Below are 57,671 nucleotides of genomic sequence, written 5' to 3' on the forward strand. Positions count from 1 at the left end.
CCCGCGGCCGGTCGCGGCTGTTCGACCTCCACGGCGCGGTACCCCGGAGTGAGGCGGCTGATGACCTGGTCGAGGCGGTAGGTCAGGCGGCGCCCGGTGTAGCCCTGTTCGGCGTGGGCGACGGCGGCGGTCAGGTACTGCTGCAGGGCGCGGGTGTGCGCCTGCCCGGTGAGGAGGGGGTCGCCTTCCTCAGCGGTCAGGGACGTCGTGCCGTCGGCGTGGCGGGTTTCGGTCAGGACCGCGACGCGGCCGGCGAGGCGGCGGGCGCGGGCTTCGATGGTGCGAGCCTGGTGGCGACTGACGCGGGCCTCGGCGACCGCGGCCCAGAGGGTGTGGTGCTCGCTGCCTTGGTGGTGGGCGGTGTGGATGATGCCGGCGGCGGCGGCGTAGGGCATCCGTTCGTGGCGGGCGAACTCCTCGGTGACCAGGTCCAGGGCGGCCTGCAGGCGGTCGACACCACCGCCGGTGACCGTCACCCCGCGCTCGTCCAGGACGGCCAGGTCGGGGTGGTCGGAGTCCAGCACGCGGCGGACGGCGGCGGCGACACCGAGCAGGAACGCGGCGTGGGCGGTGTCGGCTGCGCGGCGCAGGCGGGACGGCGCGGCGAAGGTGACCCCGTCGGGGGCTTCGTCGAGGAACGTCGCGGCCATGGCCCCAACCTATCGCACAGGAACTGTTCGGACAAGACGAACAGACTGTGCCGCAACGGTTTCGGGCGGTAGTTGTCAGCGCAGACCCCGGTCGACGAACTCGACGAGCCAGGCGAAGCTCTCGTCCACGTCCGTCCCCAGCTGGAAACCTCCACCGGTTTCCAGGGTCGCGAAACCGTGGAGGGCACTGCGCAGCATGCGGAGCGCGTGGACCTCGTCGTCGGCCGGGACCCCGTAGCCGCGCAGCACGACGGCGAGGGATTCCAGCACTCGGGCCGTCGCGCGCGCGTACTCGTCGTCGGAGGACGTCGGACGGGCGCCGAGCGTCGCCGCGTACCGGCCGGGGTGGTCCCGGACGAACCCGCGGAACGTCTGCGCCGCAGCGCGGAGCGCGTCCGGACCGGACAACCCCTGCAACCCGTCCCGCAAGGTGTCGCCGAGTTCGGTGGCGGCCAGCACGGCGATCCGCTGCGCGAGGTCGGCCAAGGACCCCACGTGCTTGTAGAGGGACGGCGGCCGAACCCCCAACCGGTCGGCGACCACCCCCATCGCGAGGTGCTCGAACCCCAGTTCGTCGGCGAGGTCAGCGCCCGCGAGGGTGACGGCCGCGGCGTCCAGACCCGCCCTAGGCACGGGCGAGCGTCCGCTGCAGGAAGGGCAGGACGAGGGCGGCGACCTGCTCGGGCGCCTCGACGTGCGGGTAGTGCCCGACGCCGTCGAGGACGACGAGTTCCCCGAGGCCGGCAGGCAGGTCGGCCACGATGCGTTCGCCCTCGGCGCGCGGGTCCGCCCAGTCGGGGTCGGCGCCACCCTCTACGACCAGGACGGGGCAGCGGACGTCGCGCAACGCCTCCCCGGCGTCCTTCGGCGCCGCGGACGCCATGCCCTTGAACGCGGCCATCCGTCCCGGTTCGCGCAGCAGGGCGAGGTTCCTGGCGCGTTCGGTCTCCCAGTCCGCGGGTTTCGCCGGCACCGCGAGGTCGAGGTAACGGCCCCAGGACGGGGCGCTGCCCAGACCCGCGGCGAGGGCGAGGCGCACCATCGCCTGCCGGTGCCGGCGCACCCGGAGGAGCCCGGCGACGTTCACGGACTGCGCGCGGGTGAAGGGCGCGAGTTCCACGAGACCGGCGACGAGGTCGGGCGCCGTGGCGGCCGCGATGGTCGCCGCGCCGCCGCTGATCGACTGCCCCACGAGGACGGCCGGGCCGCCGAGGTGCCGGACGAGGCCGACCAGGTCGGCGGCGATGTCGGTGCGGCGGTAACCGTCCCACCCGGTGCTCGACTCCCCGCACCCGCGCAGGTCGAGGGCCGCGACCCGGTACCCGGCGGCCACGAGGCGCGGGGTCAGGAACCGGTAGGAGCGGCGACTGTCGCCCATCCCGTGCGCCAGGACGACGAGGGGGCCTTCCCCCTCGACGTCGAACGCGAGCGTTCCCCGGTCGGTGCGCAGGAACTCGGTCATGTGTCTCTCCTCAGCTAATGGCGTTAGCTGAAAGCTACGCGCATTAGCCGACGAGGGCAAGGGGTCAGATCCAGCCGTTGGACTCCGCGATGCGCACGGCGTCCGTGCGGCTGCGGGCGTCGAGCTTGTCGACGACCCCCGTGAGGTAGTTCCGGACCGTGCCCTCGGACAGGTGCAGCGCCGCCGCGATGTCCGGCACGGCCGACCCCTTCCCCACGAGCGCGAGGACGTCCGCCTCCCGCGTCGTCAGGGGCGAGTCGCCGTTCACGACGGCCGCAGCCGCGAGGTCCGGCGCCAGGACGCGACGCCCACCGGCGACGGCGCGCAGACCGTCCAGCAGTTCGGTCGCCGGCGCGCTCTTGAGGATGAACCCGTCGACCCCCGCGGTGAGCGCCGTCCGCACCGCCGCGGGACGGCCGACCGCCGTGAGGATGACGACCTTGGGGCGCGGCGTCTCCGCCGTCAGCTGCGACAGGACGGTGAGTCCGTCGGCACCGGGCATGTCGAGGTCGAGGAGCACGAGGTCCGGACGCGTCCGGCGCACGAGGTCCAGGACGACGTCACCGCGCTCGGCCTCGCCCACGACCTCCATGCCGTCCTCGGTCTCGATGAGCGCCGCCATCGCCGTGCGGATCATGTGCATGTCCTCAGCCACGACGATGCGGATCACCGGACACCTCCAGCGGTGTCCCGGTGCCGGACGGGCAGTTCGCAGATCACGGTGAAGTTCCCCTCGTGCTCGGTGGCCTCGACCGAACCGCCGAGCGGCCGGACGCGTTCGTGCATTCCGCGCAGTCCCGTCCCGGACCCGCGGGAGGTGCGTGCCCCGTCCCCGGCGGGTCCGACGTCGTTGACGACGGCCACGCGCAGCCGACCGTCGGAACCGTCGCCCTCGACGCGGACGTCGATGCTGCACCGGGTGGCCCGCGCGTGCCGCAGGACGTTCGTCGTCGCCTCCCGGACCACCCACGCGGCGGCCTGGACGACCTCGACGGGCAGGTCCCCCGTGAGCGCGGCCGGGTCGGCCTCGAGCGTGCACTCGACGCCGGCGTCGAGCAGCAGACGGACCGACGCCGTGAGTTCCGTCGGCAGCGACAGCGTCCGGTACCCCGTGACGAGGCTGCGGACGTCCGTGGACGCCGCGTGCGTCAAGGCCAGCAGGTCGTCGAGCTGCTCGCGCTCCTGCTCCGCGCGCCCGGCCCGTTGGTACCGGGAGGCCAGTTCGGCCTTCAGCGAGATGGCGGTCAGCGTGCGGCCCAGCAGGTCGTGCAGGTCACGGGACATGCGCAGCCGTTCCGCGAGGACCTCCGCGCGCGCCAGTTCGCGCCGCGTCCGCGCCAGTTCCCGGCTCGTCGCGACGGCGCGCAGCAGGACGGCCAGGACGACGGAGGACACGACGTAGTCCAACCCGGCCTGCGCCGCGGCCTCGCTCCCCCGACCGGCCACCCACCACGCGAGGACCTGGAGGACGGCACCCGCCACCCAGCACGCCGCACCCCACCGGAAGGACAGCGCCACGAGCGCGATGCCCGCCGGGACGGGGGCCCACTGCAGCCACTCGACGCCGAGGACGGCGGCGGGCAGGTAGGAGAGCCCGGCGAGCACCCCCAGCCAACGCAGGTCCGGCCGCCGGCCGCGCGTGCCGACGAGGTCGCGCAGGAGCGGGACCTGCGCCGCCGCCGTCCCCAGCGGCACCAGCACGGCCGCCACCGTCGGGACCGCCCCACGGGGCAGGGCCGCCGTGACGAGGACGTAGAGGGAGACCGCCAGCCAGGCCGCCGCGAAGACGACGACCGTCGACACCTGCAGGCCGCGGAGCTCGCGCGAGGGGTGTGAGGTGACGTCGGAGCGGGCGGCGTCCGCGGTCTCTCCGGTCACGCCGAGCACAGTAGTGCGGACGCTGCGCCGCGGGGCGCGGACGCTTCAGCACGGCAGGTCCCAGCCGTCCGGGACGTCCGCGGGGCGGTGCCAGGGCAGCAGCCCCGGGGCGAGGACGCGCACGGCCGGCACCCCGGTCTCGGCCAACGTGAGGTCCTCGACGAACACCGGGACCCCGGCGGCCCCGAGCCGCGCCAGCACCTCCCCGAGGTCGTCTCCCCCCGTGCTCCGGGTCGCCTCGGCGAGCGACCCGGGCCGCTCCCCCAGGGGCAGGAGCCACGGGAGGTCGGTCAGCGGCTGGTCGGCCCACGCGTTCCGGCGGACACCGGCGGCGAGCGCCTGGCCGACCTCGGCGACGGCCCGGCGGGCGGCGGCCCCCCGGCCCAGGGCGGCACCGAACCCCAGGACCGCGTCGCGGCCCGCGCCGTCCGCGCTCACCGCCACGACGACGGGGATCCCGGCGTGACCGGTGAGGTCGAGCAGGTGCAGCCGCCGGCCCGCCCCGGCGAGCGAGGCGGCCGCCGCACCGGCGAGTCCCCCGGGCAGCTCGGGCCGGCGGGTCCGGGTCCACCACCAGCGGGCGACGGCGTCGCGCTCGACGAGCTCGAGCGTGGCCGCGAGCACGGCCCGCGGCAGCGTGGGGGCCACCGCACAGCCGTTGGAGTCCGGCGCGCAGGCCTCCCGGACGGTGGTGTCGGGGTGGCCGAAGTGGACTGCGGCGGACGGCGTCCACCGCTGGTCGTCGGCATCCGGGGACGGTCCGGTGCCCGCGGTCCCGGTCCGCCAGCGGGTGAGGGGGATCCAGTCGGTCGCGACCCCGAGCGGGAACGGCGGCAGTCCACTGCCGGGGAAGAGGTCGCCGGGCAGCAGGACCTGACCGACCGGCAGCTCGTCACCGGCGCAGTGCCGCGTCGGCCGGCCGGGGTGGAAGCCGGTGCTGTAGCGCTCGACGGCCTCCCCCACCGCGGCGGTGACGGCGGCCCGGGCCGTCGCCCCGCTGCCGGCGGCGGTGACGCGCGTCCACCCGCTCACCGCGTCGGTGGCGGCAGGGACGCAGTGCTGGGCCGTCGCGAGGTGCGTCCCCGCGGGCGTGGTCACGACGACGGGTTCCTCGAGCAGCCCGGTGAGCGCGGAGACCAGGGCGGGGAGGCGGTCGAGCAGGTCAACGGGTCCGGCCGTGGGGTCCGTGGGCGGCGTGGTGTGCCGGCAGCTCGCGGGGTGGGCGACCGTCGTGAGGTCGTCCAGGCCGACCTCCAGGACGCGGTCGCGCCAGCGCGCCCGCACGGTCTCCTCCGCGCCTCCCGCGGCGAGCGCGGCCGCCCGCAGGATTCCGGCGACGGCGTCCACGGTGGCCGCGGCCGTCGGGCCGCTCCCGCGACGGGCGTCGACAACGTTGCGGCGCAGGCGGAACGCGAAGCAGTCGAGGCAGCTCCCGGCCTCCAGCGCCGGCCCGAGCCAGCACCGGCGCGCCCCCACCCGCAGCGGGAGGACGACGACACCCGGCCCTCCCTCGGCCGCCAGGACGTCCGCCACCACGGGGTCCAGGTGGTCCTCGCAGACGACGACCACCACGTCACCGCCGGTGGTCGTCAGCGGCGAGACGGCCCCGCGCAGCTGCTCGGTGAGCCCGAGGTCGGCGCCGGCCGCCACCACCCGCACCCGGCCGGGCCGGTCCGGTGCGCGGCGGACGAGAGCCCCCGCGGCGACGAGGTCGGCGACCGCCGCCACGAGCTCGGTGACGGGGACGTCCGCGCCGGGACCGTCGAGCAGGTCGGCGCTCGTCATGCTGCGGCGGGCGAGGAACGCCGTCGCCACCTGCGCCGTCACGACGCCGGTGAGGGTCCGCACGCAGGTGTCGTCGTCGACGACGACACCGGTCCCCTCGCCCAGTCCGTGGACGCGGAGGCGGACCGCGGACGACAGCGCGAGGACCTCCTGCGCGACGGTGGTCACGGGGTCACCGCGTGGCGGGGACGGCGAGGCAGAAGAGGCAGAACCCGGCGGCGGCCGCGGGGTCCGACGCCGTGGTGCGGTGGGACAGGGCCTGGCTCAGGGCTTCCTCGAAGGCGGCGGTTCGAGCGGTGCTGACGGGCTGGCTGGCGAGGGACACGACGTCTCCGATCGACGAGGGGCGAACCCGTTCCGGGCCGGGTCGGTCGGTGCGACCGTCCGGCGGCACCGAGCTTGGCCGAGACCCACCCCCCGCCGGAAGTGATCGGGACAGCGACCGGACGGGGGTCGCGCACCCGCCGGACGTGAAGTTCTCACGACTTCCGGTCCGGCCGTCGACAGGAGGGGTCGGGCGGCCCCACGGTCGAGGGGAACCGGTGCGGACCGCCCGCACCGGACGCCACCAGGAGGAACCGTGCACCACATGCAGGAGATCGTCCCCGCCGTGATCATCCTCGCGGGCGTCGCCTACGCCATCGTCGGGAAGGTCCTGAAGTCCCGCTGACCGGACCGGGAGGGCCCGGCGGGTGAGTCCCGTCGGGCCCTCCGGCACGCCCTCCGGGGAAGGGCGCGGGACGCTCAGGGGAAGGGGTGCGGAACGCTGTCCGCCTCTCGCGCAGGGCCTCCCACCTCCGTCAACCGCGCCATGCCGAAGCAGCGCTGCCGACCGGCCCCGAAGTCGATCGGCAGCAGACCCGGCACCACCGCGCGTGCGGTCCGCACCCCCAGCCGTTCCTGGAGCCGGGTCGTCTGGTCGACGACCGCGACGGTCATCCCGCGGTCCTCGAACCGACCGACGAGACGGTCGAGGTTCCCGGCGAGGTCCAGGCTCGTGACGTCCCAGCCGAGCCGGTCGCGGTCGGCGTCGACCGCGACCCGCCAGGACGTCCGCCCGCCGCCGTCGAGGCGGTCCAGCCCGGCCGCCATCCGCGGTAGGCAGTAGAGGTCGGCGTGGTCCGCCAACCTCCGCACGAGCGAGTGGTCGTCGGCCATCGCCTCGAGTTCCGGGCGCCGCGTCGCGCGCCGGGTGGCGATCGTCGGGGCGTCCGAGGCGACCTCGGCGAGGGCGGCCCGGGCGGCGGACGTCGTCTCGAAGGCCGCTCCGGCCCCCACGCAGGCTCCCCCACCCCCCTCGACGTCGGTCGCGACCGCGACCACGACGGCCGGGCCGAACCCGCTCGAGGCGTCGAAGAACCGCACGTGGAACCCCAGGAACTCCATGCGCCGCAGCAGGTGCCGCACGGGTGCGGCGGTCGTCGCGTCCGGTCGCAGTTCCACGGCCCCGGCGCTGCCGAAGAACGCCCGCAGGAACGCGTCGCGTTCGAGGAGTTCCAGCACGCCGTGCACCGCGGCCTCCTCGAGGCTCGCTCCGGAGGCGCAGCCGCTGGAACACTCCTCGACGAACCGTTCGGCGGGGGTGGCCGCGTCGTGCAGGGCGAGGGCCCGGTGCACCCAGACCGGACGCGCCGCGCCACCGGCCACCAGTCGTCGGCCGCGGACCCAGGTCGTGGGGCTCGCCGGGTCCCAGCGCGCAACCGCCGGGTGCGCGCGGTGGAACTCCCCGGAGTACAGGCCGCAGCCGGCGGGGTCGACGGCCTCGGCGCCGGCCGCGGTCAACTCCTCGAAGGAGGCGGTCCGCAGGTCCGCGCGGCCGTCCGGGTCGGAAGGGGCGAGCCGTTCCAGCCCCTCCAGCAGACCGGCGGTCCGGCTGGCCCGCACCGAGGTCGCGTGCCCGCCCCAGTGCACGGACCGCGCGCCGCCGGTGCGGTGCACGACGGACTCCCCGAACGTCACGACGGTCCCGGGCAGGTCCCACCGGACCCCCTGCAGGGGACCGAGGACTCCGAGGCCGCCCTCCGACAGGGCCGACTCCTGCGCCGCCACGTGGGCCATGTCCCGTTCCCGCCCGACACCGCGGGACCGGACCCCCGGGCGACCCGGGTCGAGGTCGGCGGTCCCGTCCGGCACCGACCGACCCGTGCCCGTCAGGAGGTCCACGGTGCGGGTGGCCGGACGCCCCGTGCGCCGCACCGCGGTGAGCGCGGCGAGCACGGCCGGGACCAGGCGCACCAACCGGGACACCGGTCCCGGGCCGGCCACTCGCGCACCGCCGACCGCGGACACCGCCTCGAGCGGCCCCGCCGCGATCCACCGCGCGTGCAGCGCCCGGTGCGCCGTCAGCGGCTCGACCGGGGTGCCGGCGGGTAGGACGCGGACGACGGCGCTGCGCCCCCCCGCGACCCAGACGACGACGGGCCACCCGGCCACGGCCGGACCGTCCTCGACGACCGCCCCGTCGCCCCAGCCGCCGACGACCACCGCCGCCAGCCCGGCCCGGCCCAGGAGGCCGCTCAGGCCGGTCGCCTCCCGGACGGCGGCCGCCGGAGCGCTCGTCACCGCCGAACCCGGCGGGCTGCCCGCGCCACGTGCAGCCCGAGGTGGGTGAAGGCCCCGGGGGTGACGTCCTCCACCTCAACTGCCAGGTCCCGTCGCCCTCCTGTCACCGACGCCGACGCCGGTTCCACGGCGGACCACCGCAACCGGCCCAGCACGTCGGTGAGTTCGTCCGCGACGTCGTCGGTCGGGGCGGCCTGCTCCGACGGCGTCTGCGGGAACTGGACCGCGCCGAGCAGGACGGTGAGTGCCTGCGCCAGAGCACGTCCCGGGGTGGGGGCCGTCGCGGCCGCGGTCCGGCCGTCCACCCGCGCCACGACCGTGCGCAGCGTCCGCCCGTCGTGGTCCCAGGTGAGGTCGACGAGCGCGGTGGCCACCTCCTCGCGGCCGAACCCCGAGGTGGACAGGGAGTCCAGCAGGAACTCCACGGCGGCGGCGTCGTCCGCCCCGGCCTCGTCGGCGACGGGGTCGACCACGGCGGTGAGACGGGCCTGCCCCGAGACGAGCGCGCGCACCGACTCCCGGGTCGCCAGGGCCTCGACGGCGCGACGCGCGGCCTCCCCGGGGTCCCCGCCGGCCGCGAGCACGGGATCGGTGAGCGCCGGCCCCGACGCGTCCGCGGGGATCCTGGCGACACCGGGGACGACGGCCGCGGCGAGCACCGCCTCCCACCGGGCGTCGGCGAGGGTGCGGAGGTGGGCGGCGTCGACGACGACGTCCGGGGCGCCCAGCCTGCGGACCCGCAGCCGCGACACCTTCAGGGGAACCTGCACGAGGTCCTCGTCCTCGAAGGCGTGGAACACCCCGGCGAGCTCGTCCACCCCGGGCGCGGCCCGGTCCAGCCGCGTCGTCACCGGCACCGGCGCCTCGGGCGGCCCGGAGTCCCCCGCCGGCGCGGGGGCGTTCGGCACGACGGTCGCGGCGGCCACGTCCCCGGACAGGACGTCCTGCACGAGGACCTGCGGCAGCGGGGCGGCCGTGCGGATGCGGGCCAGGGCGCGGAACGCCTCGAAGGCGAGCAGGTTCCCCGTCATGGCGGCGAGCGCGCCCGTCACGGGGGCACCCGGTGCGACGCCGTCGCCGACGGCGGCCCAGAACCGGGCCGCGTCGTCCGGGTCGGCGTTCGCCGTCAGCCGTTCCACGGCGTCGCGCCACGTGGCCCGGACGGTCGAGCCCACCGGTTGCACCGGCCCGGTGACCAGGGCCCCCGCGTGCGCCCACACGGCCAGCAGGGGAACCCCCTGCGCCTGTGCCGCCGCCGCGACGGCGTCGACGAGGCGCGGGTCGCCGTCGCCGGGCGCGACGACGTCGGCGCCCTCCAGTCCCCCTCCGGGCCACTCCTGCCGCGAGACGTCCGCCGGAACCCCGCGCGAGCGGAGGTCGGCGAGTTCCGCGACGACGTCGCTGCCCGGAACCCCGGCCGCGGTCGCGTGGACGGTCACGGTGCGGAACCCGTTGCGCACGAGTCCGAGGACGACCCAGTCGAGGAGTTCGCCGGACCCGACGAGGTGGGCGTGGGCCCGGTCGACGGCCGCGAACCCCCGCCCTCCGAGGGCACCGAAGTGCTGGGCGTAGGAGATCTGCTCGGCGAACTCCCGCAACCGTTCCGGTGGCAGCCCGAGGCCGTCCTCGTCCCGGTCGAGCAGGAACCCGTGCCGGCGCAACGTGGCGAGGAGGGCGGGGGCCCGGCGGCGCAGGTCGGGGGCGAGCCCCGTCAGCACCTCCTCCGCGGTGGCGGTGCCGTCGAGGCGGGCGAGGACGGCGTCGACGGCCTCGTACGCGCCGTCCCCGGAGGCGGTCCCGCGGACCTGGAAACCGCCTCGGGAGTCGTGGACGAGGACGCCCTGCGACGTGCGGGCGTAGATGACGTCACCGCGCAGTTGGACGCGGTGCGCAGCGACCGGCACGGGGGCGGGTTCGTTCGTCGTGGTGGTCACGGTGCATCACCTCGGGGTGTGGGGGTGGGCGAGGACGGAGTGCGCGGCGGCGAGCAGGGCCCGGACGCCGGTGCGCAGGGCCGGGACGGGGTCGAGGGCGAAGTCCGCGGTGTGGGCGGCTCCGAGCCGGGCTTCGAGGCGGGACGGGTCGGAGGCGGCGCGGGCCTCGACCCACCGGGCCTCGTCGATCCCGCCGAACAGCCAGTACGCCAACGGGATCCGCGCCCCGCAGCGGGCACGGGCCAGCAGTCCGACGTCCTCGACGGCGCCCAGGGCCGGTGTGCGGGCGACGCCGAGGCCGGCGGTGCGCTGGGCGTCCTCGAGGCGGTCGGTGAGGGGCCCGTCGGCGTGCACGGCGGGCACCGACGTCCACACCACGCGGACCGTGGCCCCCTCGAGCGTGGACGCCAGCGCATGCGCGCGGGCGGTGGTGCGGGCCGTGGTCCGATCGCAGGCCGCGTCGTCGGCGGCGCGGACGGAGAGCTCGAGGACGGCGTGCGTGGGGACGACGTTGGCCGCGGTCCCCACCACCACCCGCCCGGCCCGGACGGTCCCGTCCGCGGCGGCGCAGCCGGGCAGGGCCAGGACGAGTTCGGCGAGCAGGGTGCCCACGTCGGGTCCACGCGCGGTGCCGGGGTGGCCACCGGGGCCGCGGAGTTCCACGCGCCCCCGCGCACCGGCGGCGGTGACCCGGGGGTGCGGTCCGGACGGGTCGGGGGCGGCGTGCGCGACGGTCCCGGCCGGCAGGGTGGCGGCGTGCTGGGCGAGGACGACGTCAGGTTCCCCCACGAGTTCGAGGAGCCCGTCGTCGAGCACGGCGCGCGCCCCGGTGAGGAGTTCCTCGGCGGGTTGGGCGAGCACCGCGAGGGTTCCGCGCCAGCGGTCGGTGCGCCCGGCGAGCACGTGGGCCGTCCCGACGAGGGCGGCGAGGTTCAGGTCGTGGCCGCAGGCGTGGTGCGCCCGGGTGGTGCCGTCCGGACCGGCGACGGCGAGCGCGTCGAGTTCTGCCCGCAGCAGGACGGTGGGTCCGGACCCGTTGCGCAGCAGACCGACGACACCGGTCCCGCCCACCCCTTCGTGCACCTGGTACCCGGATCCGGACAGGGCGGCGGCGGTGCGGGCCGCCGTGCGCACCTCGCGACCTCCCGTCTCGGGGTCGGCGTGGACCTGCGACCACCACCCCGGCAGCCAGTCCAGGGGGCCGGTCCGCGGGGCAGCGGAGGTCGGGGGTGCCAGCGCGGTGCTCACGCCGGCACCGGCGTCCGGTCGGGCGCGAGGTCCGCGACGGGCGCCACCGCGGGCCCGGGCTGCGTGAGCCGCGGCAGGACGTCGTCGACGAGCCGGCCGAGGCTGCCCGTCATCGACGCGAGGTCCTGACCGCCGAAGTCGACCTGCCAGAGGAACACGTCGACGTCGAGGTCGCGATGGAGCTCCTCGATCCGTTCCGCGACCCGTCCGGGCCCGCCGACGACGGCCGTCCCGTCGGTGCGCAGGTCGACGTCCCCCATGGTCCGGGCGTGCTCGGCCATCTGCTCGTAGCCCGGGTAGTCCGCGCAGGCCTCCTGCGACCACGACGAGATCGCCGAACGCCAGACGTCGAGGTAGCGGCGGTGGTGACCCGTGGCCTGCGCGAACGCCGAGCGGTCGTCGCGGCCGACGTACAGGGGCAGGCTGAGGGCCACCCGCGGCGCCGTCGCCCCACCGTGGACGCGGGCGTGCTCGGCCCGGTAGAGGGCCACCATCTGCCGGGTCAGCGGGTAGTCCCGGGCCAGCGGCGGCACCGACATCATCAGGCCGATGTCGTTGCGGGCCAGCCACTCGAAGCTCTCCGGCGAACGGACGGCGGCACCCCACAGCGGCGGCGGGTCCTGCACGGGCGAGGGGTGGGACACCGCGTCGGTGTAGGAGAAGAACGGCGTGTCCTCGCTCACGGGACGTCCGGTCCACAACCGGCGGACGGCCTCGACGGTGGCGACGTACCGGGCGCGGCTCTCCCCCATCGGGACGCCGAACGTCTCGAACTCGTACGGCAGCCACGCCCGGCCGAGGCCGAGGTCGAGGCGGCCGCCACTGAGGACGTCGACCATGGCCGCGGTCGCCGCGAGCTGCACGGGGTGGTGGAACGCGGGGATGGCCGCGCCCGTCATGAGCCGTATCGAGGTCGTCCGGGCCGCCACGGCCGTGAGGAAGGTGAGCGGGCTGGGGCAGTACCCGCCGTAGGGGTGCAGGTAGTGCTCCGTCATCTTCACGTGGCTCATCCCCCACGCGTCGGCCTGGCGGGCCAGGGTGAGGACGTCGCGGTAGTACTCCGACGCCGAACGCTCCTGCGGAGCGCAGTCGGGCAGCAACGAGATGCCGTGCAGGGCCATGGGAACGCCTTTCGATCGGGTCGGGCTCGGGGAACGGGTGGTCAGGGGAACGGGTGCGGGACGAGTCGCCGGTGGCCGGCGGGGGGCCGAGGCAACCGGACGGGGCTCGCGGTGGGTTCGGCGGCGGCGAGCCGGGGCATCGACAGCGCCCGCTGCCGGTGCCAGCCGAAGTCGATGGGGATCAGCCCGGGCACGACGGCGCGCACGGTCCGCAGACCGAGCTGCGCCTGCTCGTCGGTGGTCTGGTCCACGACCCAGGGTTCGAACCCGGCGGTCGTCAGTCCGGCGACGACGTGCCGCAGGGCCCCGGGGACGTCCCCGTCGTGGCGGGCCGGGCCGAACAGGTGCTGCAGGGGGTACCGGCGGCGGTGGGCCAGCAGACCCCGCACGTGCCGGTCGAAACCCGGCGACCCGGCCAGGACGGCGTGGTCCAACAGCGTGCGCACGGCGGCCGGGTCGGCGGCGAGACGTTCGAGCCGGGCCGGATCGGCCGCGCACTCCTCGGCGAGGACGGGACTGCGGGCCGTGATCTCCGAGACCGCCGAGCGCAGCGCTGCGAGCGGGTCGAGGCTGGCGGCGGCCGCGAAGTTGACGGCACCGGGGCCGCCGTCGTGGCGCTCGGTGCTGCACACGACGACGGGGAACGGCAGGTCGACGCGGCCGTCGAACGCGCGGACGGTGAGACCCAGGAACTCCGCCCGCCGCACCGTGTGCCGCAGGGTCGTGTCCGCGACGGTCGACAGGTCGACCTCGGGCAGGTCCAGACCCCGGTGCCAGGTGAGGAGGAACGCGTCCCGTTCGACGAGTTCGAGGAGGGCGTGCAGCGCCGCCTCGTCCTCCCCCGTCCCGGACGCGCACCCGCTGGAACTCTCCTGGACGAAACCCGGGTGGGCGTCGGGGGCGTGGTAGTGCACGAGCTGCTTGGGGATCCACCGCTCCCGGCCGGTGACGAGGGAGCGGGCGGGGACCCACGCGACGACGGCGTCCTCGGGCAGTTCCGGCAGCCCCTCCTCGGCACGGAACCGCGCCCCGGGGACGACCGAGACCCCGAGCGCCGTGACGTCGAGGGCCTGGCGGCCGAGGGCCCGCAGGGAGGACCGGCGCACGCGGCCCGCGTGCCGGACGTCGGTGCCGGCGTGCCGTTCCAGCCCCTCGAGCAACCCCGTCAGGCGGCTGGCCCGGACGCTCGAACCCTGCCCGCCCCAGGTGATCTCGACGGGTCCGCGGGCGCCGACGGCGGAGAACGCGCTCCCCGCCGGGACGGCGGTGGGTGACGTCACGTCGGTCCCCCACCGCCGGCCCAGCAGTCCGAGCTCGGGGTTCACGAGGGCCGCGGACGGCAACCCCACGTCCTGCGGGCGACGGGTCCGGTACCCCGACCCCGGCTGGTGCGGCCCGAGGCCCGGAGTGGGGGCCGGGGACCGGAGGGACCCGGTGCACCCGGTGCACCCCAGCACGGGCAGCAGGTGCACCGTGCGGGGGCGCGGGTCGCCGTCCTCGAGGACGACGACGACCGCGGTGCCGGCAGGGGCGTGGACGGTCCGCAGCAGCTCCGCGACGAGCGGGGCCGACCCCACCGCGGGAGGACCCGGGCAGGGTTCCGTCCCGGCGGGCGGGACGTGCGTGTCCCGCCACCGCACCGCCAGGCAGCGGCCGCACCCCGCTCCGTCGGTGAACGGACCGACGAGCGTGCGGTCCCCGGTGCGGAACACCCGGCCGGCCGGGTCCACGGCCTCGGGGTCGAGGCCCCCGTCCAGGACCACGATGCGGTCCGCCGAGGCGGTCAGCGCCACCGGAGGGCCTTCGCCGCCAGTCCCAGCAGGACCACCGCGAACCCGGTGAGGACGGCGGTGCAGACGAGGACCGAGTGCCAGGAACCGGTTCCGGCGAGCGTGGCGGACAGACCCTCGGACAGGTAGCGCAGCGGGAGGACGGTCGAGACGCCGTGGATCCAGCCGACGACGGCCGGCAGCGGGAAGAACACCCCGGAGAAGAACGCCATCGGCACGAGCGCCGCGTTGGCGATGCCGCCCACGACGTCGGGCGTCTTGGCCACCGACGACACGAGGCACCCGAGCGCGAAGAACGCGGCGGTCCCGGCGGCGACGACGGGGACCGCGGCCCACCACCGGCCCGAGAGGTGGAACCCGAACGGCGGCAACGAGACCACGGCGACGCTGACGACCGTCTGGGCCAGGGACACCGCGAGCGCGACGAGGTAGCGGGACAGCAGCACCTCGAGCCGGGACGTCGGGGTGAGCTTCAGCAGGAGCAGCAACCGGCTGGCCCGCCACTGCACGAGCGTGTAGCCGACGCCGAAGATGGCGCCGTTCGCCATGCCGTAGGCCAGGATGCCCGGTGCGACGTAGTCGGAGTAGGGCTGGCCGTTCGGCAGGTGCTGGCCGGAGTAGATGAACTCGAACGCCAGGAGCACCACGAGCGGGAACGCGAAGTTGAAGAACAGGGCGAAGCGGTTGCGGACCGCGTCCTTGGCCGCCGCCGCGCTGAGCGCGGCGATCCTCCGGCGCCGGGCCCCCGGGCGGGGCCCTCCCGTCGCCGTCAGCGGGGCGGTCGTCGTCAGCTCACTCATCGTCCATCACCTTTCCGGTCAGCCTCAGGTACACGTCCTCCAGCCGGGGGGAACGGGTTTCGACCCCGGCCAACCCCACGGCCGCCTCGATGGCCGTCAAGGCCTCCCCGAGGTGGATGGGTCGCAACCGCACGCGTTCCCCCACGAGTTCCGCGTCGGCCCCGGGGACCAGCGCGAGGGCCCGGGTCAGGGACAACCGCGCCACGGGGACGAACACCTCGGTCGCACCGCCCTCGCGGGCGATGAGGTCCGACGGGCGGTCCACCGCGACGATCCGGCCCTCGTCGACGATCGCGATCCGGTCGCAGAGCTCCTCGGCCTCGCTGAGGTGGTGCGTCGTGTAGACCACGGTCGTCCCGTCCCCGCGCAGGGTCGCCAGCAGGTCCAGCAGGCGGCGACGTGCGTCGGGGTCCAGCGCCGCGGTCGGTTCGTCGAGGAACAGCACGCGGGGGTGGTGCAGCACGGCGGCCGCGATGGCCACCCGCTGCCGCTGGCCCCCGGACAACTGGTCGACCCGGCGGTCCCAGGCCGCGCTCAGGGCGACGCGTCCGGCCGCCTCGCGGGCCAGGGCGGGATCGGCCTCCTGCAGGGCGGCCATGGTCGAGAGGTGTTCCCCGACGGTCAGCTTGGCGAAGAACGCGGGGGTCTGCGTCTGCATCCCGATGGACCGCAGGAACTCCCCATCACGACGCGCCGGGTCGTGCCCGAGGACCCGCACGGTCCCCGAGGTGGCGGTCGCCAGACCCGTCAAGGTTTCGACGAGGGTGGTCTTGCCGGCGCCGTTGGGGCCGAGGAGGCCGAAGAACTCCCCCTGCCCGACGTCGAACGAGACCCCGTCCAGGGCCCGCACTGCGGGGTACTGCTTGACGACGTCGCGCACCTCGATGGCGACGGGACGTCCCGACGGTGGCGCGACGGCCACCTCGCCCCGGGCAGCGTGCCCGGGTGCCCAGTTGTGTTCCACGGTGGTCACCGTTCTTCCTCCTCGGGGGGCGGGTCGGGTGCCCGGGGCGGGCACCTGACGGGTGGTGCGGCCGGAGTGACCGGCCGCGGTGAGCAGCAGGCCGGCGAGGCCCACCGCCAGGGCGGGGACGCCGCCGGGCAACGCCACGGCGGTCTCCCGCAGCAGGAGCAGGGCGCCGGCGCAGCCGCCGACCGCGAGCCCCAGGAGCGCGGCCCGGGTCGCGGGACGCCGCACGGGGCGGGTCCACCGGGGGCGGGCGGACAGGCCAAGGGCCGCCAGGACGGCTCGGTGGCCGTCCAGCCCCGGGAGCACGAGCAGGTTCCCGGCGGTCGCGACGGTGCCCAGCAGGAACGACTGCGCCGCCAGGTCACCGCGCCACCCCGCGTGCCAGACGAGGCCGACGACCGCCGTGAGGACGAGGTCGGCCGCAGGGCCGGCCAGGGCGACGACGACACGGCGCCACCGGCGGGGCAGCAGGTCGAGGCTGGACGTCCGGCACTCCAGGGCGAAGGTCCGCCCGTCCCAGTGGGCGCGGATCCCGCGGACCTGGGCGCCGACGGCCCGGGCGGCCGCCGCGTGCGCCAGTTCGTGCAGGAGCCCCCGGGGGAGCAGGAGCAGCGCCGCGAGGACGGTGGCGACCCAGTCGGTGGGCCGACCGGCGGCCGCGTCCCGCACGCCGGCCCAGGAGAGGACGACGGTCGCCAGGGCTGCGGTGACGAGCGAGCCCGCGCCGACCGCGAGGACCACCCGCACCCAGCCGCGGACGGCCGAGGCGGGTTCCCCGCGCAGGGGCCGGGTCGCCCGGCGGGGTGCGTCCTCCACCGGCGTGAGCCAGCGGACCCGGCCGCGGGCGGCGAGGGAGTCGAAGAAGCGTTCCGCCTGCCCGGTCGTGACGGGGGTGCCGTCCCGGCGGGCGGCGTGGGCGATCTCCTCGACGTCCCGGTGGCCGTCGCTGCGGGCCAGGAGCGCGAACTGGGCGTCGTTGAGCCGCACGACGGTGTCCTGACCGGTCTCGCCGAGCAGCCGCGTCCAGCGGTCCCCGTCGAAGCTGCGGGCCCCGACGACGGTCCGGCGGGTCAGCACGGGGCGCCGCCCGGGGACCGGCGCCGGGCCGGTCACCCCGGACCGCCGGCGAACGCGGTGCGCAGCAGCCGCGTCAGGTAGACCTCGTCGGAGATCAGCACGTGCAGGCGGTTGTTCGTCATGTGCACGTAGGAGAAGAGCAGCCGTTCCAGGCTGTCGCGGGCGTCCGGGCGGACGCTCCCCTCGTGGTCGACGAACTCCAGCTCGCCGCGCCCGGCGGCCGCGCGGACGCGGCGTTCGAGGTCCCGGCAGTGCCGGGCCCAGACCAGGGGGACGGAGTCCTCCTCGTCGTCGGCGCCGGTGCCCGCGGGGTCCCGTCCGGCGGCGCGGTCGACGAGGTCGTCGGCCGCGCGCAGGATGCGCCCCACCTCCTGCCCCGACGTCCCCGCGGGCGTCGCCATGTCGAGCCCCTCGAGGTAGTCCGTCCCGTGGAAGGAGTGCCGCCAGTGCTCCTCGTAGGCGTCGAGGAACTCGCGCTGGTCGTCGAGGTCGGGCAGGAACGTGCGGACGAGGACGGTGGTGAGCAACGCGGCCGTGGCCAGCAGGTGCGTCCGGCGCTGCAGCCGGCGCTGGCGCGCCAGGCGCAGGCACAGGTCGCTGGAGACCTCGAAGTGCTCCTCGCTGAGGACGACCCCGACCGGTCCGCCGTAGCGGCCGAACTCGGGCTCGTAGGGCCAGTCGACGGCGGTATTGTTGCGCTGCAGCACCATCTGGCCCGACGAGTCGACCGACCGCTCGCGTTCGGCGGGGCTGAACTCCAGGCGGAAGAGGACGTCGTAGCTCTGCTGCACGAACTCCTTCTCGTTGACCGCGTACAACGCGGGCCGGTCGCCGAGGAACCGGGCGACGTGCTCGTCGCGCAGGGCGGCGACGCGGTCGGCCACCTCCGGGGACCGGGGCAGCAGGCGGACCCGGACGTGCGGGCCCTCGAGCCAGTAGTTGATGAAGAAGAACCCGCGCAGCAGGTCCTGCTCGCGCAGTTCGGCCACGAGCGGCGCCAGGCAGCGCGCGAGGAACGGCTGGGGGTGGCTGGCGTAGAACACGTGGGTCGAGAGCCACTCCCGCGTCGAGGGTTCGGCGATGGTGGTCACGGGGTCTCCTGTCGGGTGAGTTCCACGACCAGCTCACGGGTCGGCGTCCCCGGGGCGGGTGCGCCGGGCAGTCGCTCGAAGAACGTGAGGTGGTCACCGGGGGTGCTGCCCGCGCGGAGCGCGGCCCACGTCGCCGGGGCGTCGAGGTGGTAGTAACGGGGTTTCGCCGTGCGCGGTCGCCCGTCCGGTGAGGTCGTGGCGAAACCCTCTGCCGGGATCCCCAGCACGCGCGCCCAGGTGCGGTCGGGCGCCCACTCCCCACCGTCCGGGGGCACGGGGACGGTCCAGGACGCCCGGGAGACGACGACGTCGCCGACGGCGAGGCGCGGACGGCGCACCGTTCCGAACTCGTCGGGTTCCACCGCGACGCCCTCGAACAGGTCGAGGACGGGCGCGGTGGACGGCGCGAAGAGCAGCAGCGCCCGGGCCGTGTCCGGCAGCGCCTGCGGCACGAGGTAGCCGAGGTACACGGGCAGGACGGGCCGGTCGAGGCGGCGGGACCGCAGTTCCAGCACGCCCGTGCGGACGTCGTGACGCACGAGGAGGTCGTCGACGGTCAGGACCTGCAGCTCCGCCGGCAGCGCCGGGTCCCCGGGGGTCCGCAGCACGTGCGGGACCAGGGGTGGGTGGACGTTGAGGTTGCTGCGGGCCTCCCCGCCCAGGACCTCCACCGGCAGGGCGCCGGTGCCGTCCGTCGGGCGCAGCTGGTCGCAGAACTCCTTGAGCAGGACCTCGTCGTGGCCCAGCAGGCCGGCGAAGCGAGACCAGCCGAAACCCGGTCCGCCGTAGACCTTGTTGAGGACCCAGCCGGGACCGTCCTGCGCACCCGTCCGCTGCAGGAAGGCGTTCGCGGTCGCGGTGGCCCGGGTGTCCGGGGGCAGGGCGGCGAGGACGTCGGCCAGGTCCTCGTGGGTCAGGACCACACCACGGGTGGGGCGGCCCAGCCCGACCCAGGCAGCGGTCCGGGCGGTGAGCAGGTCGCGCACTCCGCGGCGGGCCTCGTCGAGGGCGGTGACGGCGGGCAGGCCGAGCCAGTTGGCGTGCGGCACGTACGCGCCGTCCGCGTCGAACCGTTCCACCTTCGGGACCCAGCGGACGTACTCGTCGTAGAGGTCCTCGGCGAAGTCCTCGAAGAGGACCTCCACGTCGCCGTGCTCGGCGCCGGCGCCGAAGCGGGCGACGAAGAACCCGGCGAGGTGCTGACGGTGGGGTTCCAGCGGGTCGAGCGCACGGGCCAGGTCGGCCACGACGCCCAGGTCGGCGCGGGCCGCGGGGGGCAGGACCACCTCGGCGACCTCCGCCACGGGCACCGCCGGGGCCAGCACGTCCTCGTAGAGCACGGTGGCGGGGACCCGCTCCCCGGCGCCGCCGACGGACTCCAGGGCGCTCCGGGCGCCCGAGCGCACCTCCTCCTCGGTGCGCGGACGGTCCTGCGCCGCCTCCCCGGCGTACCGGTCGACGAGGACCGCGAGGGCGTCGAGACGATCGGCGAGGTCCGCGGCCCACGGGGCCCGCAGGCTCCGGACCGCCGCCGCGACCGCGCGGGCTGGGTCCGGGGCGTGCACGGGGACCCGCAGGAGCTCGCACTCGACCACCCCCACGCGCACGAGCGCCCGCAGCGCCTGGAGGCGTTCGGCGTCGTCCCGGCCCACCCGGTCGGCGAGGTCGGCCAGCAGGTCCCGCACCGGCCGGCCGGCCGGCCCGGCGTCCTGCACGACGGTGAGGACGTCCCGCAGGACCGTGGTGTCGCGCAGCAGCAGCAGGCGGTCGCTGTCGAGACCGACCTCGCCGGCACCCGACCCCGGCTGCGCCGTGCGGCGGCGCTGGACCGTCCGGACGAAGTCCTCGTCGCGGCGCACCGAGGGCGACAACCGCAGCGGGAGGTCCAGGAACGAGGACTCCGCCTCCGCGACCTGGTCCGCGAGGCGTTGCAGGAACGCCGTGCTGAGCTGGACGCGACGGACCCGCGCGGGAACACCGACGGGCTCGGCGACGACCGCCGGGACGGCGGAGGCGACCTCGGTGAACCGGACGGGGGCGACCGTCGTCAGCCCGCTGAAGGGGCTGGTCTTCACGGCGGCCCGGCACACGTACTCCAGCAGCGTCCGGTCCAGGCGCACGGCGTCCTTGCGACTGGTGGTGCCGCCGCGGGCTGCGCGCTGCAGGGCGCGGACGGCGAGGGGGGAGGCCACGCACAGGGCCCGGAGCAGTTCCTCGTCCTCGCTCACCGTCCGCAGCGCGGACCGGACGAGGTCCTGCTCGAGGACCAGCGCGTCGGCGGCCGCGGCCACCGCGCCGTCCCGGTCGGCCTCGTCGGCGCGGGCGCGGTCGAGGAGCCGCAGCACCTGCGGGTGGTCCGACGCGAGCGCGTCGGCGGCGACGGGTCCCAGGGGCCGCAGCCGGCCGGCGTGCGCCGACCGGCGCAGCGCGAGCAGGTCGCGACGCACGGCGGGTCCGGCGGTCGGCACGACGGCGTGCAGCGCATCGGCCAGGGCGGTGGCGGACACGGCCGCCACGGCCGCCCGGGCCGACGCGGCGTCGGCGGCGGCGGCGGCCCGCGGGGTCCGCAGGAGGGCGAGGACGTCCTCGGGCAGACCCGCGACGCGCTGCACCCCGTACCGGGCGACGGTCCAGCGGTTCACCGGGACCACCCCCGCAGGTCCTCGCCGGTGAAGAGCTCGAAGCGGTACCAGGCGCCGGGGGCGCGGTCGCGGCCCAGCATCCAGAGGATGAGCGGGAACTGCCCCGCAGGCAGCCGCAGCAGTTCCGCCAGGGCGACGTTGTTGAACCCCAGCGCTGCGCCCGCGGCGAGACCACCGCTCGACGCGGCGACGTAGAACCGTTGCGTCGCAGCCCCGACGGCGGCGTTGGCGCGCCGGTACCCCAGGGTCCCGTCCTGCCGGACGGCCGCGTCGAGGTCACCGGCGCAGAACACGACGGCCGCCGCCTTCCCGAGGTCGTAGTTCTGCAGGAAGTAGTTCCGCTGCAGCGCGGCCGCGTGGTCGCCCGGAGCGACCGGGGTGAGGGCACCGGTCCCGGGGTCGTAGCGGTGGACGCCCGGCGCGAGGCCGTCCACGGCCAGTGCGACGACGTGCAGTGTCAGCGGTGGGGCCGTGAGGTCCTCGGCGGGCGCCCGGCCCGGACGGACCCCGTCCAGCACGGTCCGCAGTTCGGCGACGTCGACGGAGGCGCCGCTGAAGCGGCCGAAGCTCGTCCGGCGGCGCACGAGGTCCCCGGGGGCCGGTGCCGCCGGGGTGGGCCGACGCTGCGACGCCTCCTCCTGCAGGTCGGTCGTCGTGGCGAAGTGCACCGGCCGCCGGGACCACTCGCGGTCCCGGCGGGACACGAGGGCGTCCACCGTCGAGGTCGTGGTGGCGACGGCGTCCGACCGCGCCGGGGAGAGGTCGACGGCGGTGGCGGCGAACACGCCCTCCTGTCCCGGGTCCACCCCGAGCAGTCCGGCCACGACAGCCTCGTCGAGGGTCCACGTGCGGCCGAGGACACCGACGCGGCCCACCGCGGCGTCGTCGAACGCCGCCAGCTGCGCGCCGTGGTCCATCGTCACGACGTGGTAGGTGAACGAGCCGTACTTGTGGGCGTTGCGCCAGAACTTCACGGTCGTGAGCAGCCAGCCGTCGGGGGCCAGGTCCGCGGGGAGACCCGCCGCAGCACGGACGACCTCCGCCGCGGGCCCGGCGGACAACCGCTGCAGGCGGTGGTGCAGCGCCGAGTAGTGGTGGACGCCCGGGAGCAGGCCGTCGGCACCGGTCGAGACCCAGTAGTGCACGACGGGGTAGAGCGACCCTCCGGAGGCGGCGACCCGCGACCAGCGCGCCCGGGCGTACTCCCGGGTCCGCTCGGTGTCGGCGTTCGCGTCGGCCTGCAGCCGGCGGCCCGTGCGGGCGGCGGCGAGGAACAGCCACTCCCCCAGTCGGTCCAGCGGTTCCGAACTGCCGCGGGGGGCGCGGCGCGGGAGGTCGACGTCGACCGTGGGGCCGAAGAACTTCGCCTCCCGGGGGGCGTCGGAGAAGTCGGGGTGGTGGTCGAGCGGCGGCAGCGGCCGGTCCTCGCGGGTCAGCACGGCGCGCACGTAGTCGGAGGTGCGGGACACGACGACTCCCTGCGGTCAGGTGGGCGGAACGGGGTCTCGGGGATGTCCGTCCCCGGGCGGGTGGGGTCCTGGCGGACTCCCGCCGGTCTGGCCGTCGGTGGGCGCCGCACCGACGGCCGGACCGGCCGGACGTCGTGTCGTCCTCAGGCGCAGCAGCTCGTGCAGCTCGTCGTGCTGCTGCTGCTGCAGGAGGAGGTGTAGGCGTTCTTCATGACCTCGCCGGCCTCGGTGTAGTCGTCGATCTCGAAGGTGTCGAGGTCGAGGTCGGAGGTGCTGGGCTTCTCGCTCACGGTGGTTCCTCTCGTCGGGCCCTGGGCCGCTGGTTCGACGTGCTCACGTCGACAGGACGAGTTTCGCGAGGAGGGGGGTGCCCCTGGTAGAGAGCGGATCAGGACTGCAGCGTGAAGTTCTCACCCGGTCCGGAGGACCTCCTCGGACCGCCCGCGGGGGCGCTCAGAGGAGGCGGCGCAGCCAGTCCCCGGGGGCGCTCCGGAACTCCTCCGGGGCCTCGGGCCAGCCGACGAGGGCGCGGTCCCAGCTGTCGGCGCGACTGACGACGGCGAGCCGGACGGCGAGCTGGAGGACGCGTGCGGGGTCGCCCACTGGAGGCCATCCCGCGAGGTAGCCGGCCGCGCGACTGTCAGGGTCCGGGGCAGGACCCTCCGGGGCCGCGTCGAGGGCGACGAGCAGGCTCGACCACGGGTGCCCGACGCACGCGTCGCCCCAGTCGAAGGGGCGAAGACCCCTCGCGAAGACGTTGCCGTCGTGCAGGTCGTCGTGCTGCAGGGTCGCCTCGAGCCCGACCGCGGCCAGTTCGGCGCACTCCTCCCGCACCCGGGAGGCGAGGTGCAGGAGGTCGGGGGCCCAGCGGTGCGCGAGCCGCTCGAAGGTGGCGGGCAGGTGCGGCAGCCGGAGGTCGGGGACGCCGAGGGCGACGAGGTCGTCGGCGTGCGCAGCGGTGGCGCGCTGGACCTCGCCGTAGGCGGTGAGGGCGTCGGCCCAGCGGCGCTCGGCCGCCGCCGGCGGCAGCTGGACGTCGCGGACCGTCGGTCCGCCGTCGGGCAGCAGCACCCACCCGCGGTCCTCCTCGACCGCGAGCGGGACCAGGACGTGCGGCACGTCCCAGCGGGCCACGGCGGCGAGCATCCGGACCTCGTGCCGGGTGCGTTCCGGGCACGCCTTGAGCCAGACCGGGCCCGCCGGAGTGGGGAGCCGCCAGACGGTCGACCACGGGCGGTCCTTGACGAGTTCGGCCGGCCCGGGGTCCGCGCCCGTTCCGCGCAGGACGTCGCGCGCCCAGGGCACCGCCGCTCCGTCCATCCCGCCAGTGTGACCCGCCGGCCCGTGGCTCCCTCCCGGGGCGCGCGGGCCCCGAACGCAGGAACCCCGCCCACCCGGAGGTGGACGGGGTCCCGTCAGGACTGGTTCAGCGGTTCCGGTCCGGCCGCCAGACGACGAGGGCGGTCGAGCGCTGCGACTCCGGCCGCCGCCCCATCGGGGTGGCGACGATGTCGCCGGCCATCCCCGCCGCGAAGATGCGCCGGGCCTGCTGGCGGACCATCGCGACCTCGTCCTCGAGTTCCTCGACGCGCTGCCCGAGGGCGAGCACCTGGTTCTCGAGGTCGAGGATCCGCTTGATGCCGGCCAGGTTCACGCCGTCCTCCTGGGACAGGCGCTGCACCTCGCGGAGCTGGGCGATGTCGCGGGCGGAGTAGCGCCGCCCGCGACCACGGGCCCGGCTCGGGGAGACGAGTCCGAGGCGGTCGTACTGCCGCAGCGTCTGCGGGTGCATCCCGGCGAGCTCGGCCGCGACCGAGATGACGAACAGCGGGCTGTCGTCCTGGTACACGGCTCGTCCTAGCTGCGGGCGCGCTCGGCCAGGCCGGCGCGCGGGTCGTCACCGGACGTGGCCTTCGCGAACGCCTCGACGGCCGAGCGCACGGCACCCTCGACCTTCTGCGGCACGACGACCTCGATCGTGACGAACAGGTCGCCCCGCTCGTCGGTCGACCGGGACCGCTGGACCCCGCGCCCCCGCAGGCGCAGCGAGCGTCCCGACGGCGTGCCGGCGGGGACCTTCACCTTGACGGACGCCCCGTCCAGGGTGGGCACCTCCACCGTGGCGCCGAGCACGGCCTCGTCGAAGGAGACCGGCAGCGTCATGCGCAGGTCGTCCCCGTCCCGGCGGAACACCGGGTGGGGTTCGACGTGCACGGTGACGAGCAGGTCACCCGTCCCCCCGGGACCGGCCAACCCCTTGCCGCGCAACCGGACCTTCTGGCCGTCGCGGACACCCTGGGGCAACCGCGCGTTGACGGTCCGGGCCGGGCCGCCCCGCGGGTCGGGGACCCGCAGGGTGACCGTCTTGCCCTCGAGGGCGTCCCGGAAGGACACCCGGGCGGACGCGTCGAGGTCCTGGCCGCGGGCGGGGGTCTGCGTGCCCCCGGGGAAACCTCCCGGGAAACCCCCGGGTGCGGCCCCGCCCTGGCCGAAGAGGCCACCGAGCAGGTCCTCGAAACCCCCGCCGGCCCCGCCGCCGGGCGTTCCGAAGCGCACCCCACCCGGCGTGCCTCCGCGGCCCTGGTTGAACAACCCGCCCAGCAGGTCCTCGAACCCCGCGCCGCCGCCCGCACCGCCGGCCCCCCCGGAGGAGAACCGGGCACCGCCGCCGACCATCGCGCGGATGCCGTCGTACTGCTGCCGCTGCTCGGGGTCGGACAGGACCGCGTAGGCCTCGCCGACCTCCTTGAACTGCTGCTCGGCCGAGGCGTCACCCGGGTTCGCGTCCGGGTGCAACGTGCGCGCCTTCTTGCGGTACGCCTTCTTGATCTCGGCGGCGTCGGCGTCGTGGGAGACGCCGAGGATCGCGTAGAAGTCCTTCTCGGCCCAGTCCTGCATGCTCACCGGCGTCCCCCTCCCTCGTCGTCTGGTTGTCCGCAGGTCATCCCTGCGGGTCGGCCACCGCGACCCGGGCCGGACGCAGGATCCGGTCGCCGAGCTTGTACCCCGGCTGCAGGACCTTCGTGCACGTCGCCACCTCGTACTCGTCGGAGTGGCTGTGCATGAGCGCCTCGTGCACGGCCGGGTCGAACGGTTCGCCGTCCTGGCCGTAGCGCTCGAGGCCGAACCGCGTGAGCGTCGCCTCGAGCTTGTCCGCGATCGCGGAGAACGGGCCCGTGAGGTCACCGTGCTCGCGCGAGAGGTGGATGTCGTCGAGGACCGGCAGCAGGGCCTCGGCCACGCCCGCGATCGCCGCGTTCTTGGCGACGTCGCGGTCGCGGTCGACGCGCTTCTTGTAGTTCACGTACTCGGCGTTCAGGCGCTGCAGCTCGTCGAGGCGGGCGGCCGCGAGGCCCTGCGCCGCGTCGAGTTCGGCGTCGGCGGCCCCGTCGTCCGGTCCCCCCACGGTCGGAGCCGTGGGTGCGGCGGACGCGGGTGCCTCGGCCGACTGGCCGCGCACCTGCCCCGTCTCGGGGTCGATGCGGCGGTTGTCGCGGACCACGGTGGGTTCGGAGAGCTCCTCCGACATCACTTGTCCTTCTCGTCGTCGACGACCTCGGCGTCCACCACGTCCTCGTCGGAGGACGAGCTCTTGCTGAAGTCGGGGCCGGCCTGCGAGCCCGCGTCACCGGCGGAGGCGCCCTCGGACTGCTGCGCCGCGTACATGGCCGCGCCCAGTTCCTGCGAGGCCTTGGCGACGGCGTCGGACTTGGCCTTGATGTCGGCCGCGTCGGTGCCGTTCAGCGCCGTCTTCAGCTCCGCCACAGCGGACTCCACCGTGGCCTTGCCGTCGGCGGGCAGCTTGTCGGAGTTGTCCGCGACGAACTTCTCGGTCTGGTAGACGAGCGCCTCGGCCTGGTTGCGGGCCTCGGCCTCCTCGCGACGCTGCTTGTCCTCGTTCGCGTGCTGCTCGGCGTCCTTGACCATCCGCTCGATGTCCTCCTTCGACAGCGCGCTGCCGCCGGAGATGGTCATCGACTGCTCCTTGCCCGTGCCGCGGTCCTTCGCGTTCACGTGCACGATGCCGTTGGCGTCGATGTCGAAGGTGACCTCGACCTGCGGGACACCGCGCGGGGCGGGGGCGATCCCGGTCAGTTCGAACGTGCCCAGCGGCTTGTTGTCGCGGGCCAGTTCGCGTTCACCCTGGAACACCTGGATGAGCACCGAGGGCTGGTTGTCGTCGGCGGTCGTGAAGACCTCCGAACGCTTCGTCGGGATGGCCGTGTTGCGCTCGATGAGCTTGGTCATGATCCCGCCCTTGGTCTCGATGCCCAGGGACAGCGGGGTGACGTCGATGAGCAGGACGTCCTTGCGCTCACCCTTGAGGACACCGGCCTGCAGGGCGGCGCCGATGGCGACGACCTCGTCCGGGTTCACGCCCTTGTTGGGCTCCTTGCCGCCGGTCAGCTCCTTCACGACGCTCGTCACGGCCGGCATGCGGGTGGAACCACCCACGAGGACGACGTGGTGGATGTCGGCGAGCTTGACGTCGGCGTCGCGGATGACGTCGTGGAACGGCTTCTTGGTGCGGTCCAGCAGGTCCTGCGTCATCTGCTCGAACTGCGCGCGGGTGAGCTGCTCGTCCAGGTGGACGGGGCCGTTCTCCGTCATCGACAGGTACTGCAGGGAGATGCCGGTGCTGGTGGCCGTCGACAGCTCCTTCTTGGCCTGCTCGGCGGACTCGCGGAGACGCTGCATCGCGATCTTGTCCTTGGACAAGTCGATGCCGTACGCGCCCTGGACCTTCTTCAGCAGGTGGTCCACGACGCGCTGGTCCCAGTCGTCGCCGCCGAGGTGGTTGTCACCGGAGGTCGCGCGGACCTGGATGGTGGAGAACCCGTCGTCGTCCTTGCCGACCTCGAGCAGGGACACGTCGAACGTCCCGCCACCGAGGTCGAAGACGAGGATGAGCTCGTCCTCCTTGCCCTTCTCCAGCCCGTAGGCGAGGGCGGCCGCGGTCGGCTCGTTGATGATGCGCAGGACGTTCATCCCCGCGATCTCGCCGGCCTCCTTGGTGGCCTGCCGCTGCGCGTCGGAGAAGTAGGCCGGGACCGTGATGACGGCGTCGGTGACCGTCTCGCCCAGGTAGCTCTCGGCGTCGCGCTTGAGCTTCTGCAGGATGCGGGCGCTGATCTCCTGCGGCGTGTACTTCTTGTCGTCGATCTCGACGTTCCAGTCGGTGCCGACGTGGCGCTTCACGGAACGGATCGTGCGGTCGACGTTGGTGACCGCCTGACGCTTGGCGATCTCGCCGACGAGCACCTCGCCGTTCTTGGCGAAGGCGACGACGGAGGGGGTGGTGCGCCCACCCTCGGCGTTCGCGATGACCGTCGGCTCGCCGCCCTCGAGGACGGAGACGACGGAGTTGGTGGTGCCGAGGTCGATCCCGACCGCACGTGCCATGGTGAATGCCCTCCCGAGCAGCTGTGACTGTTGAGCCTTCTCCACTCAAGTTCGCGGAACGCTCCGGATCTGTCAAGCGGAGACTCCGTGAACTTGAGTCTGATGGGCTCAACTCGCGGAGGGGCCCTCTTGTTCCCGGGAACCGCGGACGGCTCCCGGACGCTCTCCCTGTGTGGACCGACAGGTGGATGGACAGCCCGAACGCCAGGTGCCGCTGCACTTCGACGATGCGTCCAAGGCCGGCGCGACGCACGTCAACCTCTCGGCCGTCCGCTCGGACGGCCCCTTCCTGTGGGTGGCCGGCGACGAGACGGCGACGGTCGAGCGCCTCACCGCCCAGGAGGTCGACGGCGTCGTGACCGGCTACGACGAGCAGGTGAGCGTGGCCCTGGCCGACCTCGTCGACCTGCCCGGCCCCCCGCACGAGGAGGCCGACGTCGAGGGGCTGGCGCGCGACGGGAACTGGTTGTGGGCCATCGGGTCGCACAGCCTCAAGCGCAAGCGCATCCGTCCCGGGGACGGTGACGCCAAAGCCCGCAGGCGGCTGGGGCGCGTCGTCCGGGAGGCGAACCGCTACGTCCTCGTCCGGCTGCCCGTCGACCCCGCGACCGGGCTGCCGGCGCGGCGGGTCGAGGTGGACGGCGAGGTGCTGACGGCGGCCGTGCTCGGTGGGCACGGCGACGACCTGACGGTGCACCTGCGCGACGACGACCTCGTCGGCCCGTTCCTGTCCATCCCGTCCAAGGACAACGGCCTCGACGTCGAGGGTGTGGCGGTCCACCACTCACCCGCCGGGACGCGGCTGTACGTGGGACTGCGCGGTCCCGTCCTGCGCGGCTGGGCCGTCCTGCTCGAGGTGCGCCCCGTGACGCACGGCAAGGACCCCCACCGCCTCGTGCTGGAGGAGTTCGAGGACGGCTCGACGTACCGGACGCACCTGCTGGACCTGCGCGGGCTCGGGATCCGCGACCTGTGCCCCGACGGCGACGACCTGCTCGTGCTCACCGGACCCTCGATGGGGTTGTCCGGCCCCGTCCGCGTCCACCGCTGGGTCGGCGCGTGCACGGTCGAGACCGCGGACGTGGTGCGCGCCGACGAGCTGCCCGTCGTGCTCGAGCTCCCGCACGGTCAGGGCGAGGACCACCCGGAGGGCCTGGCCCTGCTGCCCGGCGGCCGGGAACTGCTCGTCGTGCTCGACTCCCCCGCCCCGTCCCGGCACACCGCCGACGGCGGGATGCTCGCGGACGTGTGGCGCCTGCCGAGGTGAGGTGGACGACGGTGACGGGAACAGCGGCGCCGGCACCGGGGACCCACCTGTAGCAACGTGTTGCTGCAGTCGCTCCATGAGGAGCATCAGCCAGCGCGAGCTCCGCAACGACAGCGGAAAGATCCTTCGCGAGCTGCGCGACGGAGAGGAGTTCGAGGTCACGGTGAACGGCGAGAGCTTCGGCGTGCTCCGGATGGACCCTCCCCCGGCGAAGCCGCAACGCTTCGTCGATGCCGACGCGCTGCGCGCGCTCTACGCAGACGCGCCACTGTCCGGCGACGAGGCGGAAGCGTGCAAGCGTGACATCCGCCAAGCCCTCGAGGACGAGCTGGACGACCCCTACGAGCGGACTCCCGCTCGCCCGGAACGGTGACCACGGACGCGGCCGTGCTGGTCGACACCAACGTGCTCTTCGACGGCATCGTCGTCGACGGCGCCTCCCTCTCCATCCTCACGCTCTTCGAGTTGGCGAACGGCGTCACCACGGCCACCGACGCCCGGCAACGGGCGGCTCGACAGCGCCGGTGCGACGTCGCGTTGGCGGTCTTCGACCCCTTCCCCGTGTCGCGGCGGGTTCTCGAGGCCTACCCGGCCATCGACGCGGCCGTCGTGGCGGTCGGGCGCAAGCCCAGACCGCGTCGGGTCGACCTCATCATCGCGGCGACTGCGCGAGCTCACGGACTACCCTTCGTCACGTCGAACGTCGACGACTACCGCGGCCTCGAGGACCTCGTGGACGTCCGCCGCCCGTGATCGACGAGGACTCCTCCGGATGATCGCCCAGCGAGGGCTTGCGCGGGTCGACCTGCTCAGACGGCGGCGGGGGCGGGTGCGTCCCCGACGGGTTCCTCGGTGCTGCGGGAGGTCGTCAGGGACGCCGCCCCGAACCCGGCGACGAGACCGACGACGACCGCCAGGGCCGTGAACGCGATGCGCTCGCCGTGGAAGAACGACTGCACGAGTGCGGTGCTCCACGTCCCCGCGGGCAGGGTGGCGGTGACGAGGGCGGCGATGAGGGTGCCGACGACGGCCGTCCCGATGCTGGTGCCGACCTCCTGCGCGGTGTCGTTGAGCGAGGCCGCCAGGGAGGTGCGGTTCTCCGGCGCGGCACCGACGAGGGCCACGGCGCAGATGGTCATCACGGTCCGCAGCCCGACGGTGAGGACCACCATGCAGGCGGCGATGACGGGGTAGCCGTGGTCCACCCCGAGGGCGAGGCCGAGCAGGGACGCGGTCAGCAGTCCGGCCCCGACGAGGCAGGCGGTCCGGTGCCCGAGGCGGCGGGCGAGCTGTTCGGAGACGGGCGTCGCGGCGATCATCGTCAGGATCAGCGGGAGGTTCGCCAACCCGGCGCGCACGGGGCTCCAGCCGTAGGCGTACTGGAAGTGCAGGATCAGGCTGAACATCACCGCGGACATGGCGATGGACGTCCCCACCTGCGCCACGGCGGCGCCGCGGACGGTCCCGTCGCGGAAGAGCGCCAGGTCCAGCATCGGCTGCGCGGCAGTGCGTTCGCGCTGGACGAACCCGAGCAGGGCCAGCACCGCCCCCACCGCGGAGCCGACGGTGACGAGCGAGGTCCAGCCGTGCTCGATCCCGCTGGTGAGCACGTAGCAGGCCAGGCCGATGGTCGCGGTGGACAGCGCGGCACCGGGCAGGTCGAGGGCGTCGTCGGTCAGCCCCTCGCGCCGGTCGGCGGGAACGCCCAGGCGCACCCCGATCCAGGCGACGAGGGCGATGGGGGCGTTGACGACGAGCAGCCACTGCCAACCGACGTGGGCCAGGGCCGTCCCGCCGAGCAGCGGGCCGAGGACGAAACCGCTCATGCCGACGACGATCATCACCGTCATGGCGCGCATGCGCAGCGCCTCGTCCTCGAAGAGCCGGAACACCAGCGAGTTCGTGATGGGCGCCATGGCCGCGGCGGCCACGCCCAGTGCGGCCCGCAGGGCGATGAGCTCGCCGGGGGTCGTCACGACCGCGGCGAGCAGGCTGACCGCCCCGAAGACCGTGAGGCCGACGAGCAGCACCCGGCGCCGGCCGAAGCGGTCGGCGGCGGAGCCCGCGGTGAGCAGCAGCCCGCCGAAGGTCAGGGAGTAGGCGCCGGTGACCCACTGCAGGGCGGTGGTGCCGCTGCCGAGGTCCCGGCCGATGGTCGGCAGGGCGATGGTCAGCAGCGTGTTGTCGACCATCTCGACGAAGAAGGCCAGGCACAGGGCCAGCAGGGGGATCCACGCTGCGCGCAGCGAGGTGTAGCTCGGGGTTGTCGATGGCGGGGTGGTGTTCACGGCGGCTGTCCTCTCGACGGTGGCCGCTCGTGATCGAACGACGTTCGGTCAGCATAGAACGACGTTCGGTCCGATGTCGAGGGTGTGGTGGGATGGACGCATGGCAGACGCGCGGACGCCCCCTCGCACCCGCTCCGGCGGGCCCGACCGCCCCCGGGGAGGAGGTCGGGCGGGAGCGGCCGCCCGGGCGGCCGCCACACCCCGACGGCGGGCCTCGCACTCGCTGGAGGCGGTCGTCAGCGAGGCCGTCGCCCTGCTCGACGAGGCGGGCGAGTCCGCCATGACGTTCCGCGCCCTCGCGGCCCGCCTCGGCGGTGGGGTCGGCAGCATCTACTGGTACGTCTCGAGCAAGGACGAACTCGTCGACCTCGCGGCCGACCACGTGCTCGGGTCGGTCCTGGCGGCCACCGAGGGCCGCACTGACGCCGAGGACCCGCTCGAGGACGTGCGCGCCACCGCGGTCGCGTTCTTCGACGCGGTCGTCGTCCGCCCGTGGCTCGGGGCCCGCTTCCTCGGCACCACCGAGCAGCAACCGAACGGGATGCTCTACTACGAGCGCCTCGGCCAGCAGGTCATGCGGCTGGGAATGCCGCCCCGGCAGAGCTTCGAGGCCGTGTCAGCGGTGCTGGGCTTCGTCGTCGGGACCGCCGCCGACCTGGGCCGTCAGCCCGCGGCGCCGACGAAGGACGGGGTGGTCCCCGAACGCGACGGGGACCTGGGCGCGGCCCTCGCGCAGTGGCGGGCCATGGACCGCCAGGAGTTCCCCTTCGTGCACTTCATCCTCGACGAGTTCGCGGCCCACGACGACGGGGAGCAGTTCCGGGCCGGCCTGGACCTCCTGCTCGCAGGGATCCGGCTGTCCGCCGACCGGTTCCGGGCCTGACGCCCCTCACCGTCGCGCCACGAGCCGGTTGAGGCGTTCGGACATCACCAGACCCAGCACGACGAGGACCGCGAGGAACGCCGGCAGGACACCCGTGCCCACCCACGTCGAGAGGGCCCCGAACGCCGGGGGCGCCAGGGTGGACCCGCTGTAGGCCGCCGCCATCTGGATGCCGATGACCGCCTGGGAGTTCTCGCGCCCGAAGTTCACGGGCGTGGAGTGGATGATCGCCGGGTACACGGGGGCGCAGCCGAGACCTGCGACGACGAGCCCGGCCAGGGCGAGGGCGTCGGTGGGGACGGGCAGCGCGATCATCACGACCCCGAGCCCCACGGTCGCGAAACCTCCGCGGATGAGCAGCGTGTCCCCCACCCGGTCGGCGAAGAACCCGGCCAGGAACCGGCCGCCGGTGATCCCCAGCAGGAACATCGAGGCGAACGCGGCCGCCGAGGCGGGGCTCACACCCCGGTCGTCGACCAGGTACGTCGCCGCCCAGAGGATCGAGGTGCTCTCCAGGGCGCAGTACGCGAAGAAGGCGACGAGGACCAGGACCACCCCCGGGATCCGCAGGACCTGGGCGAGGGGGACGTGCCCCTGGCGCACGGGTTCCCCGTCCGGGTCCGCGTCCGGTTCCCCGTGCTGCGGCGGGACGCGGTTCACCTTGCCCCACAACGGGAGGCTGACGACGAGGAGCACCGTGAGCACGACCTGCGTGATCCCGACGATCCGGTAGGCGCTGGACCAGCCCCAGCCGGCGCTGAGGGCGTAGCTCATGATGAACGGGCTGATGGAGGCGCCGACGCCCCAGAAGCTGTGCAACCAGTTCATGTGCCGGGCGGCGTAGTGCAGCGCGACGTAGTTGTTGAGGGCCGCGTCCACCGCCCCGGCCCCGAGGCCGTACGGCACGGCCCACAGGCACAGCGCCCAGAACGAGGGCGAGACGGAGAACCCCAGGAGGGCCACCGCGGTCGTCCCCACGCTCACGGCCGTGACGAGGCCCGCACCCCACCGCCGCGTCAGCCGGTCCGAGGCCAGGCTGGAGACGATCGTGCCGCCCGCGATGATCATCGTCAGGACACCCGCGAGGCCGAGGGAGACCCCGAGGTCCTCGTGCATGACGGGCCACCCCGCCCCGAGCAGGGAGTCGGGCAGCCCCAGGCTGATGAAGGCGACGTAGACGATCGCCAGGAGGAGCGAGTACACGGTGGGCTGGTCCGTCCTTCAGGGGGAGACAGGGCGTGCGAGCGGGGGCGGGGCGAGCCGGGCGACGTCGGCGCGGAACCGCGCGGGGTCGAGGGGTTCCGTGGACAGGACCGCGTGGAGGGTGAGGCCCTCGACGAGCGCGTCGAGGACCCGCGCGTCCTCCGGCGCGAAGTGCCGCCGCAGCGCCGCGCGGGTGCGCTCCATCCACGCCTGGGTGACCTCGCGGACCGCGGGATCGCGCGCCGCGAGGGCGTACAGCTCGTAGGCCAGGACCGCCTGGCGCCGGGACCCCGTCACGGGGTCGGTGTCCGCGTCGTCGGCGAGACCGGCCAGCACCGCGTCCGCCACGGCCTCCCGGGGGTCGGCACCCTGGGGGACCGCGGCCATCGCGGACTCGAAGGCGTCACCCCACCGCTGCGCGAGCACCGTGAACGCCGAGCTGAGCAGGTCCGCGAGGCCTCGGAAGTAGTAGGTCATGGCCCCCAGGGGGACGTCGGCGGCGGCGGCGACCTTGCGGTGGGTGGTGCCGGCGACGCCGTGCGCGGCGATGACGTCGAGGGTGACCTCGAGGATGCGCTGCCGGCGGTCCGGTTCGTGGCGCCGCCTGCCGGCCCCGCGGCGGGAGGCCGGGGCAACCGGGCGCGCGGACATGGTACGAGCGTACACTCAGGTGGCTCTCCGTCCGCATCCCCGACCCGTGAGGAACTCCATGGACCCGGCCGAGCAGTTCGCGCACATCGCCACCGGCGCGGTGTACGACGACCTGACCCCCGAACTCCTCGCGGCGCGGGCCGACGCGGTGCGCGCCACGAACGCGTACAACGCCTCCTCCGGCGAGCCGTCCGCGGTGCGGGAGGAGTTGCTGCGTCGCGTCGTGGGGTCGATGGGCGCGGAGGTGACCTTCGAACCCACCTTCCGGTGCGAGTTCGGCCGGAACATCCACCTCGGCTCGCGCTTCTTCGCCAACTTCGACTGCGTGATGCTCGACGGCGCGCCCATCACCGTCGGCGACGACGTCCTCCTCGGCCCGAAGGTGGGGCTCTACACGTCGAACCACGTCCTGGACCCCGTGGAACGCGCCGCCGGCGCCTGCCGGGCCGCACCCATCACGCTGGGGAACGCCGTCTGGATCGGCGGTGGGGCGACGGTGCTGCCCGGCGTCAGCATCGGCGACGGTGCCGTCGTCGGCGGCGGGAGCGTCGTCACGCGCGACGTCCCCGCGGGGGTCGTCGTGGCCGGAAACCCCGCGCGCGTGCTGCGGGAGATCACCGACGCCGACCGCACCGGGTTCACTCCCCGCCGCTGAACGCCCTCCTCCTCCAGGAGGAGGAGCACCCGCCGCGATCTCGTCCTGCGGCAGGTGCTCCCCGTGGCCCGGCCTCCCTAGCGTCGTGGACGAGAGCCGGCGGGTGCCGGCGGCGGACACCTGGGGAGGACGCATGATCACGGCGGAGGCGCTGACCAAGCGCTACGGGACGACGACGGCGGTGGACGGGTTGTCCTTCACGGCCCACCCCGGGACGGTGACGGGTTTCCTGGGCCCGAACGGAGCTGGCAAGTCCACGACGATGCGGATGGTCCTGGGCCTCGAACGCCCCACCGCCGGCAGCGTGCTCGTCGACGGGCAGCGGTACGCGGACCTACGGGCTCCGTTGCGCACCGTCGGCGCGATGCTCGACGTGCGGTCCGCGCACCCGGGACGAACGGCTTTCCGTCACCTCCTCGCACTGGCCCGCACCCACGGCATCCCCCGTTCCCGGGTGGACGAGGTCCTCGGACTGACGGGACTGCAGTCCGTCGCAGGCCGCCGGGTGAAGGGTTTCTCCCTCGGCATGGGCCAGCGCCTCGGGATCGCAGCGGCCCTGCTGGGAGACCCCTCGACCCTGGTGCTCGACGAACCGGTCAACGGCCTCGACCCCGACGGCGTGCTGTGGATCCGCTCGCTCGTGCGGGACCTGGCGGCCGAGGGCCGGACGGTGTTCCTGTCCTCCCACCTCATGCACGAACTCGCCCTCTGCGCGGACCGGGTCGTGGTCGTCGGCCGCGGGCGGTTGCTCGCCGACGCGTCCGTGGCCGAACTCCTCGAACGCTCCCGGGCCGCCGGCGTGGTCCGCGTGCGGACGACCGTCCCGGACCGGCTGGCCCCGGCGCTCGTGCGGGCCGGGGCCGCCGTCGCGGTCGAGCCCGACGGCGCCCTCCACGTGCGGGGCGCATCCCTCGAGGAGGTCGGCGCGGTCGCCGGTGAGGTGGGCGCGACGCTCCTCGAACTCACCGCGGAGGCCGGCTCGCTCGAGGCGGCCTACCTGGAACTCACCGGCGGTTCCGTCGAACACCGGGCGGGTTCCCGGTGAGGGCCCCCGGTCCGTCCTTCCCCCGCGTCGTCCACGCGGAGTGGACGAAGCTCCTGGGGCTGCGCTCCACCCACGTCGTCGTGGTGGCGACCGTCGGGCTCGTGGGGTTCCTCACCCACCTGTCGTCCAGCGCCTCCGCCGGCGACCCGGGGTTCGTCCCGACGCGGGGCCTCGCGGACGTCCTCCCGCTGGCCTTCCTCGGGGTCCTGGTCCTCGGGGTGGTCGTCGGGGCCGGCGAGCACAGCACGGGGACCTTCCGCTCCACGTTCGCCGCTGTGCCGCAGCGGATCCCCGTCCTGCTCGCCCAGGCCGTGGTGACGGCCGCCGTCGCCCTGTGGACCGGTGTGCTGAGCGTCGCCGCGGCGGTCCTGGGCATCCTGCCCGCGGCCGCCTCGCGCGAGATGACCCCCGACCTCGCGACGGCCGGGGTGCCCGGACTCCTGCTCGGGTCGGGCGGCTTCCTCGTCGGCGCCGGGCTGCTGGGCCTGGCGTTCGGCGCCCTGCTGCGCCGTCCGGTCCCCGCGCTGGTCGCAGCGGTGGTCCTGTTCCTCGTCGCCCCCGTGGTGCTCTCGATCGCGGCCGACACCGGTGACGACCCGGTGGCGGTGCACGACCCGGAGGACCCGCCCGCGGCGACGGCCGTGGTGAACACGGTGGAGAGCTTCACCCCCGTCGGCGCGGGAGCGGTGTTGACGAACCCCGGCGGCGGCGGGCTCGACGGTGCTCCCGACCTCGGGGCGGCCGGTTCCGCTCTCGTCCTGGGGTGCTGGGTGGCGGTCCCGCTGACCGTCGCCGCGGTCCGGTTGCGTCGTCGTGACCTCGTCTGAGGTCGGCGTGACCGCCGCCCGCGTGGTCGCGGCGGAGTGGACGAAGCTCGCGAGCCTGTCGTCGACCACCTGGCTCACCGCCGGGACCGTCTGCGCCGCAGCGGTCCTGGCGTTCGTCCTCGGACTGTTCGCCGGGCCGGGGGACGCGGTGAGCGCGAGTTCCCTGGCGAGTTCGGGGTACCTGCTCGCCCAGCTCGGGCCCCTCGTCCTCGGGGTGCTGGTCGGGAGCACGGACTTCACCGTCGGGACCTCCCTCACGACGTACGCGGCGGTGCCCCGTCGCATCCCGGTCCTCCTCGCCCAGGTCGTGCTGACCACCGCCCTGACCCTGGTGACGGGGGTCGCTGCGATCTCCGTCTCCCTCGCCGCGACGGCCGGAGCACGACGGACCGCGGGGCTCTCGTGGACGCTGTCCAGCCCCTCCGACCTGCGCACCGCCGTCGGGTACGTCCTGTTCCTCGCCGGCGCGGGGGTGTGCGGGGTGCTGCTCGGTTCGCTCCTGCGACGGCCGCTCGCAGCGCTCGCCACGGCGGTGGCGCTGTTCGTGCTCCTCGACCAGGTGCTGGCAACCCACCCGGGGCACGTCGTCGACACGGTGCGCGCACTGCTCCCGAGCAGCGGGACGCGGATGTTCGCCGACGAGGCCCGGCTCTCGGCGCTGGGCGCCGGTCACGGCCCCCACCTCGGCGTCGGGGGCGGCGGGCTGGTCCTGGCGGCGTGGTGCGTCGCGCTCACCGCCCTGGCGGGGTTCCGGCTGGTGCGTCGTGACGTCTCGTGACCCGAGCGACCGGTGGGAGGGTGACGCGGTGACGACCCCGACCCTCACCGCGTCGCAGGTGCAGCACCAGACGACACCGCGCCAACTGCTGCTGGCCCACCCCTGGACCGCGCACGTCCTCGTCGTCACGCTCGTGCTGCTCGTCGGGTCGGTCACCGCCCTCGCCGTGTCGGAGACCGTGCGCGGGGCCACGAGCCTGGGGTTGTTCGCGCCGGGGTCCCCGCTGGGCGAGCGCTCCGTGACGACGTGGCTCGCCGGGACGGTGGCCGGGGCCCTGGCCCTCGTCGGCCGGAACCGGTGGCCCCTGGCCGTCACCGGCGTGCTGACCGCGCTGGCCGTGGTCTCCCTGGTGCTGGGGCAGGTGCTCGGGGTGCTGGGGTTCTGCCTGGCCTGGGCGCTGCACGCCGTCGCGGCCCGGCACAGCGCCCGCACCACGTGGGCCGTGGGAACTGCCGGCCTCGTCGTCGTGTCGGTGGCCGTGCTGCGCTGGCAGGTCATCGGTCTGGCCGAGGTCCTGCTGTGGAGCGACGAACTGCCGCCGGTCGACGGCGTTCCCTTCCAGCGGCTGAGCGCACCGGACCCCTCGACGGGTCGCCGCTCCTGGACGCTGTTCCTGCTGCTCGCCCTCCTGGTGCTGGGCGGGGTGACGGGTGCCTGGGCGCAGGCCCGCCGGCAGCACGCCCACGACCTCGTGGAGCGGTACGCCGCGATGGCCCGCGAACGCGACACCAGCGCGGCTCTCGCGCGCTCGGCCGAGCGGGCCCGGATCGCCCGCGAGGTGCACGACATCGTGGCGCACAGCGTCTCGGTGATGGTGGCGCTGTCCGACGGTGCGGCCTCCGCGCTCGACCGGGCACCGGACGCCTCCCGACGGGCGCTCGCCGAACTGTCAGCGACGGGTCGGGACGCCCTGGCCGACATGCGCAGCGTGCTGGGTTCCCTGCACCCGCAGGAACTCCAGGGCCGGGCGCCGGTCGTTCCCACGAGCCCCACCGAGACGGACCTGCACGGCGTCGTCGAGAGGTTCCGGGCGGCCGGCCTGCCGTTGACCACCGACGGGTTGGAGGCCCCGCTGCCGGCGGACACCGCGGTGCGCCTGGCCGTCGTGCGGATCGTGACGGAGGCGCTCACCAACGTGCTGCGGCACGCCCCGGGGACTCCCTCGGTCCTGCTGGTGCTGCGCCGCGAGGACGCCACCCTCGAGGTCGAGGTCGTGGACGCCGGGGGCGTCCGGGCGGGCGACGGCGGCGGCACCCACCTCGGGCTCGTCGGGATGAGGGAACGGGCGACCCTCCTCGGCGGAGCGGTGGAGGCCGGCCCCGTCGACGGGGGCGGCTGGCGGATCCACCTCGTCCTGCCGACCGGTGGGGAGGCCCGCGCGTGACGACCGTGCTGCTCGTGGACGACCAGGCGTTGCTGCGCATGGGGTTCCGCCTCGTCATCGAGTCCGAACCCGATCTCGAGGTCGTCGGCGAGGCGTCCGACGGGGCGGTCGCACTGGAGCAGGTGCAGGCCCTGGCCCCGGACGTCGTCGTCATGGACGTCCGGATGCCCGGGATGGACGGGATCGAGGCGACCCGGCGCATCGCCGAGCGGTACCCGGCCTCGCGGGTGCTCGTGCTCACCACGTTCGACGTCGACGAGTACGCGTTCGCCGCCCTGCGTTCGGGGGCGAGCGGGTTCCTCGTCAAGAGCGCCGGGCCCCAGGAACTCGTCGATGCGATCCGCGTCGTGGACTCCGGGAGTTCCGTCGTGGCCCCCCGTCTGGTGCGCAGGATGCTCGACCTGTTCGCCACGCAGCTGCCCACCGATCCGGAGGGGAGTCCCGGGGACGACCTCGACGCCCGTCTGCAGGCGCTGACCCCGCGAGAGCTCGACGTCCTGCGCCGCATCGCCGAAGGCTCCTCCAACGCGGAGATCGCCGCCGACCTCGTCGTGTCCCTGACGACCGTCAAGACGCACGTGGGCAACGTCCTAGCGAAACTGGGACTGCGCGACAGGGTTCAGGCCGTCATCGCGGCGTACGAGTGGGGGCTCGTGCGGGCCGGCCGGAACCCGTGAGACTCAGCCGCGGTCGAAGGCTCCCCCGGCGCCGAAGACCCGCTCGGTGAACCGGCGCCCGACGACGGCGTGCCCGGCCGTGTCGAGGTGCAGGGCGTCCGGCAACGGGTGCTCGTACTCGTCGGCCGCGCCGAACAGCTCGAGCCCGTCGAGGTGGTGCAGGTGCGGGTCGTCACCGCGGGCGGCGACGACCTCGCGCAGCGCGTCCCGCACGACGCGCAGCGTCAACCGTCCGCCCGCAGTGTCCCCCGGTGCACCCGTGGCGGTGAACCGGAGTTCCCCCCGGGCCAGGGCCGCGAGGTCGACGGACCCCGGGCCGGGGGTGTCCTCGTGCAGCGCGCAGTGCAGCGGCGAGACGACGAGCAGCGGGACGGTGGGGTGCCCGTCGCGGACGGTGTCGAGGAACCCGTGGACGGCCGCGACGAACGTCCTGCGCCGCATGGCGTCGCCACCCACGACGTTGATGCCGAACTTCACGCTGACGACGTCTGCCGGGCGGTCGCGGACGACGCGGGCGAGGAACGGGTCGACGAGCGCGCTGCCGCCGAAGCCGAGGTTCTGCAACCGGACCCCCGCCGCGCGAGCCGCGATCGCCGGCCAGGTGCGCGTCGGACTCGCGGCGTTCGACCCGTGGCTGAGGGAACTGCCGTGGTGGACCCACAGCGGGCCGGAGGGGGTCACGGGACGGACCGGGGCGTCGGCGTCCAACCCCACGACGTCGACCTGCTCGAGGTGCGGCAGCCAGAACTCGACGACCTTCTCCCCCGCGGGCAGGTCCTCGACGAGCACGTGCTCGTCGGGTCCCTCGACCGTCGTGGCGGCTCCGGTCCGCAGGTCGACGTCGACGAGCGTGCCGCCGGTGAGGACGTGCGTGCGGTGCAGTTCCCCGTCGAGGACGACGTCGACCGCACCGCGGAGGCGTTGCACCCCGCCGAGGGCCTGGCGCGTGGCGTGCAGGCGGAGGTCGAGCCGCCGGGCCGTCGTGGCGACGACGACCCGGACACCGGACGGTTGCGCCTGCGCCGAGAGCAGTTGCGCGTCGGCGTCCCGGGTCCGCACCGCGGACGGCAACCGGTGCGGGCGCAGCCCACGACCGGCGCGTTCGACCTCCAGCGCGCCGTGGAACAGCTCGGGGACGAGGGGTGCGGTCACTAGGGGCCCTCCGAGGGGAACGGGTCGCGAGTGGTCCAGCGCGACAGGACGAGGTGCAGCGAGCGCAGGAGTTCGCGCCAGGACTCCTCCGGGGCCGGGGAGCGGTGGTCGAAGCTGCCGAGGCGTTCCAGGTCGAGGAAGCCGCTGAGGGCGGCGCCGAGCACGCGGGTGGCGTGGACGCGGTCGGCCGCCGGGACGCGGTAGCCGAGCAGCACGGCCTCGGTGAGCCGGACGACGCGACCCGCCGCGGTGGTCTCCACGGCCTCCGGTCCGGCCCTGCGGTGCAGCGCCTCCCACCGCCCCGGGTGCTCGTGCGCGAACACGCGGTGGGCCGTCGCGAAACCCTCGAGGGCGTCCGCGCCGGCCCTGCCGACCACGGCGTCGGCCACCCGGTCGGCGAGTTCGTCGAGGGCGAGGACGGTGACCCCGTCGCGCAGCGCCGCCAGGTCCCGCACGTGGCCGTAGAGGCTGGGCGTCTGGACGCCCAGCGAGCGGGCGACGGCGGCCAGCGTCACGGCGTCGAGGCCCTGGGCGTCCGCGAGGTCCGCCGCCCGCAGGACGACGGTGGCGGCGGTCAGCGGGGCGCGGGGCACCCTCCTACTGTACGCAGGTTTTCACCTAAGGGTCGTAGGTTCAGATCCAGCCGTTCCCCTGGGCGATGTTCACGGCGTCCGTCCGGCTCCGCGCGTGCAGCTTGTCGACGACGACGGACAGGTAGTTGCGCACGGTCCCCTCCGACAGCGACAACCGGTGCGCCGTCTCGCGCACGGTGCACCCCTCGGCGACGAGGGTCAGCACGTCGGACTCCCGCGGGGTCAGCGGGGAGTCCCCCCGTTGCACGGCCGCCGCGGCCAGTTCGGGGTGCAGCACCCGCCCACCCGAGGCCACCCGGCGGATGCCGTCCACCAGTTCCTCGACCGGCGCGTTCTTCAGGACGAAGCCGTCGACCCCGGCGGCCAGCGCGCTGCGGACCGCCGCCGGGCGACCCAGCGCGGTGAGGATGACGACCTTCGTCCCCGGCACCTCCCGGCGGATGCGCGCGGCCACCGACACCCCGTCGCCCCCGGGCATCTCCAGGTCGAGGACCGCGACGTCGACGGCGGTCGACGCGAGCGCGTCGAGCACCTCGTCGCCGCGGGCCACCGAGGCGACCACCTCGAGGTCGTCCTCGCCGTCGAGCAGCGCGACGAGCGCGGACCGGACGATGTGCATGTCCTCGGCGACCAGCAAGCGGATCACGGCCGTCCCCCTTCCTCCTGCGGGCCGGCGACCGCGCGCACGGGCACACGGCACACCACCCGGAACGTGTCCCGACGGGCCGTGACCTCGAGCGAACCCCCGAGGGTCTGCACGCGCTCACGGGCCCCGACGAGACCGGACCCGTCGTCCCCGACGACGCCGGTGGCGCCGTCGTTCTCCACCACGAGCTCCACGACGCCGGTCGTCCCCGCGGGCGCCGACCGGCCGGCCGGTCCGACGCCCACGGACACGCTGCACACCGACGCCTGGGCGTGCTTGACGACGTTCGTGGCCGCCTCCCGCAGCACCCAGGCCACGACGTCGTCGGCCGCCCCGAGGTCGGCGTCGGGATCCGCGTCCACCTCGCAACGCACCCCCGCGTCCGTCAGCAACCGCACCGCCGCGGCGAGTTCCGTCCGCACCGTCAGCACCCGGTACCCCGCGACGAGCGCGCGAAGGTCGGCCGCGGCCGCGTGGCTGAGCGCCAGCACGTCGTCCAGTTCCGCCGCCAGCGCCTCCTCCCGCGCACCCCGCTGGTGCCGCCGGGCCAGTTGCACCTTGAGCGAGATCGCCGCGAGGTTGCGCCCCAGCAGGTCGTGCAGGTCGCGGGAGACCCGGACCCGCTCGGCGAGCACCTCGGCGTGGGCGAGTTCGGCCCGGGCCAGTTCCAGCTCGCGGTAGGTGTTGACGCACCGCAGGACCAGGAACAGCAGGACGGACGTCGCGACGTAGCTCACCCCGGCGAAGACGGACGTCCCCCAGGCCGCGCCCGCGGCCCGCGTGAGCGTGACCTGCAGCACCAGTCCCACCGCGGCGAGGGTGACGGCTGGCCGGGTCGTGAGGAGTTCCAGGACGAAGCAGGCCGTCACCGCCGACCAGGCGAGCCACCCGGGCCCCAGCAGCAGCGCGGGCACGTACGCGACCGCCGCGAGGGCGAGCAGCGCCGACCCCCGCGACCGCACGCCCGTGCGCGACAGCGTCCGGCGCAGCACCGCCACGGTGACACCGCCCGCGGTCACGGCGCTCAGCGCGACGACCCCCAGCGCCAGGACCTCCGTGGACCCCGAACCCGGCGGTACCCAGGCCAGCCGACCCGCACGGACGTCCCCCACGACGGAGACCGACAACCCCAGGGCGCAGAGCAGGAACAGCGCGACCGCCAGGGCCTGCAACCGGCGGGTGACGGTGCCCCCGACCGCGGGGACGCGGCGCACCCGTGCCCGGCGGCTCCGGGGGGCAGGCGGGGGTCGCACGCCGCACACCGTATCCCGCACCGGTCCCCCGCGACGGCCCCCACGGGACGTTCAGACCGGCAGGTCCCAGGGGTTGAGCTCCGCGGGTGCGCCGGGGCCGACGGGACGCCGCCAGGACCGCAGCTGCGGGCTGACGACCCGGACGACGGGAACCCCCAGGCGCGGGTGCGTGAGGTCGACGAAACCCACCTCGCAGCCCGCCGCGAGCAGCCGGGAGTTCCACTGCGCGAGCGGATCCGCACCTCCCACGGGGTCCCCGGGCCGGCGGACGCCGTGGGGCAGCAGGTGGGGGTGGTCCTCGACGTGCTCGGCCCGCCACGCGGCGGAGCCCGCACCGTCGAGGGCGAGCTCGCTCCTGAACTCCAGGCACGCGAGGACCTGCAGCAGTTCCTCACCCGCGCGGACCACGGCCTCCCCGGGCGTGGGGGCTGCCCCGAAACCGAGCGTCACGCCCGTCCCGTCCGTCAGCACCCCCACGGCGACGACGACGGGAACCCCGCCGGCACCGGTGAGGTCGAGGAACCACCCCCGGCGTCCGTGGGCGGCGAGGTCGGCGGCCATCCGACCGGGATCGGGGTGCTCGACGCCCGGACGGGATTCCCGTGGCCACCACCAGGAGGCGACCGCGTCGCGCTCGAGGAGTTCGGCGAGCCCGCGCCGGGCGGCGTCGGCCGTGTCGCGGCCCGCGGCGCAGCCCGTGGAGTCCGGTCGCGCCGCCGCGGCCGCCCACTGGTGGGGGTGGCCGAACGTGACGGCGGCGGCCGGGACCCACGCGTCGAGCCACTCCCCGGAGACGAGGTCCCGGACGCGGCGGAACTCGGTGGCCTCGTCCTCGCGCCAGGCCCCGTCCCGGCGCGCGACCGGCAGGAACACGCGGGAACCGCTCACCCGCAGCGCGGTCGTCGTGGTGACGACGGCGTCGGGGTCCGGCCGCCACGAGGTGCTGAAACGTTCGACGGCCTCCCCCAGGCACGTCGTCACCGCGTCCCGCTCGGTGCGCCCGGCCCCGAACGCCGTCGCCCGGCGGCGCTGCACCCCCGCTCCCACCGACGGTGGCCGCACGGGGTGGGTGGTGGTGGCGAGGAACACCCCGGCGGCCGAACGCCGCACGGTGGGCCGGTCGAGGAAACCCGTCAGAGCCGACACGAAACCCTCGAGCCGGTTCGCCAGGTCCGCACCGGGGTCAGCGGGACGCCGGTCCCCGGCGCACGGCAGGACGGGGTGCACGACGACCTCGGCGGTGCGCAGCCGCAGTTCGCGGACCGCGGTCGACCAGGGGTTCGAGACTCCGGGGTGGTAGCTCGCGAGGTCCTCGAGCAGGCCGTCGACGACCGCCGCGACCGCCCCGACGGCGGCGCTGCGCAGCGCGGCGCCACCCGCTCCGACGGGGTGCGCAGCCCCGGCGAGATCGGGTTCTGCGTTGCCGCGCAACGCCTCGACCAGACAGGCCGGACAGGTGCCGGTGGCGCGGTGGCCCTGGCCGGCGGGGATCAGGGGACCGATCCAACAGCGGCCGGCACCCCAGCGGACGAGGAGGACGGCCGACCGGCGACCCAGGTCCGTCAACCGGTCCGGCAGGCGCGGGTCCGCGTGGTCGTCGCACGTCAGGACGACGAGGTGGGCCGGTCCCTCCCCCGCGGACCCTGCTCCCGCGGCCTCCAGGACGGTCCACAGTTCCGCGGTGGCCGACCGTCCGACCCCCTCGACGGCGACGGTGGGGGACCCCGGTCCGGGGGTGCGGACGAGGACCCCCGCGCGCACGAGGTCGGCCAGTTCCCCGGCCAGGGCGGACACGTCGTCGGGTGCGACCCCGAGGCCGGTGACGAGGTCGTCGGTGCCGACGGCCCCCCGACGGCGCAGCAGTTCCAGTGCGCGGGCGGAGCGGTCCGGCACGCGGACCCGGTCCTCGTCGTCGTCGAGCAGGAAACCCCCACCCGGGTCCCGCAGGACGCGCCACGGCCCCCGCGGCGCGAGTCCGCGAGGGCCGTTCGTCACGGTCGGCTCACTCGTCGGTCTCGTCGGGCCAGCACAGGCACAACGGGCTGGCCGACACGGTCCGGTCCGGCCGGCGGGGCGCCGGCCCCGGCGGGACGGCGGCGAGGATGCGGTCGAGTTCGGCGTCCAGCGCCGTGCGCAGAGCGGTGCTGTCGCGTTCGGTGGCCACGTTCACGGAAACCCCCTGGGAACTGTCGGTGCGGTGGACGTGGCCGAGCCTGCCCCCGGAAAACCCGGGGCGTCAGTGCGCACCTCACCGTTCCCGGGTGCGTTCCTCACAGCCGGGCGCAGCGCGCGCACACGCCGGCGAGCGCCGCCCACGCGAGGACGGCGACGGCGCTCAGACCGGCGAGGCAGAGCAGCGCCGGAGTCGCCGGACCCCCCGCGAGCACCGACCGCACCCCGTCGGCGAACCAGGCCGTGGGGACGAACCGGAGCAGCGTGCCGAGCGCGGGGGGAAGCACGGAGGACGGCAGCAGGACCCCGCCGAACAACCCCACGACACCCGCCACGACCCACAGCACCGGGCCGGTCTCCCGGCCCGTCCGCAGGAACCCGCCGACGAGTGCGCCGACCGCCGTGCCCGCGAGGGTCCCGGCCGTGGCGAGCAGGACGAGCAGCACGAACGGGACGGGTCCGGGCGGGTCGGCGACGGCGACCACGACGACGGCGGGCACGGCGAGCAGGAGCCGGGAGGGCAGCAGGGCCCCGGCGAACCGGGCGGCGCGGAACCCCCGCACCCTCGTCGTGCCCATGACGAGCGCGAGCGTGCCGCTGGCCCGCCAGCGGCGGACACGGCCGGCGGTGCCCGGCAGCGCCAGGACGACCGCGGTGAGGACGACGACGCCCGGCAGCACCTGGCCGGCGACGCCGTGCGCGGTCCGGCCGTCGGGTCCGACGACGTGGACGGCGCGGCCGGGCAGGGCGCGCTGCACGGTCTCGAAGAGGTCCCCGGCCGCCCCCGTGGCGGCCGGGGCCACGCGCACGAGGACGGGTCCGGTGGCGGGGACGGTGACGGTCGCGTCGAGCCCCGGGCCGGGGGCGCCGAGGACGTCGTCGGGTCCGGTCCCGGCGGTCGGGGGGCGCACCTCGTCACCGGCGACGGCGAAGGCGCGTTCCACGGCCCCCGCCGCCGGCCCGCCCGCGACCTGCACGACGTGCGGTGCGCCGGACCCGCCGAGCTGTCCGAGGAGGAGGGCGACGGCGAGGACGAGCAGCGGGGTGACGACGGCCTGCGCCAGCAACGGCCGGTCGCGCAGCGACTCGCGCAGCGCCGCCCGGGACGGTGAGAGGCGGCGGGGGCAGGGGCGCTGCCGCCGGCCCGTGTCGGGGGTCGCGGTGGTGGCTCCGCGGGCGCTCTCGCGCGTGAGGCTCACAGCGCCCGCCGGCGGTCGGCCGTGGCGCGCCGCACGGCGTCGGCGAGCGAGGCGTCGTGGTGGTGCACCTCCCGCAGGGTGCGCAGCCCGGAGGCGAGGGCGGTCCAGCGGTCGGGGGACACGTCCGGCACGTCGACGCGGGTCAGGTCCCCGACGCGCCGGAAGGTGGCCCCGGGCAGGGTCGCGGCGAGCGAACTGGCCTCCACGGCGTCGGCGACGAGGGCCGTCACGCCGCCGTGGGAGGCGAACCGCTCGACGACCTCGCGGGCGGGTGCGACGGCGACGAGCCGCCCGCGGCGCAGCACGGCCACGCGGTCGCAGGCGGCGAGCAGGCGGGCCCCGTCGACGGCGTCCAGGACCTCCGGGCGACCACCGGCGACGACGGCCGTCCCGCCGTCGGCGCGGTGCCGGCGCAGGAGCGCGGCCAGGGCGGGGGCCGTGCCCGGAGCCGCCCCGCCGGCCGGTTCGTCGCACACGACGACGGGTGCCCCGCCCGCGAAGGTGACGGCGAGCTGCAGCCGCTGCCGCTCCCCGTGGGCGAGGCCGCGGACGAGGACCCGGGCGGCGTCCGTGAGGTCGGCGAGGGCGAGCAGCTCGTCGGTGCCGGCACCGGGACGGCTGCGCAGCGCGGCCCACAGCGACAGCGTCTCCTCCACCGTGAGGTGGTCGAACAGGGCCGCGTGCGACGGCAGGGTCGCGACCGTGTCGGCGCCGGGGTCCCGGCCCAGCACGCGGACGGAGCCCTCGGTGGGACGGGTGCCGCCCGCCAGCACCGAGAGCAGGGTGGACGTGCCCGCCCCCCGACGGCCGACGACGGCGAGGACCTCACCGGCGCGGACGTCGAGGTCGACACCCTCGAGGAGGACCGCGGCGGCGGCCCCCTCGAGGTCCGACGACGGGTAGGGCCCGGACCGCACGTGGACGCCGGACGCGCTGACGGCGTGCGCAGGGTCGCGACGGTCTCCCCCGACGGTCGCCAGGCCCCCGCCCGGCACACCGCCCGGAGCTCGCCTCGCCACCCTGCTCGTCACCCGCCCCGACACCCTGGCCCTCCCCCGAGTGGCACCCGCGCGGTGCGGGCCCTGTCCGAGAGGCTCCTCCGCCGCCGGGACGGCCGGTAGGTCAGCCGTCAGGTCGTGACCGTGAGGAACGCACCCCCCGCACGGAGCAGCGCGGGCACCGCGGCGACCAGCGTCCCGACGAGCAGGAGCACGGTGTCGGCCCGTCGCCAGGGCGCGGGCAGCGCCCACGTCCGCCGCCCGGCCCCCTCCGCTGAGAAGCCGCGGGCGTCCATGGCGAGGGACACGCGCCCGGCACCGCGGACGGCGTCGACGAGCAGCCCGAAGGACGTCGAGGCCGCCCACCGGACCCGCCCGACGGGGCCCCGTCCCGGGCCCAGGCCGCGGACGCGGCGGGCGGCCGCGACCTGGTCCCAGGAGTCCGCGAGGGCGTCGAGCCGGCCCAGCGCGACGACGACGGCGACGACCACGCGCCCCGGCAGGCGCAGCCGCTGGGCGAGGTGGTCTCCCGCCTCGGCGGGGTCGAGCCAGCCGAGCAGCAGGGCTCCCGGCAGGACGAGCACGAGCAGCCGCAAGGCCGCCGTGAGCGCCGTCCACAGGGGTTCGGCGCTGTCCCCGGCGAGGACGGTGGACCAGCCGACGGAGACCGCCGCGATGCCCAACGGCAGCAGCCGGCGCAGGGCGACGCGGACGTCCCCGACGACGAGGGGGAGGCAGAGCGCCTGCACGACAAGCGCTCCCGCGGCGTGCCACCACGTCTGCACGGCGAACGCCCCGACGGCGCAGAGGACACCGACGGCCAGCAGCGACAGCGGTCCACAGTGCCGCACGAGGGGTCCGGGGCCGGCGCTGCGCCGCTGCGCGGGGGTCGGGGGCACCCCCTCGTCCACACCGTCGTCCACACGCTCGCCCACACCCTGCACAGGAGTCCCCACAGGTTCGTCCACAGTGCTGTGCACAGAGGTGTGGACGATGGGGTGGACGGCGGGGCGGGGCTCCCGGGGGCTCACGCGGCCGCCTCCGTGCGCGACCCGCGGTGCAGGTGGACGGGGGCCCCGGACCGGGGGCCCAGCGCGTCGAGCAGCCGGACGTCGTGCGTGCCGACGGCCACGGCGGCGCCGTCGCGGGCGGCCGCGGCGAGCAGGCCCGCCACGACCGCCCAGGTGCCGCGGTCCTGCCCCACGGTCGGCTCGTCGGCGACCACGAGCGCCGGTCCGGCGGCCAGGGCGGCGGCCACGGCGAGCCGGCGCTGCTCCCCGCCGGACAGGCGGAAGGGGTTGACGTCGGCGAGCGCCGTCAGGCCCAGCAGCTCCAGCAGGGCCTGCCCGCGGGAGGCGTCGGCGCCGAGCACGGACGCCGTCACGGCGACCTCCTCGCGGACGGTGGCGGCGACGAAGGTGTGCTCGGGGAACTGCGGCGACCACCCCACCCGCGCCGCGAGCTCGCGGGAGGTCCACGCGTGCGGCGCGCGGCGGCCCTTGCGTCCGGCCAGCGACGACGCGGCCTGCAGCCGGCCCGACGTCGGCGGGGTGAGCCCGGCCAGCAGCGTCAGCAGGCTCGACTTCCCGGCGCCGCTGTCGCCCGTGACCGCGGTGACGGCGCCCGCGGTGAGCGCCACGTCGATCCCGCGCAGGACGGTCGCGGGGGGCCGGGGCCGCAGCCCGCGACGCGTGCGGACCAGGCCGAGGTCGGTACCGCGCAGCAGCTCCCCGGCGCCGGCGGCGAGCGTGGGGGCGAGCAGCCCGGCGGGGACGTCGAGCGGCTGCGGGGCGGGCACCCCGGGCCACCACAGGTCGCCACCGTCGGGGCCGTCGACACCGACACCGACACCGCCACCGCCGAGGACCACGACGCGATCGACGTGGGGTGCCCACCCGGCCACGTCGTGGTCGACGACGACGAGGCTGCGGGTCCCCCCGACCGCGTCGAGGACGGCGGCGCGCACGGCGGCCGCGGTCGGGGCGTCGAGCATCGAGGTGGGTTCGTCCAGGAGCAGGACGGCCGGGTCGGCCGCCAGCGTCCCGGCGAGGGCGAGCCGCTGCCGCTCCCCCCCGGACAGGGTCCGCACCTCACGGTCCCGCCCGGCGGTGTACCGGGCCGCGGCGTGGGCGCGGGCGACCGTGCGCCAGGTGCCGGGACGGTCGACGCCGGCGTTCTCCGGTCCGAAGGCGGTGTCCCGCCCGGCCGTCTCGGCCACCACGGCGTCGAGCGGGTCCTGCACGAGGAGCCCGACCTCCCCCGGCGCCGCCGCCCGTCCCGCGAGGAGCACCTCGCCGGTGGCCTCGACGTCGTCGTCGAGGAGTCCGGCGAGCGCCCGCAGGACGGTGGACTTGCCGGCACCGCTGGGTCCGGCGAGCAGGACGCGTTCGCCCGCCGCGACGTCGAGGTCGACGTCGCGGACGAGCGTGCGGCCGCCGGGGGCGGTGACGGTCAGCCCCCGCAGGGCGAGGTGGGGCACCGTGCTCAGCCGCGGTGCTCGCGCCCGGCGGGGAACGCCGAGAGCGCACCGGTGCGGGCCAGCGCGCGGACGAGGGCCCAGCCGCCCAGGCCGGCGATGACGGCGCCGGAGACGGCGAAGGAGCCGATGTAGACGAGGCGGTACGGCATCGTCCAGGTGTCGCCGTAGTAGAGGAACTGCTCGACGACCCCCTCCAGGACACCCGCGACGACGCCGCCGAGGACGGCGACCGCGGGGCCGGAGCGGCGCCAGGCGAAGAGGGCGAAGGCCAGTTCGACGCCGACGCCCTGGACGGCACCGGACACGAGCACGGTGATGCCCCAGTAGTTGCCGAGGAGGGCCTCGACGGTCGCGGCGACCATCTCGGCCAGCAGCGCGGCGCCGGGCCGGCGGACGACGAGCGCCGCGACGACGGCGGGCAGCAGCCACACCCCGCCGAGCAGGCCCTTCAGGGGCGGCAGGAAGGCGAAGGCGGGCTCGACGGCCGCGTAGACCACGTCCCAGCCCCAGAACACGACGCCGAAGGCGACGCCGAGGACGGCGGCGGTGAGCAGGTCGACGGTGCGCCAGTGGTGCGCGGCGCGCGAACGGTTGAGCGTGGTGCTCACGGTGGTTCCTCCTGGTCCCAGGAGGGGGACGCGCGACCACCGCGGTCACGCGTCGAGGACGTCCCGACTCCCTACGCCGGTGTGAACCGGATCAGGTTCGAGGGTCTGCGGAAACCCGCACTCTCAGCGCCCCACGGCGCTCCCCTGTCGTTGCCCGGCGAGGGTACCGCGGCGGCGCCCCGGCCGGTGAGGGGAGGATGGTGCCGTGCTGCGGATGATGCGAGGACCGGATGGCGGCCCGTCGCGGGCGGTCAAGCTCATGACCCTCGTGGTCGTGCTGGCGGTCCTGGCCGGCAGCGCCGCCGCGCTGACTCCGGTCCTGGGCTGGCTCCTGGGACTGCTGTAGGGCAGGGTGCCGGGCATGAGCTCGATCGTCTGGAAGTTCGTCGGCCCGGGTGCCGGCATCCTCGCGACCGCGGTCGCGGGGCGCGTCACGAAGAAGGTCTGGGTCGCGGTGACCAAGTCGCCGCCGCCGGACAACCCGGAGGACCCGGACGTGGCGTGGAAGGAAGCGGTCGTGTGGGCGCTGGCCTCCGGCGCCGTCATCGGCCTCACGCGGTTGATCGTCGAGCGGCAGGCCGCGGTCTGGTACCGCAAGAGCTTCGGCGACCTGCCCCCGGGTCTCGGGCACGGTGACGACGGGGCCGTCGAGAAGTACTCCTGACCCTCGTCCCCGAGGGTGTTCGTGTGGGTGTCGTGACGACGCCCGGCCCGGCCCCGTTCCCGGGTGCGGTCCCTCTGCGGCGGTGCTGCAGTGGGACCGCACCGGGAACCACCCGGTCATCGAGGAGGCTGACCATGAGCGCCACGGACAAGATCAAGAACGCCGCCCAGGACCTCGCCGGCAAGGCCAAGGAGGCCGCCGGCGGCGCCAAGGGTGACGACGAACTGCGCGCCGAGGGTCAGAAGGACCAGGCGGCCGCCGACCTGAAGCAGCGCGGCGAGCACGTCAAGGACGCCTTCAAGGGCTGATCCGCCCCTCGGCTGCGTGTCAGCCGAACCGTTCCACGAGCCGGTCCTGACGGGCGTCGACAGCGGGGTCGACGACCCGCAGGGCCGGGTTCGCGTCGTGGTGGGCCACGATCTCCCGCGCTCCCTGGGAGAACGACGTGCGTGCCGCGAAACCCGGGACGAGCCGCTTCAGCACGGTGTTGTCGAAGACGACCGAGTGCGCCTTGTCGCCCAGCAGACCCGGCCCACGGTCGGGGGCTTCGCGCGCGATGACGTCGCTGGGGACGTGCACGATCTGCGGGTCGTCCACCCCGGCCGCGGTCGCGAGGCGGCGCGCGATCCCGTCCCACGTAAGCACCTCGTCGGACGTGATGTGGACGGCCTCGCCGGTGACGGCGGGTTCCCCGAGCAGGGGCACGAAACCCTCCGCGAAGTCGGTGTGGTGCGTCAGGACCCACGTCGAGGTGCCGTCCCCGTGCACGACGACGGGTTTCCCGCGCCGCATCCGGTCGACGGCCGTCCACCCGTCGTCGAGCGGCACCATCGTCCGGTCGTAGGTGTGGCTGGGGCGGACCACGACCGCCGGGAACCCGTTCTCGCGCCACTCCCGCACCAGCAGCTCCTCGCAGGCGATCTTGTCGCGGGAGTACTGCCAGAACGGGTTGCGCAGCGGCGTCGACTCCGTGATGGGCAGGTGCCCGACGGGTTTGGCGTACGCGCTGGCGCTGGAGATGAAGACGAACTGCCCCGTGCGACCCCGGAACTGCTCGACGTCCGCGGCGACGTGCTCGGGGGTGAACGCCACGAAGTCGACGACGACGTCGAAGGTGCTGTCCCCCAGGGCGTCCCGCACGGCGGCGGGATCACGGCCGTCGGCCGCCAGCGACGTCACCCCCTCGGGCAGCGGACGCCGTCCGGAACCGCGGTTGAGGACGGTCAGGTCGATCCCCCGCCGGACCGCCAGGTCGGCGCAGGCGGAGCTGATGGTGCCGGTGCCACCGATGAACAGGACGCGCACGTTTCCTCCCGTCGTCCCGACGACCCCGTCGGGTGCCCTCACCCTAGACGCCGTTTCCGGACCGACACCCGCAGGGGCGGGGTCAGGTGTGCCCGTCGCAGACGGCGGCTTCGACGGCCGCGTTGACGTCGGAGAGGTCCTCGAGCGTGCGCGGCAGCGCCGTCACGGCGACGACCACGGACCGACCGTCGGAGGTGGCGAGGTTGCGGGTCTCGTACCCCTGGATGTCCCCGCCGTGCCCCCAGGCCTCGACCCCGCAGCTCAGGGTCCGGTGCGCGAACCCCAGGCCGTAGCTCCAGCCCGGTTCGGGTTCGAACTCCGCGGCCGGGACGGTCGTCAGCAGGTCCGCGCGCTGCGCCGGGGCGAGCAGGTCGGCACCCTCGGCACCGTGCGCCCCGAGGACCGCGGCCTGGAACCGGGCGAGGTCCGACGGCGTGGACACGAGCTGGCCCGCGGCCCAGCCGAGCGAGGGGTCGGTGTCGGTGACGTCGGTCCACGGCGCGTCCTCGCCCGCCGCGAGGTAGCCCCGCGGGTGCTCGCCGCGGATCTCCTGCTCGCCCGTCCCGGGCCAGTAGGTGTTCCGCAACCCCAGCCGCTCGATGACCCGCCGCGTGATCTCCTCCCCGACCGGCCGCCCCGTGACGCGCTGCACGAGCATCCCCGCGAGCAGGTAGTTCGTGTTGCTGTACTGCCACCGCGCACCCGGGGTGAACTCCGCGGGGGCGCCGAGCGCGGCCTGCAGCAGCTGGGAGGGGTCGAAGTACGTGTGCCGGATGTCGAGCAGCGCCGTGTCGCCCTTGCCGGCGTCGGCGACGACGGTGTCGTAGTCGGGCAGACCGCTCGTCTGCTGCAGGAGCTGGCGGACGGTGATGGCGCGGCCGTCGCCGCCGGGTCCGCGCACGAGGCCGGGCAGGTACGTCTCGACGGGTTCGTCGAGGGAGACCTTCCCCTCCCCCACGAGCTGCAGGACGACGACGGCCGTGAACGTCTTGGTGTTGCTGGCGATGCGGACGCGGCCGTCGGCGTGGATCGGGTCGCCCGTCGCGAGGTCCTGGACGCCGGCCGTGTAGTTCGTGACGCGACCGTCGGCGTCGCGGACGGCGGCGAGCACCCCGGGGAACCGGTCCTCGCGGACGAGGTCGTCGAGGTGTTGCTGGACGGCGGCCGAGCGCGCGCCCTGGTGGGCCCCGGGGGCGGCCGTCGCGGCGGAGGTCAGGCCCAGGGACAGGACGGCGGCGCCGGCGAGGGCGGCGGCGAGCGAGCGGGTCTTCGTGGTGGTCACGGGGTCCTCCTGGTCGGCGTTTCCTCGGTCCCCCGAGCCTTCCCGGACCGCGGCGCCCGATCGATCCCGTGCGCTGGAGGGACCGTGGTGGTGCAGGCACCACCTCCGGCGCGCGCCCGCGCCCCGTCGCCAGCACAGTGGCCGGGTGAGTGACGAGACGACGCCCCAGGTGGACCCGCGCGACAACGCCGAGGTCCGCACCGTGCAGGAGACCGGCAGTCGGGAGAACGCCCGCGCCTCCGACTCCGGCCCCGTGCCGAGCCCGGCCCGCGACCCGCAGGACCCGCTGGGTCTGGAGGACGACGTGGCCGACGGGACCGGTCAGGGCAACCCCATCGCCGGGGTCGAGATCAGCGAGGAGGACGCCGCGAACGCGGTGCCGGGTGACGACGGCCCGACCGGGACGCGCTGACCTCCCCGCTCACGCGCCCGTGACACGTGCGGCGACGGCCGGCACGAGCACGGGCGCGTTGACCGCGGCATGCAACGCCATGCACGCCACCAGGTTCCGACGCCACAGGTACAAGGCGTAGATCGCCACCGTCCCCCCGGCGTGGTGCAGCAGCCACCCCGGCCCGAAGAACGCCAGGTGCGGGACGACGAAGAACGGCGCGGTGAGGGCGACCGCGAGCCACCGGCGCCGGGTGAGTCCGGTGAGCCGTTCGAGCGGGTAGCCCCGGAACAGGACCTCCTCGAACACGGCCGCGCTGAGGACCATCGCGACGACGGCGAGCAGGGGCAGCGCGACGATCTCGCTGCTCCCCCGGCCCGGCCCGTCCGCGGGTGGCAGGACGACCGTTCCCAGCCACGACCAGAGCATGGCCACGCCGACGAGGACGAGGGCCGCCTCGAGGTCGCGCCCCGTCGGACGCACGATCCGCAGGGACGCCAGGTCGCGGCGCTCGACCGTCCGCACCCAGGTCAGCAGGAGTGCGACGGCCAGGACGTTCCAGGCGATGGAGACGGCCGGACCGGTCAGGCCGAGGCTCCGCAGGGCGGCGGACGGGTCCGCGCCGGCGGCGCGGACGACCGGCGGTAGCCACATCGGCGTCCACGCGAGGGCGATCCCGCCGAGGGCCACCCACCAGCTCCGGGCCCCGGACGGGTGGCTCGTCGTCATCGGCATGCGACTAGAGTACGTGCTCTAGAGCAGCCACTCCAGAGGGAGATCGATGACCGGCACAGCGGGCGACCGCGTGAACCCGCGCCGCCAGGCGATCCTCCAGGCGGCCTCGCGGCAGTTCGCCGCCGTCGGTTACGACCGGGCGTCCACGGCGTCGATCTGCCGGGCGGCCGGCGTCTCGTCGGGGACCTTCTTCCACCACTTCCCCACCAAGCTCGACGTGCTCGTGGGGGTCCTCGACGCGGGCCGGGACGCGACGGCCCGGCGCCTGGCCGCACTGGAGGAGTCCGGTTCCGGACTGGACGCCGTCCTCGCGCACGCCGCGGACGCCGCCGCGGAGGCGGGCGACCCCGACTACCCCGGTCTCGTGCTGGCCGTCGCGACCGTCGAGCAGGACCCCCGGGTGGCCGCGGCCCTGCACGCCGACGCCGACCTCGTGCAGGGGTTCCTGCTGCGGCAGCTGCAGATCGCGGCGCAGCGGGGTGAGGTGCGGCCCGGCGCCACGGGGCCCGACGTCCTGGCCCGGCGCGTGCGCTGGCTCCTGGACGGAGCCGCCGCGGACGCGCTCACGACCCCTCCGCGGCCGGGTGAGGTCGTCGAGGCGGTCCGGGCGCTGCTGACGTGACGCCACGTCCAGACCTCGGGAACGACGAAGGCCCAGGTCTACCGGACCTGGGCCTTCGGGCTGGAGCGGGCGACGAGAATCGAACTCGCACTATCAGCTTGGGAAGCTGAAGTTCTACCATTGAACTACGCCCGCATGCCCTGCGGAGCAGGACGGTGACCACTGTAACCGACGCCGGCGTGTGCTCGCACCGGCGGTACGGTGACGCCCGTGCTGCTCTCCGACCGCGACATCCGCGCCCAGCTGGACTCCGGACGGGTGTCGCTGGAGCCCTACGAGCCGTCGATGGTGCAGCCGAGCAGCGTGGACGTGCGGCTGGACCGCTTCTTCCGCCTCTTCGACAACCACAAGTACTCGGTCATCGACCCGGCGCTGGAGCAGCCCGAGCTCACCCGTCTGGTCGAGACGGCCCCCGACGAGCCGTTCATCCTGCACCCCGGCGAGTTCGTCCTCGGCTCCACGTACGAGGTCGTGTCGCTGCCGGACGACATCTCCGCGCGGCTGGAGGGCAAGAGCAGCCTCGGCCGGCTCGGGCTCCTCACCCACTCCACGGCGGGATTCATCGACGCCGGGTTCTCCGGGCACGTGACGCTGGAGCTGTCCAACGTCGCCACGCTGCCCATCACCCTGTGGCCGGGGATGAAGATCGGCCAGCTCTGCTTCTTCCAGCTCTCCTCCCCCGCCGAGCAGCCGTACGGCACGGGCTCGGCGGGCTCGCGGTACCAGGGACAGCGGGGTCCGACGCCCAGCCGCTCGGCCCAGGGCTTCCACCGCACCCGGGTCTGAGCACCGGTCCGAGCACGCGTCGCACCCTTTCGGCCCAGCGGTGACGGAGAACACTTCAGTCCTCCCGTGGGGACGCCGTTGACACGGATGTGGAGCTCGTGGTGACGACGGACGGGGAGGGGACCGCGGTGGACGCGCACACCCCTGCACGACCCGCACCCGAGGCCGACCCGGCGATGACGGTGTCGCCGGTGCGCGTGGGCCGCCAGGGCATCTACGACAGCGAACGCCGCCTCGTCGCCTATGAGCTGCTGTTCCGCAACCACGGCCGGGCCAGCGCCGAGCTCGCCGAGGGCGCCGAGCAGGACCACGCGACGTCGCAGGTCATCAGCGCCACCTTCGGGGACTTCGGCGTCGAGCAGATCGCCGGTGACCGGCTGCTGTTCATCAACCTCACGCGGGGCTTCTTCACCGGCGCCCTGCCGATCCCGTGCTCCCCCGACCAGGTGGTGCTGGAGCTCCTCGAGAACATCGACGTCGACGCGGAGGTCCTCGAGGGCCTGCACCGGTTGCGCGCCCTGGGCTACCGCATCGCCGTCGACGACTTCATCGGCGAGGAGGGCCGGCTGCCTGCCGTCGCCCTCGCCGACTACGTGAAGATCGACGTCGAGGCCGCGGGCGACGACTTCGAGCGCGTCCTGCGACTGTCCCGCGAGCACAACCCGACGGCGCTCGTCGTCGTCGAGCGCATCGAGGACGACGAGCTCTTCGCCCGCTGCCTGGCCGCCGGCGCCGACCTGTTCCAGGGCTACGGCCTGCAGCGGCCTGTGACCCTGGAGGCCGTCAGCCTCACCCCCTCGCAGCTGGTCTGCCTGCGACTCGTGCGGGCCCTCACCGGCAACGACGCGCCGCTGCGCGAGGTCGAGGAGCTCGTCGCCTCCGACCCCGCGCTCAGCCTGCGGGTGCTGAAGACGGTGTCGTCGGCGGCCGCGGGCACGAAGACGAGCATCACCTCGCTGCGGCAGGCGATCGTCCTGCTCGGCCGCCAGCAGCTGTGCTCCTGGGTCGTGCTCATGCTCCTGGGCGGCGTCACGAGCGTCGACACGGAGGCGTTGACGATGGTCCTGGCCCGGGCGGCGGCCTGCTCGCGCCTGGCGCCGCAGGACGCCGACCTGGCCTACACGGTCGGCCTGCTGTCCGGTGTCGCGACGGTGCTGGCGATGGGCGAGGACGAGCTCGTCGACACGACGGGGGTCGCACCGTCGGTACGGGCTGCGCTCGTCGAGCGGCGGGGGACCGCCGGTCG

At 75.1% G+C, this 57,671-nt stretch carries 57 protein-coding genes, 1 tRNA gene and 1 riboswitch (1 of these 59 running past the window's edge); of the genes, 17 read left to right on the forward strand and 41 right to left on the reverse strand.

The annotated features are described in order from the left end of the window. The 23 genes from AB0637_RS08785 to dnaK form a co-directional block, all read right to left on the reverse strand. Nucleotides 1–650, reverse strand: a 650-nt coding sequence (locus tag AB0637_RS08785; protein ID WP_366171369.1) for a hypothetical protein, incomplete at its 3' end; no start/stop codon positions are given. Between the two features lie 75 nt (nt 651–725). Then, the gene (locus AB0637_RS08790; RefSeq protein ID WP_366171371.1) at nt 726–1,283 is read right to left on the reverse strand and encodes a WHG domain-containing protein; all 558 of its coding nucleotides are present in this window, start codon (nt 1,281–1,283) and stop codon (nt 726–728) included. Further along, nucleotides 1,276–2,112: an alpha/beta hydrolase gene (locus AB0637_RS08795; RefSeq protein ID WP_366171373.1), complete on the reverse strand. Its 837-nt coding sequence runs from the start codon at nt 2,110–2,112 to the stop codon at nt 1,276–1,278. Before AB0637_RS08795 ends, AB0637_RS08790 begins: the two co-directional genes overlap by 8 nt. 64 nt (nt 2,113–2,176) lie before the next feature. Continuing rightward, nucleotides 2,177–2,782 carry a response regulator transcription factor gene (locus AB0637_RS08800; protein ID WP_366171375.1) on the reverse strand — a complete coding sequence of 202 codons (606 nt, stop codon included), beginning with the start codon at nt 2,780–2,782 and terminating at the stop codon, nt 2,177–2,179. Continuing rightward, nucleotides 2,779–3,990 (reverse strand): histidine kinase, encoded by a 1,212-nt coding sequence (locus tag AB0637_RS08805; RefSeq protein WP_366171377.1) that lies wholly within the window; start codon nt 3,988–3,990, stop codon nt 2,779–2,781. The genes AB0637_RS08800 and AB0637_RS08805 overlap by 4 nt, the downstream gene beginning before the upstream one ends. 45 nt (nt 3,991–4,035) lie before the next feature. Next, nucleotides 4,036–5,943, reverse strand: coding sequence for a YcaO-like family protein (locus AB0637_RS08810; RefSeq protein ID WP_366171379.1), 1,908 nt, complete (start codon nt 5,941–5,943; stop codon nt 4,036–4,038). Between the two features lie 4 nt (nt 5,944–5,947). Beyond that, nucleotides 5,948–6,100 (reverse strand): hypothetical protein, encoded by a 153-nt coding sequence (locus tag AB0637_RS08815; protein WP_366171381.1) that lies wholly within the window; start codon nt 6,098–6,100, stop codon nt 5,948–5,950. A 419-nt stretch (nt 6,101–6,519) separates the two neighbouring features. Next, nucleotides 6,520–8,337 (reverse strand): YcaO-like family protein, encoded by a 1,818-nt coding sequence (locus tag AB0637_RS08820; protein ID WP_366171383.1) that lies wholly within the window; start codon nt 8,335–8,337, stop codon nt 6,520–6,522. Then, nucleotides 8,334–10,271, reverse strand: a complete 1,938-nt coding sequence (locus tag AB0637_RS08825) for a hypothetical protein (RefSeq protein ID WP_366171385.1) — start codon at nt 10,269–10,271, stop codon at nt 8,334–8,336. The genes AB0637_RS08820 and AB0637_RS08825 overlap by 4 nt, the downstream gene beginning before the upstream one ends. A gap of 6 nt (nt 10,272–10,277) precedes the next feature. Further along, nucleotides 10,278–11,519 (reverse strand): M20/M25/M40 family metallo-hydrolase, encoded by a 1,242-nt coding sequence (locus tag AB0637_RS08830; RefSeq protein WP_366171387.1) that lies wholly within the window; start codon nt 11,517–11,519, stop codon nt 10,278–10,280. After that, nucleotides 11,516–12,640, reverse strand: coding sequence for an LLM class flavin-dependent oxidoreductase (locus tag AB0637_RS08835; RefSeq protein WP_366171389.1), 1,125 nt, complete (start codon nt 12,638–12,640; stop codon nt 11,516–11,518). Before AB0637_RS08835 ends, AB0637_RS08830 begins: the two co-directional genes overlap by 4 nt. A 41-nt stretch (nt 12,641–12,681) precedes the next feature. Further along, entirely contained in the window at nt 12,682–14,433 is a 1,752-nt protein-coding gene (locus tag AB0637_RS08840; protein ID WP_366171391.1) for a YcaO-like family protein, read from the reverse strand. Continuing rightward, nucleotides 14,424–15,230, reverse strand: coding sequence for an ABC transporter permease (locus AB0637_RS08845; protein WP_366171393.1), 807 nt, complete (start codon nt 15,228–15,230; stop codon nt 14,424–14,426). Before AB0637_RS08845 ends, AB0637_RS08840 begins: the two co-directional genes overlap by 10 nt. Then, entirely contained in the window at nt 15,223–17,313 is a 2,091-nt protein-coding gene (locus tag AB0637_RS08850) for an ATP-binding cassette domain-containing protein (RefSeq protein WP_366171395.1), read from the reverse strand. Before AB0637_RS08850 ends, AB0637_RS08845 begins: the two co-directional genes overlap by 8 nt. After that, entirely contained in the window at nt 17,310–18,368 is a 1,059-nt protein-coding gene (locus AB0637_RS08855; RefSeq protein ID WP_366171397.1) for a lantibiotic dehydratase C-terminal domain-containing protein, read from the reverse strand. The genes AB0637_RS08850 and AB0637_RS08855 overlap by 4 nt, the downstream gene beginning before the upstream one ends. Continuing rightward, nucleotides 18,365–21,010: a lantibiotic dehydratase gene (locus tag AB0637_RS08860; RefSeq protein WP_366171399.1), complete on the reverse strand. Its 2,646-nt coding sequence runs from the start codon at nt 21,008–21,010 to the stop codon at nt 18,365–18,367. The genes AB0637_RS08855 and AB0637_RS08860 overlap by 4 nt, the downstream gene beginning before the upstream one ends. Then, nucleotides 21,007–22,479: a nitroreductase family protein gene (locus tag AB0637_RS08865; protein WP_366171401.1), complete on the reverse strand. Its 1,473-nt coding sequence runs from the start codon at nt 22,477–22,479 to the stop codon at nt 21,007–21,009. Before AB0637_RS08865 ends, AB0637_RS08860 begins: the two co-directional genes overlap by 4 nt. A 143-nt stretch (nt 22,480–22,622) precedes the next feature. Continuing rightward, nucleotides 22,623–22,769 carry a thiazolylpeptide-type bacteriocin gene (locus AB0637_RS08870; RefSeq protein ID WP_366171403.1) on the reverse strand — a complete coding sequence of 49 codons (147 nt, stop codon included), beginning with the start codon at nt 22,767–22,769 and terminating at the stop codon, nt 22,623–22,625. 163 nt (nt 22,770–22,932) lie between these two features. Next, on the reverse strand, nt 22,933–23,799 hold the full coding sequence (locus tag AB0637_RS08875; RefSeq protein WP_366171405.1) for an aminoglycoside phosphotransferase family protein: 867 nt from the start codon (nt 23,797–23,799) through the stop codon (nt 22,933–22,935). A 106-nt stretch (nt 23,800–23,905) separates the two neighbouring features. Then, nucleotides 23,906–24,328 carry a helix-turn-helix transcriptional regulator gene (locus tag AB0637_RS08880; protein ID WP_366171407.1) on the reverse strand — a complete coding sequence of 141 codons (423 nt, stop codon included), beginning with the start codon at nt 24,326–24,328 and terminating at the stop codon, nt 23,906–23,908. 8 nt (nt 24,329–24,336) lie between these two features. Then, nucleotides 24,337–25,383, reverse strand: a complete 1,047-nt coding sequence (locus AB0637_RS08885) for a DnaJ C-terminal domain-containing protein (RefSeq protein ID WP_366171409.1) — start codon at nt 25,381–25,383, stop codon at nt 24,337–24,339. A gap of 37 nt (nt 25,384–25,420) precedes the next feature. Continuing rightward, nucleotides 25,421–26,008: a nucleotide exchange factor GrpE gene (gene grpE / locus AB0637_RS08890; protein ID WP_366171411.1), complete on the reverse strand. Its 588-nt coding sequence runs from the start codon at nt 26,006–26,008 to the stop codon at nt 25,421–25,423. Beyond that, entirely contained in the window at nt 26,008–27,882 is a 1,875-nt protein-coding gene (dnaK, locus tag AB0637_RS08895) for a molecular chaperone DnaK (protein WP_366171413.1), read from the reverse strand. Before dnaK ends, grpE begins: the two co-directional genes overlap by 1 nt. Before the next feature lie 184 nt (nt 27,883–28,066). On the opposite strand from dnaK, the gene AB0637_RS08900 reads away from it, so the two are divergent. From AB0637_RS08900 to AB0637_RS08910, 3 genes are all read left to right on the forward strand, one after another. Then, nucleotides 28,067–29,149, forward strand: coding sequence for a DUF3616 domain-containing protein (locus AB0637_RS08900; RefSeq protein WP_366171415.1), 1,083 nt, complete (start codon nt 28,067–28,069; stop codon nt 29,147–29,149). Nucleotides 29,150–29,225: 76 nt separating this feature from the next. Further along, nucleotides 29,226–29,522, forward strand: a complete 297-nt coding sequence (locus AB0637_RS08905; RefSeq protein WP_366171417.1) for a hypothetical protein — start codon at nt 29,226–29,228, stop codon at nt 29,520–29,522. 14 nt (nt 29,523–29,536) lie between these two features. Next, nucleotides 29,537–29,902 carry a PIN domain-containing protein gene (locus AB0637_RS08910; RefSeq protein WP_366171419.1) on the forward strand — a complete coding sequence of 122 codons (366 nt, stop codon included), beginning with the start codon at nt 29,537–29,539 and terminating at the stop codon, nt 29,900–29,902. A 56-nt stretch (nt 29,903–29,958) separates the two neighbouring features. Here AB0637_RS08910 and AB0637_RS08915 read toward each other — a convergent pair whose 3' ends face one another. Further along, nucleotides 29,959–31,437, reverse strand: a complete 1,479-nt coding sequence (locus AB0637_RS08915) for an MFS transporter (protein WP_366171421.1) — start codon at nt 31,435–31,437, stop codon at nt 29,959–29,961. A 100-nt stretch (nt 31,438–31,537) separates the two neighbouring features. Between AB0637_RS08915 and AB0637_RS08920 the strand changes: the two genes are divergently transcribed. Further along, on the forward strand, nt 31,538–32,320 hold the full coding sequence (locus AB0637_RS08920; protein WP_366171423.1) for a TetR/AcrR family transcriptional regulator C-terminal domain-containing protein: 783 nt from the start codon (nt 31,538–31,540) through the stop codon (nt 32,318–32,320). A gap of 6 nt (nt 32,321–32,326) precedes the next feature. Here the strand turns inward: AB0637_RS08920 and AB0637_RS08925 are convergent, their stop codons facing one another. Further along, nucleotides 32,327–33,523 (reverse strand): MFS transporter, encoded by a 1,197-nt coding sequence (locus AB0637_RS08925; protein ID WP_366171425.1) that lies wholly within the window; start codon nt 33,521–33,523, stop codon nt 32,327–32,329. Nucleotides 33,524–33,541: 18 nt separating this feature from the next. Beyond that, a complete protein-coding gene (locus AB0637_RS08930) occupies nt 33,542–34,174 on the reverse strand; it encodes a TetR family transcriptional regulator (RefSeq protein WP_366171427.1) in 633 nt (210 codons plus the stop codon). Nucleotides 34,175–34,232: 58 nt separating this feature from the next. Here AB0637_RS08930 and AB0637_RS08935 point away from each other — a divergent pair, with 58 nt between their 5' ends. The 6 genes from AB0637_RS08935 to AB0637_RS08960 all read left to right on the forward strand — a co-directional run bounded on the left by AB0637_RS08935 (nt 34,233) and on the right by AB0637_RS08960 (nt 39,540). After that, nucleotides 34,233–34,829: a sugar O-acetyltransferase gene (locus tag AB0637_RS08935; protein WP_366171671.1), complete on the forward strand. Its 597-nt coding sequence runs from the start codon at nt 34,233–34,235 to the stop codon at nt 34,827–34,829. A gap of 133 nt (nt 34,830–34,962) precedes the next feature. Beyond that, a complete protein-coding gene (locus AB0637_RS08940; protein WP_366171429.1) occupies nt 34,963–35,874 on the forward strand; it encodes an ATP-binding cassette domain-containing protein in 912 nt (303 codons plus the stop codon). Continuing rightward, nucleotides 35,871–36,701: an ABC transporter permease subunit gene (locus tag AB0637_RS08945; protein WP_366171431.1), complete on the forward strand. Its 831-nt coding sequence runs from the start codon at nt 35,871–35,873 to the stop codon at nt 36,699–36,701. Before AB0637_RS08940 ends, AB0637_RS08945 begins: the two co-directional genes overlap by 4 nt. Nucleotides 36,702–36,708: 7 nt before the next feature. After that, the gene (locus AB0637_RS08950) at nt 36,709–37,479 is read left to right on the forward strand and encodes a hypothetical protein (protein ID WP_366171433.1); all 771 of its coding nucleotides are present in this window, start codon (nt 36,709–36,711) and stop codon (nt 37,477–37,479) included. Between the two features lie 28 nt (nt 37,480–37,507). Further along, entirely contained in the window at nt 37,508–38,863 is a 1,356-nt protein-coding gene (locus AB0637_RS08955) for a histidine kinase (RefSeq protein WP_366171435.1), read from the forward strand. Beyond that, nucleotides 38,860–39,540: a response regulator transcription factor gene (locus tag AB0637_RS08960; protein WP_366171437.1), complete on the forward strand. Its 681-nt coding sequence runs from the start codon at nt 38,860–38,862 to the stop codon at nt 39,538–39,540. Before AB0637_RS08955 ends, AB0637_RS08960 begins: the two co-directional genes overlap by 4 nt. Before the next feature lie 3 nt (nt 39,541–39,543). On the opposite strand, the gene AB0637_RS08965 is transcribed toward AB0637_RS08960, so the two are convergent. The 11 genes from AB0637_RS08965 to AB0637_RS09015 all read right to left on the reverse strand — a co-directional run bounded on the left by AB0637_RS08965 (nt 39,544) and on the right by AB0637_RS09015 (nt 50,640). Next, nucleotides 39,544–40,692, reverse strand: coding sequence for a GDSL-type esterase/lipase family protein (locus AB0637_RS08965; protein WP_366171439.1), 1,149 nt, complete (start codon nt 40,690–40,692; stop codon nt 39,544–39,546). Then, on the reverse strand, nt 40,692–41,285 hold the full coding sequence (locus AB0637_RS08970; RefSeq protein ID WP_366171441.1) for a WHG domain-containing protein: 594 nt from the start codon (nt 41,283–41,285) through the stop codon (nt 40,692–40,694). The genes AB0637_RS08965 and AB0637_RS08970 overlap by 1 nt, the downstream gene beginning before the upstream one ends. A 40-nt stretch (nt 41,286–41,325) precedes the next feature. After that, entirely contained in the window at nt 41,326–41,931 is a 606-nt protein-coding gene (locus AB0637_RS08975; RefSeq protein ID WP_366171443.1) for a response regulator transcription factor, read from the reverse strand. Continuing rightward, complete coding sequence (locus tag AB0637_RS08980) at nt 41,928–43,184, reverse strand: histidine kinase (protein ID WP_366171445.1); 1,257 nt, start codon at nt 43,182–43,184, stop codon at nt 41,928–41,930. The genes AB0637_RS08975 and AB0637_RS08980 overlap by 4 nt, the downstream gene beginning before the upstream one ends. Before the next feature lie 51 nt (nt 43,185–43,235). Then, nucleotides 43,236–45,179 carry a YcaO-like family protein gene (locus tag AB0637_RS08985; protein WP_366171447.1) on the reverse strand — a complete coding sequence of 648 codons (1,944 nt, stop codon included), beginning with the start codon at nt 45,177–45,179 and terminating at the stop codon, nt 43,236–43,238. A gap of 7 nt (nt 45,180–45,186) precedes the next feature. Beyond that, complete coding sequence (locus tag AB0637_RS08990) at nt 45,187–45,354, reverse strand: hypothetical protein (protein ID WP_366171449.1); 168 nt, start codon at nt 45,352–45,354, stop codon at nt 45,187–45,189. A 100-nt stretch (nt 45,355–45,454) separates the two neighbouring features. After that, nucleotides 45,455–46,555: an ABC transporter permease gene (locus AB0637_RS08995; RefSeq protein WP_366171451.1), complete on the reverse strand. Its 1,101-nt coding sequence runs from the start codon at nt 46,553–46,555 to the stop codon at nt 45,455–45,457. Continuing rightward, nucleotides 46,552–47,574 carry an ABC transporter ATP-binding protein gene (locus tag AB0637_RS09000; RefSeq protein ID WP_366171453.1) on the reverse strand — a complete coding sequence of 341 codons (1,023 nt, stop codon included), beginning with the start codon at nt 47,572–47,574 and terminating at the stop codon, nt 46,552–46,554. The genes AB0637_RS08995 and AB0637_RS09000 overlap by 4 nt, the downstream gene beginning before the upstream one ends. A gap of 110 nt (nt 47,575–47,684) precedes the next feature. Continuing rightward, on the reverse strand, nt 47,685–48,452 hold the full coding sequence (locus tag AB0637_RS09005) for an energy-coupling factor transporter transmembrane component T (protein ID WP_366171455.1): 768 nt from the start codon (nt 48,450–48,452) through the stop codon (nt 47,685–47,687). A gap of 128 nt (nt 48,453–48,580) precedes the next feature. Beyond that, nucleotides 48,581–50,032 (reverse strand): ABC transporter ATP-binding protein, encoded by a 1,452-nt coding sequence (locus tag AB0637_RS09010; protein ID WP_366171457.1) that lies wholly within the window; start codon nt 50,030–50,032, stop codon nt 48,581–48,583. 5 nt (nt 50,033–50,037) lie between these two features. After that, entirely contained in the window at nt 50,038–50,640 is a 603-nt protein-coding gene (locus tag AB0637_RS09015; protein ID WP_366171459.1) for an ECF transporter S component, read from the reverse strand. A 51-nt stretch (nt 50,641–50,691) separates the two neighbouring features. Continuing rightward, a riboswitch (TPP riboswitch) is annotated at nt 50,692–50,796 on the reverse strand. Nucleotides 50,797–50,845: 49 nt separating this feature from the next. On the opposite strand from AB0637_RS09015, the gene AB0637_RS09020 reads away from it, so the two are divergent. From AB0637_RS09020 to AB0637_RS09030, 3 genes are all read left to right on the forward strand, one after another. After that, entirely contained in the window at nt 50,846–50,986 is a 141-nt protein-coding gene (locus tag AB0637_RS09020) for a hypothetical protein (protein ID WP_366171461.1), read from the forward strand. 15 nt (nt 50,987–51,001) lie between these two features. Next, nucleotides 51,002–51,304, forward strand: a complete 303-nt coding sequence (locus tag AB0637_RS09025; protein WP_366171463.1) for a DUF4235 domain-containing protein — start codon at nt 51,002–51,004, stop codon at nt 51,302–51,304. Between the two features lie 134 nt (nt 51,305–51,438). Beyond that, the gene (locus tag AB0637_RS09030; RefSeq protein ID WP_366171465.1) at nt 51,439–51,612 is read left to right on the forward strand and encodes a CsbD family protein; all 174 of its coding nucleotides are present in this window, start codon (nt 51,439–51,441) and stop codon (nt 51,610–51,612) included. 19 nt (nt 51,613–51,631) lie between these two features. Here AB0637_RS09030 and AB0637_RS09035 read toward each other — a convergent pair whose 3' ends face one another. Beyond that, nucleotides 51,632–52,609 (reverse strand): SDR family oxidoreductase, encoded by a 978-nt coding sequence (locus tag AB0637_RS09035; protein ID WP_366171467.1) that lies wholly within the window; start codon nt 52,607–52,609, stop codon nt 51,632–51,634. A gap of 82 nt (nt 52,610–52,691) precedes the next feature. Continuing rightward, nucleotides 52,692–53,891, reverse strand: coding sequence for a serine hydrolase domain-containing protein (locus AB0637_RS09040; RefSeq protein WP_366171469.1), 1,200 nt, complete (start codon nt 53,889–53,891; stop codon nt 52,692–52,694). 145 nt (nt 53,892–54,036) lie between these two features. On the opposite strand from AB0637_RS09040, the gene AB0637_RS09045 reads away from it, so the two are divergent. Continuing rightward, a complete protein-coding gene (locus AB0637_RS09045) occupies nt 54,037–54,303 on the forward strand; it encodes a hypothetical protein (RefSeq protein WP_366171471.1) in 267 nt (88 codons plus the stop codon). A gap of 9 nt (nt 54,304–54,312) precedes the next feature. Here the strand turns inward: AB0637_RS09045 and AB0637_RS09050 are convergent, their stop codons facing one another. Beyond that, nucleotides 54,313–55,017, reverse strand: coding sequence for a CPBP family intramembrane glutamic endopeptidase (locus AB0637_RS09050; protein WP_366171473.1), 705 nt, complete (start codon nt 55,015–55,017; stop codon nt 54,313–54,315). A gap of 46 nt (nt 55,018–55,063) precedes the next feature. Between AB0637_RS09050 and AB0637_RS09055 the strand changes: the two genes are divergently transcribed. Continuing rightward, entirely contained in the window at nt 55,064–55,639 is a 576-nt protein-coding gene (locus tag AB0637_RS09055; protein ID WP_366171475.1) for a TetR/AcrR family transcriptional regulator, read from the forward strand. Nucleotides 55,640–55,700: 61 nt separating this feature from the next. Here the strand turns inward: AB0637_RS09055 and AB0637_RS09060 are convergent. Continuing rightward, nucleotides 55,701–55,774: transfer RNA gene (locus AB0637_RS09060), tRNA-Gly, on the reverse strand. Nucleotides 55,775–55,849: 75 nt separating this feature from the next. Between AB0637_RS09060 and dcd the strand changes: the two genes are divergently transcribed. Both dcd and AB0637_RS09070 read left to right on the forward strand, forming a co-directional pair. Then, on the forward strand, nt 55,850–56,425 hold the full coding sequence (dcd, locus tag AB0637_RS09065; protein ID WP_366171476.1) for a dCTP deaminase: 576 nt from the start codon (nt 55,850–55,852) through the stop codon (nt 56,423–56,425). A 101-nt stretch (nt 56,426–56,526) separates the two neighbouring features. Continuing rightward, nucleotides 56,527–57,671 carry the 5' portion of an HDOD domain-containing protein gene (locus AB0637_RS09070; protein WP_366171478.1) on the forward strand. 148 nt of this gene lie beyond the right edge of the window, so the window shows 1,145 of its 1,293 coding nt (coding positions 1–1,145); its start codon is at nt 56,527–56,529; its stop codon lies off the right edge, out of view.

The sequence above is a fragment of the Kineococcus sp. NPDC059986 genome, from assembly GCF_040702905.1.
Lineage (GTDB): Bacteria > Actinomycetota > Actinomycetes > Actinomycetales > Kineococcaceae > Kineococcus.

Coding starts and splice junctions, on each gene's coding strand:
- AB0637_RS08795 (WP_366171373.1), bottom strand. CDS start 2,112: ATGACCGAGTTCCTGCGCACCGACCGGGGAACGCTCGCGTTCGACGTC.
- AB0637_RS08835 (WP_366171389.1), bottom strand. CDS start 12,640: ATGGCCCTGCACGGCATCTCGTTGCTGCCCGACTGCGCTCCGCAGGAG.
- AB0637_RS08845 (WP_366171393.1), bottom strand. CDS start 15,230: ATGAGTGAGCTGACGACGACCGCCCCGCTGACGGCGACGGGAGGGCCC.
- AB0637_RS08875 (WP_366171405.1), bottom strand. CDS start 23,799: ATGGACGGAGCGGCGGTGCCCTGGGCGCGCGACGTCCTGCGCGGAACG.
- grpE (WP_366171411.1), bottom strand. CDS start 26,008: ATGTCGGAGGAGCTCTCCGAACCCACCGTGGTCCGCGACAACCGCCGC.
- dnaK (WP_366171413.1), bottom strand. CDS start 27,882: ATGGCACGTGCGGTCGGGATCGACCTCGGCACCACCAACTCCGTCGTC.
- AB0637_RS08905 (WP_366171417.1), top strand. CDS start 29,226: ATGAGGAGCATCAGCCAGCGCGAGCTCCGCAACGACAGCGGAAAGATC.
- AB0637_RS08920 (WP_366171423.1), top strand. CDS start 31,538: ATGGCAGACGCGCGGACGCCCCCTCGCACCCGCTCCGGCGGGCCCGAC.
- AB0637_RS08930 (WP_366171427.1), bottom strand. CDS start 34,174: ATGTCCGCGCGCCCGGTTGCCCCGGCCTCCCGCCGCGGGGCCGGCAGG.
- AB0637_RS08935 (WP_366171671.1), top strand. CDS start 34,233: ATGGACCCGGCCGAGCAGTTCGCGCACATCGCCACCGGCGCGGTGTAC.
- AB0637_RS08940 (WP_366171429.1), top strand. CDS start 34,963: ATGATCACGGCGGAGGCGCTGACCAAGCGCTACGGGACGACGACGGCG.
- AB0637_RS09025 (WP_366171463.1), top strand. CDS start 51,002: ATGAGCTCGATCGTCTGGAAGTTCGTCGGCCCGGGTGCCGGCATCCTC.
- AB0637_RS09030 (WP_366171465.1), top strand. CDS start 51,439: ATGAGCGCCACGGACAAGATCAAGAACGCCGCCCAGGACCTCGCCGGC.
- AB0637_RS09050 (WP_366171473.1), bottom strand. CDS start 55,017: ATGCCGATGACGACGAGCCACCCGTCCGGGGCCCGGAGCTGGTGGGTG.
- AB0637_RS09055 (WP_366171475.1), top strand. CDS start 55,064: ATGACCGGCACAGCGGGCGACCGCGTGAACCCGCGCCGCCAGGCGATC.